The sequence below is a fragment of the Micromonospora sp. C97 genome (genome assembly GCF_018070385.1).
Lineage (GTDB): Bacteria > Actinomycetota > Actinomycetes > Mycobacteriales > Micromonosporaceae > Micromonospora > Micromonospora parva.
The window spans coordinates 111,529-169,199 of sequence record NZ_JAGPXU010000008.1; the positions used below are offsets into that span (position 1 = coordinate 111,529).

The 57,671-nt window shown below is 70.6% G+C and carries 44 protein-coding genes and 1 pseudogene (2 of these 45 only partly in view); 26 read left to right on the plus strand and 19 right to left on the minus strand.

Translation table 11 applies throughout. From position 1 onward, the window contains the following. The 4 genes from moaA to KBX26_RS14105 all read left to right on the plus strand — a co-directional run. Positions 1-307 carry the 3' end of a GTP 3',8-cyclase MoaA gene (gene moaA / locus KBX26_RS14090; RefSeq protein WP_210865591.1) on the plus strand. Its footprint begins 707 nt before the window's first position, so the window shows 307 of its 1,014 coding nt (coding positions 708-1,014); the start codon falls outside the window, past its left edge; its stop codon occupies positions 305-307. 2 nt (positions 308-309) lie between these two features. Beyond that, complete coding sequence (locus KBX26_RS14095; protein WP_030331758.1) at positions 310-564, plus strand: MoaD/ThiS family protein; 255 nt, start codon at positions 310-312, stop codon at positions 562-564. A 15-nt stretch (positions 565-579) separates the two neighbouring features. Beyond that, positions 580-1,824, plus strand: coding sequence for a metallophosphoesterase (locus KBX26_RS14100; RefSeq protein WP_210865592.1), 1,245 nt, complete (start codon positions 580-582; stop codon positions 1,822-1,824). Between the two features lie 61 nt (positions 1,825-1,885). Next, positions 1,886-5,065 carry a UvrD-helicase domain-containing protein gene (locus tag KBX26_RS14105; RefSeq protein ID WP_210865593.1) on the plus strand — a complete coding sequence of 1,060 codons (3,180 nt, stop codon included), beginning with the start codon at positions 1,886-1,888 and terminating at the stop codon, positions 5,063-5,065. A 226-nt stretch (positions 5,066-5,291) separates the two neighbouring features. Here the strand turns inward: KBX26_RS14105 and KBX26_RS14110 are convergent, their stop codons facing one another. After that, a complete protein-coding gene (locus tag KBX26_RS14110; protein WP_210865594.1) occupies positions 5,292-5,945 on the minus strand; it encodes a prepilin peptidase in 654 nt (217 codons plus the stop codon). 10 nt (positions 5,946-5,955) lie between these two features. After that, entirely contained in the window at positions 5,956-6,960 is a 1,005-nt protein-coding gene (locus KBX26_RS14115) for an EamA family transporter (protein ID WP_210865595.1), read from the minus strand. A 372-nt stretch (positions 6,961-7,332) separates the two neighbouring features. On the opposite strand from KBX26_RS14115, the pseudogene KBX26_RS32335 reads away from it, so the two are divergent. From KBX26_RS32335 to KBX26_RS14130, 3 genes and pseudogenes are all read left to right on the plus strand, one after another. Continuing rightward, a pseudogene (locus tag KBX26_RS32335) lies at positions 7,333-7,827 on the plus strand (hypothetical protein); the annotation flags it as partial. 485 nt (positions 7,828-8,312) lie between these two features. Then, positions 8,313-8,759, plus strand: a complete 447-nt coding sequence (locus tag KBX26_RS32990) for a hypothetical protein (RefSeq protein WP_051708488.1) — start codon at positions 8,313-8,315, stop codon at positions 8,757-8,759. A 157-nt stretch (positions 8,760-8,916) separates the two neighbouring features. Beyond that, entirely contained in the window at positions 8,917-10,158 is a 1,242-nt protein-coding gene (locus KBX26_RS14130) for an ATP-binding protein (RefSeq protein ID WP_030331772.1), read from the plus strand. Between the two features lie 13 nt (positions 10,159-10,171). On the opposite strand, the gene KBX26_RS14135 is transcribed toward KBX26_RS14130, so the two are convergent. Then, complete coding sequence (locus KBX26_RS14135; RefSeq protein ID WP_030331773.1) at positions 10,172-10,720, minus strand: GNAT family N-acetyltransferase; 549 nt, start codon at positions 10,718-10,720, stop codon at positions 10,172-10,174. 133 nt (positions 10,721-10,853) lie between these two features. On the opposite strand from KBX26_RS14135, the gene KBX26_RS14140 reads away from it, so the two are divergent. Beyond that, positions 10,854-11,399, plus strand: a complete 546-nt coding sequence (locus KBX26_RS14140) for a DoxX family protein (RefSeq protein WP_030331775.1) — start codon at positions 10,854-10,856, stop codon at positions 11,397-11,399. Positions 11,400-11,614: 215 nt separating this feature from the next. Then, entirely contained in the window at positions 11,615-13,081 is a 1,467-nt protein-coding gene (locus KBX26_RS14145) for a glycosyltransferase 87 family protein (protein WP_030331776.1), read from the plus strand. Between the two features lie 20 nt (positions 13,082-13,101). On the opposite strand, the gene KBX26_RS14150 is transcribed toward KBX26_RS14145, so the two are convergent. The 5 genes from KBX26_RS14150 to KBX26_RS14170 form a co-directional block, all read right to left on the minus strand. Beyond that, complete coding sequence (locus KBX26_RS14150; RefSeq protein WP_030331779.1) at positions 13,102-13,530, minus strand: molybdenum cofactor biosynthesis protein MoaE; 429 nt, start codon at positions 13,528-13,530, stop codon at positions 13,102-13,104. Beyond that, positions 13,527-14,783, minus strand: coding sequence for a molybdopterin molybdotransferase MoeA (locus KBX26_RS14155; RefSeq protein WP_210860117.1), 1,257 nt, complete (start codon positions 14,781-14,783; stop codon positions 13,527-13,529). Before KBX26_RS14155 ends, KBX26_RS14150 begins: the two co-directional genes overlap by 4 nt. Before the next feature lie 67 nt (positions 14,784-14,850). Beyond that, entirely contained in the window at positions 14,851-15,321 is a 471-nt protein-coding gene (locus tag KBX26_RS14160) for a molybdenum cofactor biosynthesis protein B (protein WP_030331783.1), read from the minus strand. Further along, complete coding sequence (gene moaC / locus KBX26_RS14165) at positions 15,318-15,809, minus strand: cyclic pyranopterin monophosphate synthase MoaC (RefSeq protein WP_210865596.1); 492 nt, start codon at positions 15,807-15,809, stop codon at positions 15,318-15,320. Before moaC ends, KBX26_RS14160 begins: the two co-directional genes overlap by 4 nt. A gap of 261 nt (positions 15,810-16,070) precedes the next feature. Further along, on the minus strand, positions 16,071-19,172 hold the full coding sequence (locus KBX26_RS14170) for a BTAD domain-containing putative transcriptional regulator (protein ID WP_210865597.1): 3,102 nt from the start codon (positions 19,170-19,172) through the stop codon (positions 16,071-16,073). A 725-nt stretch (positions 19,173-19,897) separates the two neighbouring features. Here KBX26_RS14170 and KBX26_RS14175 point away from each other — a divergent pair. The 5 genes from KBX26_RS14175 (at position 19,898) to KBX26_RS14195 (ending at position 25,676) form a co-directional block, all read left to right on the plus strand. After that, on the plus strand, positions 19,898-22,420 hold the full coding sequence (locus tag KBX26_RS14175) for a bifunctional diguanylate cyclase/phosphodiesterase (protein WP_210865598.1): 2,523 nt from the start codon (positions 19,898-19,900) through the stop codon (positions 22,418-22,420). 50 nt (positions 22,421-22,470) lie between these two features. Continuing rightward, complete coding sequence (locus KBX26_RS14180; RefSeq protein WP_210865599.1) at positions 22,471-23,823, plus strand: glycosyltransferase family 87 protein; 1,353 nt, start codon at positions 22,471-22,473, stop codon at positions 23,821-23,823. Positions 23,824-23,864: 41 nt separating this feature from the next. Continuing rightward, complete coding sequence (locus KBX26_RS14185) at positions 23,865-24,497, plus strand: phosphoribosyltransferase (protein ID WP_030331797.1); 633 nt, start codon at positions 23,865-23,867, stop codon at positions 24,495-24,497. A 22-nt stretch (positions 24,498-24,519) separates the two neighbouring features. After that, entirely contained in the window at positions 24,520-24,900 is a 381-nt protein-coding gene (locus KBX26_RS14190; RefSeq protein ID WP_030331799.1) for a zf-TFIIB domain-containing protein, read from the plus strand. 98 nt (positions 24,901-24,998) lie between these two features. Beyond that, positions 24,999-25,676, plus strand: coding sequence for a maleylpyruvate isomerase N-terminal domain-containing protein (locus KBX26_RS14195; RefSeq protein ID WP_030331801.1), 678 nt, complete (start codon positions 24,999-25,001; stop codon positions 25,674-25,676). A gap of 186 nt (positions 25,677-25,862) precedes the next feature. Here the strand turns inward: KBX26_RS14195 and KBX26_RS14200 are convergent, their stop codons facing one another. Continuing rightward, positions 25,863-29,945, minus strand: a complete 4,083-nt coding sequence (locus tag KBX26_RS14200) for a replicative DNA helicase (RefSeq protein ID WP_247675867.1) — start codon at positions 29,943-29,945, stop codon at positions 25,863-25,865. 414 nt (positions 29,946-30,359) lie between these two features. On the opposite strand from KBX26_RS14200, the gene KBX26_RS14205 reads away from it, so the two are divergent. Next, positions 30,360-31,913: a hypothetical protein gene (locus KBX26_RS14205; protein WP_210865600.1), complete on the plus strand. Its 1,554-nt coding sequence runs from the start codon at positions 30,360-30,362 to the stop codon at positions 31,911-31,913. 153 nt (positions 31,914-32,066) lie between these two features. On the opposite strand, the gene rplI is transcribed toward KBX26_RS14205, so the two are convergent. The 4 genes from rplI to rpsF all read right to left on the minus strand — a co-directional run bounded on the left by rplI (position 32,067) and on the right by rpsF (position 33,714). Beyond that, positions 32,067-32,513 carry a 50S ribosomal protein L9 gene (gene rplI / locus KBX26_RS14210; protein ID WP_030331806.1) on the minus strand — a complete coding sequence of 149 codons (447 nt, stop codon included), beginning with the start codon at positions 32,511-32,513 and terminating at the stop codon, positions 32,067-32,069. Positions 32,514-32,527: 14 nt separating this feature from the next. Further along, positions 32,528-32,767 carry a 30S ribosomal protein S18 gene (gene rpsR, locus KBX26_RS14215; RefSeq protein ID WP_013289355.1) on the minus strand — a complete coding sequence of 80 codons (240 nt, stop codon included), beginning with the start codon at positions 32,765-32,767 and terminating at the stop codon, positions 32,528-32,530. Between the two features lie 41 nt (positions 32,768-32,808). Beyond that, positions 32,809-33,342, minus strand: coding sequence for a single-stranded DNA-binding protein (locus KBX26_RS14220; RefSeq protein ID WP_030331808.1), 534 nt, complete (start codon positions 33,340-33,342; stop codon positions 32,809-32,811). Positions 33,343-33,423: 81 nt separating this feature from the next. Further along, positions 33,424-33,714, minus strand: a complete 291-nt coding sequence (gene rpsF, locus KBX26_RS14225; RefSeq protein ID WP_036411437.1) for a 30S ribosomal protein S6 — start codon at positions 33,712-33,714, stop codon at positions 33,424-33,426. A 628-nt stretch (positions 33,715-34,342) separates the two neighbouring features. Here rpsF and KBX26_RS14230 point away from each other — a divergent pair. Together KBX26_RS14230 and KBX26_RS14235 are read left to right on the plus strand one after the other, a co-directional pair. Continuing rightward, positions 34,343-35,134, plus strand: coding sequence for a deoxyribonuclease IV (locus tag KBX26_RS14230; RefSeq protein ID WP_030331813.1), 792 nt, complete (start codon positions 34,343-34,345; stop codon positions 35,132-35,134). Further along, a complete protein-coding gene (locus KBX26_RS14235; protein WP_210865601.1) occupies positions 35,131-37,431 on the plus strand; it encodes a hypothetical protein in 2,301 nt (766 codons plus the stop codon). Before KBX26_RS14230 ends, KBX26_RS14235 begins: the two co-directional genes overlap by 4 nt. A 131-nt stretch (positions 37,432-37,562) precedes the next feature. Here KBX26_RS14235 and KBX26_RS14240 read toward each other — a convergent pair whose 3' ends face one another. The 3 genes from KBX26_RS14240 to KBX26_RS14250 form a co-directional block, all read right to left on the minus strand. After that, positions 37,563-39,071 (minus strand): glycosyltransferase family 87 protein, encoded by a 1,509-nt coding sequence (locus KBX26_RS14240; protein WP_210865602.1) that lies wholly within the window; start codon positions 39,069-39,071, stop codon positions 37,563-37,565. Between the two features lie 126 nt (positions 39,072-39,197). After that, on the minus strand, positions 39,198-42,122 hold the full coding sequence (locus tag KBX26_RS14245; protein WP_030331819.1) for a transglycosylase domain-containing protein: 2,925 nt from the start codon (positions 42,120-42,122) through the stop codon (positions 39,198-39,200). Between the two features lie 197 nt (positions 42,123-42,319). Then, positions 42,320-42,769 carry a DUF5318 domain-containing protein gene (locus tag KBX26_RS14250; RefSeq protein ID WP_030331821.1) on the minus strand — a complete coding sequence of 150 codons (450 nt, stop codon included), beginning with the start codon at positions 42,767-42,769 and terminating at the stop codon, positions 42,320-42,322. 176 nt (positions 42,770-42,945) lie between these two features. Between KBX26_RS14250 and KBX26_RS14255 the strand changes: the two genes are divergently transcribed. The 3 genes from KBX26_RS14255 (at position 42,946) to KBX26_RS14265 (ending at position 44,978) form a co-directional block, all read left to right on the plus strand. Beyond that, entirely contained in the window at positions 42,946-43,584 is a 639-nt protein-coding gene (locus tag KBX26_RS14255; protein WP_196920348.1) for a PadR family transcriptional regulator, read from the plus strand. 23 nt (positions 43,585-43,607) lie between these two features. Further along, positions 43,608-44,687, plus strand: coding sequence for an inositol-3-phosphate synthase (locus KBX26_RS14260; protein ID WP_030331825.1), 1,080 nt, complete (start codon positions 43,608-43,610; stop codon positions 44,685-44,687). Positions 44,688-44,813: 126 nt separating this feature from the next. After that, positions 44,814-44,978 carry a hypothetical protein gene (locus KBX26_RS14265; protein ID WP_156057535.1) on the plus strand — a complete coding sequence of 55 codons (165 nt, stop codon included), beginning with the start codon at positions 44,814-44,816 and terminating at the stop codon, positions 44,976-44,978. A gap of 16 nt (positions 44,979-44,994) precedes the next feature. On the opposite strand, the gene KBX26_RS14270 is transcribed toward KBX26_RS14265, so the two are convergent. Beyond that, positions 44,995-45,474: a methylated-DNA--[protein]-cysteine S-methyltransferase gene (locus KBX26_RS14270; protein WP_030331827.1), complete on the minus strand. Its 480-nt coding sequence runs from the start codon at positions 45,472-45,474 to the stop codon at positions 44,995-44,997. Positions 45,475-45,688: 214 nt separating this feature from the next. Here KBX26_RS14270 and KBX26_RS14275 point away from each other — a divergent pair, with 214 nt between their 5' ends. Continuing rightward, a complete protein-coding gene (locus KBX26_RS14275; protein WP_036411488.1) occupies positions 45,689-46,201 on the plus strand; it encodes an NfeD family protein in 513 nt (170 codons plus the stop codon). Between the two features lie 28 nt (positions 46,202-46,229). Next, positions 46,230-47,747, plus strand: coding sequence for a flotillin family protein (locus KBX26_RS14280; protein WP_030331832.1), 1,518 nt, complete (start codon positions 46,230-46,232; stop codon positions 47,745-47,747). A 92-nt stretch (positions 47,748-47,839) separates the two neighbouring features. Here KBX26_RS14280 and KBX26_RS14285 read toward each other — a convergent pair whose 3' ends face one another. Continuing rightward, entirely contained in the window at positions 47,840-49,990 is a 2,151-nt protein-coding gene (locus KBX26_RS14285; RefSeq protein ID WP_210865603.1) for a hypothetical protein, read from the minus strand. Between the two features lie 804 nt (positions 49,991-50,794). Then, entirely contained in the window at positions 50,795-52,255 is a 1,461-nt protein-coding gene (locus KBX26_RS14290) for a CCA tRNA nucleotidyltransferase (RefSeq protein WP_030331836.1), read from the minus strand. Positions 52,256-52,381: 126 nt separating this feature from the next. Between KBX26_RS14290 and murJ the strand changes: the two genes are divergently transcribed. The 4 genes from murJ to KBX26_RS14310 form a co-directional block, all read left to right on the plus strand. Beyond that, positions 52,382-54,133, plus strand: a complete 1,752-nt coding sequence (gene murJ, locus KBX26_RS14295) for a murein biosynthesis integral membrane protein MurJ (RefSeq protein ID WP_210865604.1) — start codon at positions 52,382-52,384, stop codon at positions 54,131-54,133. Between the two features lie 445 nt (positions 54,134-54,578). Continuing rightward, positions 54,579-56,186, plus strand: coding sequence for a protein kinase family protein (locus tag KBX26_RS14300; RefSeq protein WP_030331840.1), 1,608 nt, complete (start codon positions 54,579-54,581; stop codon positions 56,184-56,186). 43 nt (positions 56,187-56,229) lie between these two features. Continuing rightward, positions 56,230-56,940, plus strand: a complete 711-nt coding sequence (sigM, locus tag KBX26_RS14305; protein ID WP_051708450.1) for an RNA polymerase sigma factor SigM — start codon at positions 56,230-56,232, stop codon at positions 56,938-56,940. Beyond that, positions 56,937-57,671: the 5' portion of a hypothetical protein gene (locus KBX26_RS14310; RefSeq protein WP_210865605.1), read on the plus strand. 279 nt of this gene lie beyond the right edge of the window; only the first 735 of its 1,014 coding nucleotides appear in the window; its start codon is at positions 56,937-56,939; its stop codon lies beyond the right edge, outside the window. Before sigM ends, KBX26_RS14310 begins: the two co-directional genes overlap by 4 nt.

Consider the following 57,671-nt stretch of genomic DNA (forward strand, 5'->3'; position numbering starts at 1 on the left):
CGGTGCGGCACCGGCGGAGACCTGGCTGGTCGACGGAGGTCCCGCCCGGGTCGGTGTGATCGCCAGCGTCACCCGTCCCTTCTGCGGGGACTGCGACCGCACCCGGCTGACCGCCGACGGTCAGGTCCGCGCCTGCCTCTTCGCCACCGAGGAGTCGGATCTGCGCGCCGCGCTGCGGGCCGCCGTGGACGACGACGAGCTGGCCCGACGCTGGCGCACCGCGATGTGGGGCAAGCGCGCCGGGCACGGCATCGACGACCCGACCTTCCTCCAACCGACCCGACCGATGTCCGCGATCGGGGGCTGAGCATGCCGGGGACACCGCTGACCGTCCGCTACTTCGCTGGCGCCCGCGCCGCCGCCGGCCGCGCCGAGGAGGCCGTCCCCGGTGGGCGGTCACTCGACGACCTCACGGCCGAGCTGTCCCAGCGCCACGGCGACCGTCTCGCCGGGGTGCTGCGGGTGGCGAGTTTCCTCGTGAACGGCGTCACCTGTCATGATCGTCAGGCACCCCTACCGGCCGGGGCCACGATCGATGTCCTGCCCCCGTTCGCGGGCGGCTGAGGGAGGCGCACGCACATGATGGCGGTTCTGGGGTTCGTGGCTGTCCTGGCGCTGGTCACCGGTCTCATCCACCTCTACCTGTGGAAGCGGCTGGTTCGGGACACCACCACACCGGGTCGCTGGCGACGGGTCGGCGCGATCACCGCCGTGGTGCTGGCCGTGCTGGTGCCGGTCACCCTCGCCGGGACGCAGGCCGGGCTCTACTGGCTCGCCTGGCCGGGCTACCTGTGGCTCGCGCTGATGTTCTACCTGCTTGTCGTGCTTGTCGTGCTGGAAGTGCCGATGCTCGTCGCCCGGCTGGTGCTGCGCCGCCGGGTGGTTGCCGCGGAGCCGACCACCGCCGCGCCCGAACCGGTACTGGTCGGTGCCGCCGGGCCGACCGACCCGCCGGCCGCCGGCGCTGTCGCGGCACCGGACCACGACCCGTCCCGTCGGTTGCTGCTGGCCCGTGGGGCGGCCATCTTCGCCGGCCTCACCGCCACCGGCATCACGGGGTACGGCGTCCGCACCGCCCTCGGCCCGCCGCAGCTGGACCGGGTGCGGATCCCGCTCGCCAAGCTCCCCCGCAGCATGGACGGTCTGCGCATCGCCACCGTCTCCGACATCCACCTCGGCCCGCTGCGCGGCCGGGCACACACCGAGCGGATCGTCGCCGCGATCAACCGGCTCGACGCGGACATCGTCGCCGTCGTCGGTGACCTGGTGGACGGCTCCGTCGCCGAACTCGGCTCGGCCGCCGCGCCGCTGCGCGACCTGCGCTCCCGCTACGGCAGCTACTTCGTCACCGGCAACCATGAGTACTACTCCGGCGTCGAGGAGTGGGTCCAGGAGGTCGACCGGCTCGGTCTGCGGGTGCTGCAGAACCGGCGGCAGGAGATCCAGGCCCGGGGTGGGGTGCTCGACCTGGCTGGCGTGAACGACCTCAGCGGGGCGGGCACCGGCCTCGCGGCCGGTCCGGACTTCGCCGCCGCCCTCGGTGACCGCGACCCGAGCCGGCCCGTCGTCCTGCTCGCGCACCAGCCTGTGGCGGCCAAGGAGGCGGCCCGCTACGGCGTCGACCTGCAACTGTCCGGGCACACCCACGGCGGGCAGATGGTGCCGTTCAACCTGGCCGTCCGGCTGGAGCAGCCGGTGGTCAGCGGGCTCGGTGAGGTGGACGGCACCAAGGTCTACGTGACCAACGGCGCCGGTTTCTGGGGTCCGCCGGTCCGGGTCGGCGCGGAGCCGCAAATCAGTCTGGTCGAGCTGCGCTCGGCATAGCGGAGGTCACGTCCGCGCGTGGCGGCGGGTGGCCGGCGCGGCGGGCGTGACAGGATGCGGCGTGCCCCCGTTCAGCGCCGTACCCCCCGGTGGCCTACCGCCATTCGTCGCGGACCTGCACATCCACTCGAAGTACTCGCGCGCGTGCAGCCGTGATCTCACCACGCCGAACCTCGCGTGGTGGGCCCGGCGTAAGGGCATTGGCCTGCTCGGCACCGGCGACTTCACCCACCCCGCCTGGTACGACCACCTGCGGGAGACGCTGCGCCCGGCCGAGCCGGGGCTCTACCGACTCGACCCGGAAGCGGAACGGGACATCGCCCGCCGACTGCCACCCCGACTCGCCTCGACGGCGGAGGCGGACCCGGTCCGGTTCATGCTGAGCGTGGAGATCTCCACCATCTACAAGCGGGACGACCGGACCCGCAAGGTGCACCACCTGATCTACCTGCCGGATCTGGACGCGGTGGCCCGGTTCAACACCGCCCTCGGCCGGATCGGCAACCTCGGCTCCGACGGCCGGCCGATCCTCGGACTGGACTCCCGCGACCTGCTGGAGATCACGCTTGAGGCCAGCCCCGACGGTTACCTGGTGCCCGCGCACATCTGGACGCCGTGGTTCTCCGCGTTGGGCTCGAAGTCCGGCTTCGACGCGATCGCGGACTGCTACGCCGACCTGGCCGAACACATCTTCGCCGTGGAGACCGGGCTCTCCTCCGACCCCGCGATGAACTGGCGCGTCGGCAGCCTGGACGGCTACCAGTTGGTGTCCAACTCGGACGCGCACTCGCCACCGGCTCTCGGCCGGGAGGCGACAGTGCTGACCGCGGAACGGGACTACTTCGCCGTTCGGGAGGCGCTGCGTACCGGTGACGGCCTGGCCGGCACTGTCGAGTTCTTCCCGGAGGAGGGCAAGTACCACGCGGACGGGCACCGGCTGTGTGGGGTGAACTGGTCTCCGGAGCGCACCCGGACCGCCGGCGGCCGCTGCCCCGAGTGCGGCAAACCGCTCACCGTGGGTGTCCTCAGCCGGGTCGAGGAGCTGGCCGACCGTCCGGCCGGGCACCGGCCGGCACACGCCCGGGACGTCACTCACCTGGTGCCGCTGGCCGAGATCCTCGGCGAGATCAACAAGGTGGGTGCCCGGTCGAAGAAGGTCGAGGGGCGGTTCAACGAGTTGCTCGCCGCACTCGGCCCCGAGCTGGAGATCCTGACCACGACGCCGTTGGCCGACATCGAGCAGGCCGGCGGTGAACTGCTCGCGGAGGGCATCGGGCGGCTGCGGCGCGGCGACGTCCGGCGGGTGCCCGGCTACGACGGCGAGTACGGCGTGATCACGCTCTTCGACCCGGCCGAGCTGGGCGCGCAGGAGACCCTGTTCGACGTACCGGTGCCGGCGCAGCGACGGCCCACGGAGCCGGCGCCCCGGGTCGCGGCAAAGCGCCCGGCGGCGGCGAAGTCGGAGCCGAAGCGGAAGCCGGCCCCGACGCCCGCGCCGCCGATCGCGTCGCCGCCGTCTCCGCACGAACCGTTCGAGCCGATGCTCGCCGGCATGGAGGAGGTCGGTACCGGCCTGCTGGACCGGCTGGACGCCATGCAGCGGGTGGCCGCGTCGGCACCTGGTGGCCCGCTGCTCATCGTGGCCGGTCCGGGCACCGGCAAGACCAGGACACTGACCCACCGGATCGCGTACCTCTGCGCGGAGCTGAACGTCTTCCCCGAGCACTGCCTCGCGATCACGTTCACCCGCCGGGCCGCCGAGGAGTTGCGGCACCGCCTCGACGGCCTGCTCGGCCCGGTCGCCGAGGACGTCACAGTGGGCACGTTCCACGCGCTGGGGCTGCTGATCCTGCGGGAGAACACCGCCGCTGCGGGCCTGCCGGCCGACTTCCGGATCGCCGACGACGCCGAGCGGGCGGCGGCCCGCACCGAGGCCGGCGACGACAGCGCCACCTACACGTCCCTGCTGCGTAAGCAGGACCTGGTGGACCTGGACGAGCTGGTGACCCTGCCGGTGGAGTTGCTGCGGGCCGACCGGAAGCTGGTCGAGCGGTACCGGGACCGCTGGCGGTGGATCTTCGTCGACGAGTACCAGGACGTCGACGAGGTGCAGTACGAGCTGCTGCGGCTGCTCAGCCCCACCGACGGCAACCTCTGCGCGATCGGCGACCCGGACCAGGCGATCTACTCGTTCCGGGGTGCCGACGTCGGCTACTTCCTGCGCTTCTCCGAGGACTTCACCGACGCCCGACTGGTGCGGCTCAACCGCAACTACCGCTCGTCGGCGCCGATCCTGGCCGCCGCGGTGCAGGCCATCGCACCGTCCTCGCTGGTGCGGGGTCGACGACTGGACCCGGCCCGGCTCGACCCGGAGGCCCCGCTGGTCGGGCGCTACCCGGCGGCGTCCGTGGTCGAGGAGGCCGACTTCGTGGTGCGTACCGTCGACGACCTGGTCGGCGGGCTGTCGCACCGCTCGCTGGACTCGGGTCGCATCGACGGCCGGTCCACCTCGCTGTCGTTCTCCGACATCGCCGTGCTGTACCGCACCGACGCGCAGGCCGCCCCGATCGTGGACGCCCTGACCCGGGCCAACATCCCCGTGCAGAAGCGTTCCCACGACCGGCTGCGGGATCGGCCCGGGGTTGCCGCCATCGCCCGGGAGCTCCGGCACGCCGACGGTCTGGCCGGCTCGCTGGCCGCCCGGGTGCGGCTGGCCGGTCAGGTGGTCGCGGAGCGGTTCGCCGTGCCCACCCTGGACGGCGCGGGCAGCACCGTCCGCCCCGAGGACGTCCGCTCGGCGGTGGACCTGCTGACCCCGTTGGCCCGGCGCTGCGGCGACGACCTGGCGACCTTCCTGTCGCAGTTGGCGACCGGCGCGGAGGTGGACGCGCTGGACCCGCGCGCCGAGGCGGTCACGCTGCTCACCCTGCACGCCGCGAAGGGCCTGGAGTTCCCGGTGGTCTTCCTGGTCGGCGTCGAGGACGGGCTGCTGCCGCTGCGCTGGCCGGGCTCGACACCGGACGACGACGCCGTCGCCGAGGAGCGCCGGCTCTTCTTCGTCGGCCTGACCCGGGCCCAGGACCGGCTGTACGTCAGTCACGCGGCCCGCCGCACCCGCCACGGCGCGGAGCGCGACTGCGCCCCCTCGCCGTTCCTCTCCAGCATCGACCCGGGCCTCTTCGAACGCTTCGGCGAAGAAGAACCCCGCCGCCCAAAGGACCGCCAACTCCGCCTGATCTAACCCCCGCCCCCCGGCCCCCGCCCGCCCTCGCCCCTTAGCTGCGCCGATCGTGCGCTTTCTGTTGCCCTTCTGCGTGGAGATGCACCGTGTGCCGGCACCGAAACCGCAAGATCGACGAGGGCCTTGCGGCGCGGGGCTTGCGGCGCGGGGCTTGCGGCGCGGGGCTTGCGGCGCGGGGCTTGCGGCGCGGGGCTTGCGGCGCGGGGCTTGCGGCGCGGGGTGGGGGTCAGGTGAGGAGAGCGGCGAGCCAGGCGCCGGTCAGCAGGGCTGGGCCGAGGGGTAGCGCGGTGTCCCGGTGCACCTTTCGGGCGGCCAGCAGGCCGAGGACCAGGACGCCCTGCAGGACGTGCGGCAGCAGAATCCCGGCCAGCAGGGCGTCCCGCCCCAGCCAGCCGAGCGGCAGGCCGAGGACGGTGGCGAGTTTCACGTCGCCGAAACCCAGTCGGGACCCGGGCAGCACTGCCAGCAGCACGTGCGCCGTCCCCGCGACCGCCGCGCCGCCCAGCACGCCGAGCAGCCGGCCGGGAGCGTCGGACAGCACCGCCGCAACTGTCAGACCCCCGAGGGCCAGCAACCCGGCAACGAGGACCAGCGGGTCGGGCAGCCGCAGGCAGGCCAGGTCGACCCGCGCGAGCACCAGACCGACCGCCCCGACCGCGAGGAAGACCGGTAACGCCGGGTCGTCGGCAGCCGCGCCGGCAAGGCCGACGAAGACGCTGGCCGCCACCATCGGCGCGACCCAGGGCCGCCGGAACGGCTGCGGCGGTGCAAACGCCCACGACCCGGCGTCCGCCGTGGCGAAGCGCCGCGACATCAGGGGTACGACGAGGCCGACCAATGTGCCGAGCAGAGCGATCGACACCAGCGCGGCGGCCGACATGGCCCGGACGTTACCGACGCTCGCGCACCGGCGTGGCCCCCGATCGTGATCCCGTGCCGGACCGACGCGGCCGTTCGGTGACCACCACCACCGCGACCCCGGCCACGATGACGGCACCGCCGAGCAGCACCTGCGGGGTGACCGGCTCGGCCACCAGCAGCGCGCCGAGCACCACCGCGACCGCCGGGTTCACGTAGGCGTACGTCGACACCAGCGAGATCGGCGCGTTGTGCAGCAGCCAGACGTACGCGGTGAAGGCCACCAGTGAACCAGCCACCATGAGGTAGCCCAGCGCCAACCAGGACCGGGTGCTGACCGCCGCCGGGTGGAAGTCGGCCAGTTCGCCCCGACCGGCGGCGACGACCGCCAGCACCAGCGAGCCAGCCACCATCTCGTACACGGTGGCCACGAAGGGGTCGGCGGGCATCCGGATCCGTCCGGACAGGAACGACCCGACCGACCAGGAGGCGGTCGCCGCCACCACAGTCAACGCCCCGGCCAGCGGCACCGCGCCCGAACCACCGCCGGGCAGCACCAACAGGATCAGGCCGACGAAGCCCACAGTGACCCCGGCGAACGTCCAGAGCGGCGGCCGGTCCCCGGTGGCCGAGCGCAACAGCACCACCAGCAGCGGCACCGTGGCCACCAGCAGCGCGGCGATCCCGGACGGCACCGCGACGCCGGGCGGCCCCGATTCGGCGAGCACCACCAGGCCGTTGCCACCGGCGAGCAGGAGCACCCCGACCAACGCGACGGAGCCGAGTTGCCGTCGGTCCACCCGCAGCGCGCCGGGGCCCCGGCGCAACCGAAGCACCACCGCCAGGATCAGGCCGGCCACCGCGAACCGGAGGGCGGCCGACAGCAGCGGGGGCAGCGTCTCCACGGTGATCCGGATGGCCAGATAGGTCGACCCCCAGAGCAGGTAGACCACGATCAACGCGGTCCAGATCAGTGCCGGTGTGGTGCTGACGCGACGGCCGGCGAGGGCCGTGGCGCTCGGTGGAGGTGAGCTCATCAGTGGACCACGCTACGGTGACCTCGGAGTCCGCGTCGCGCTTTGGTGGCCGGCCTCTCACCACTCGTGCAGGAGGGCGGCATGACGAACTACGGACAACCGGGAGGCGGCCACCCGGGGCCGTGGCGTGGCCAGCGACCCGATGAGACACCAGGTCATCCGGTGCAGCGGCAGTACCCGCCCAGGCCCGAGTCGTACCCACCGACGCCCGAGTCCTACCCGCCGGCGGTCTCGTCGTATCCGCCCGGCCCGCAGGGGCCCGGGTCATACGGCGAGCCGACCTACGGAGGCGGTCCGGGAACGCAGTACGGTGCAGCGCCCGGCGCGCCCTACGGCGGCTCGTACCAGCCGACACCGACCTACGGCGAGCAGCCGCCGTACCGGCCCGACGACCCGTACGGCGAGGATCCGGCACCGGGCCGGCGCGGCCGGGGGCCGCTGATCGCGGTGCTGGCCGTCGTCCTCGTGGTGCTGGCCGTCGCCGGTGTGTTCTGGTTCCGCGATGGGCAGAGCGACCCGGCGCCGGCGGCGGCGCCGAGCAGTCCGGCGGCGGTTGCCGGTGAGCCCAGCGCGGACGCGGTCGAGCCCGCGCCGAGCGCGGCGGCGCCGGAGTCGTCGGCCGATCCCCGGTTCGCCAAGGTCGGCCAGTGCGTCCGCAACGACGGCGCCGCCGGCGGCAAACCCAAGCTGCTGATCAGCGGTTGCACCGCCAAGTCGTACGAGGTGCTGAGCCGGATCGACGGCCCGACCAGCGGCGAGCGGGACGCCGAGACCAAGTGCGACAAGGTGAAGGGTTACACCAACTGGTATTTCTTCGACAGTGAGCTGGACACTCTCGACTTCGTCCTCTGCCTCAAGCAACGCTGAGACCACCCACCCCCGGGGATGACATGACGACCTACGGACCTGCGGGTTCCGATCAGCCGGACGACCCGTACCAGCGCCCGCCCAGCGGGCCTGACAGCTCACCACCGGTCGACCCGACCGTGCCGCAGTGGAGCACCCCGCCGGCCTCCGACGATCCGACCCGGCAGCAGTGGAGCACCCCGCCGGCCTCCGACGACCCGACCCGGCAGCAGTGGGGTCCGCCGCCGGCCGACGCGGAGCCACCGACGGCACCCATGTGGGCGCCGCCGCCCACCAACCCGGGGCCGCAGTCCGACAATCCGGAGCCGCCGACCACTCCGATGTGGGCGCCACCGCCGACCTCGGGCCCGGGTTACCCGCCGCCCGGGCCGTACCCTCCGCCGGGCCCGTTCCCGCCGGCCGGCCCGACGCCCGGTCAGCCGGCCGGTCCGATACCGGGTCAGCCACCCGCCCCGTGGGGTCAGCAGCCGCCCGGCGGCTACGGGATGCCGCCCGCCGCGCCGACGAAGACCGGCCGCAACGTCGCCCTCATCATCGCGGCGGTGGTGCTGCTGGTGCTCTGTCCGTGCCTCGGCCTGGCCGGTTGGGCGGTCTGGAAGGTGGCCGACGCTGGCAGCGATGCGGCGCGTACCCCGTCGACGAGCGCTCCGGTCGTGCCACCCGCCCTGCCCAGCGACGCGCCGCCGTCAGCCGCGCCGTCTCCGGACGAGGAGTTCGCGCGGGGCGACTGCGTGGTGAACGACGGCAGCGAGGACGACGCGGAGCTCCGCAAGGTGCCGTGCGGCCCGAACACGTATCAGGTGCTGCTGCGCATTCCGGCGACCACCGACGGCGACCGGTGTGAGGTGCTCGCGCCTCAGGCGACAGCGAACTACGTGCACGACAACTCGGTCGACCTGTTCGACTACGTGCTCTGTCTGAAGAAGCGGTAGCTCCGAGCTGGGCGGCCGGTCCGCCGATTGGCAAAACTAGGGCTGTCTAGCGTCCACGCTAGACAGCCCTAGTTTGTTGTCGACGGTTCCGACACGCCGGTAGCCGCATCTATCCATGTCTAGCCCCGCAGCTAGATGGCCCGATAATCTGCGATGCGTGGATCCGGTCCGCAACCCGTACGCGCCGGGCGCCGGCCAGCGCCCGCCCGAACTCGCCGGGCGGGGGCGGGAGCTGGACGTCTTCGACATCGTGCTGGAGCGCATCGCCCGCGGCCGACCCGAGCGCAGCCTGATGCTCACCGGGCTACGCGGCGTCGGCAAGACGGTCCTGCTCAACACCCTCCGGTCCCAGGCGATCAACCGGCTCTGGGGCAGCGGCAAGATCGAAGCTCGACCGGACCAGTCATTGCGCCGACCGGTCGCCGCCGCGCTGCACATGGCGGTGCGCGAGTTGGCCCCCCGCCACCGCGCACCGGACCGGATCGACGCGTTCCTCGGCGTCCTCAAGGCGTTCGCCCAGCGGTCCACCCCGACCGGCCGGGCCGGCGCCGCCACCAAGCTGCGCGACCGGTGGCAGCCCGGAATCGACGTGCCGGCCGCCAGCGGTCGGGCCGACTCCGGCGACATCGAGATCGACCTGGTCGAGCTGTTCAGCGACGCTGCGGCGGTGGCCAGCGACGTGGGCACCGGTATCGCCATCTTCATCGACGAGATGCAGGATCTCGGCCCGGAGGACGTGTCGGCTCTCTGCGCCGCCTGCCACGAGCTGTCCCAGCTCGGCGCACCGCTGATCGTCGTCGGTGCCGGCCTTCCGCACCTGCCGGCAGTGCTCAGCGCCGCCAAGTCGTACTCCGAACGGTTGTTCCGCTACCAGCGCATCGACCGGCTCGACCGGATCGCCGCCGACCAGGCGCTCTGCGCGCCCGCCGAGCGCGAGGAGGTCGAGTACGAGCAGAAGGCCCTCGACCTGCTCTACGAGAAGTCCGGCGGCTACCCCTACTTCGTCCAGGCGTACGGCAAGGCGACCTGGGACAACGCGCCGCGCTCGCCGATCACGGCCGCCGACGTGCGGGTCGCCGCACCCGAGGCGGAAGCTGAGCTGGCGGTCGGGTTCTTCGGGTCCCGGTTCGAACGGGCCACTCCCGCCGAACGTGAGTACATGCGGGCGATGGCCACGTTGTCCGCGGTGGAGGGCGAGCCCGGCGCGGTGGTCCGCGACGACATGGACGCCGCGGTGCCCACCGCGGAGATCGCCCGAGCCCTCGGCCGCAAGCCGGCCAGCCTCTCCCCGGCCCGGGACGCGCTGATCAAGAAGGGGTTGATTTACTCCGGTGAGCGGGGCACCGTCGCCTTCACGGTCCCGCACTTCGGCCGGTACCTGCGGACGCAGCCGGCCTGACGCGTCGGCCCGGTCAGACCTTCGACCAGGGCGCCGGAAAGAGCACCTCGCCGCGCGGCGGAGGGCCTTCCTCGCTGGTGGACGGCGGCAGCACCAACGCCTGCCACGGCTCACCGAGGCCCGCCCACGGACCGGTCAGGCCCAGCTCACTCGCCGGGCCGAACCCGAACCGGCGGTAGAAGGCCGGCGCGCCGAGGACGACGACGAGTCGCTCACCCAACTCGGTGGACGCGTCCAGTGCGGCCTGCACGACCGCTGTGCCGTGCCCGACACGTTGCCGGTGCGGCGCGACCGCCACCGGGCCGAGCGCCAGCACGGGCACGTCGGCGCCTCGCTCCGGCCGCAGACGCACCCGGGTGAGCAGCGCGTAACCGACCACCTCACCGCCGTACTCGGCGACCATGGCCAGCTCCGGCAACCAGGCGGGGGTGTCGCGCAGCTCGTCCACCAGGCTGACCTCCGGCGGCGTCGTCACGTCCGGGCGGGCGAAGGCCGCGGCCAGCACGCGGCGCACCGAGCCGGCGTCGGCCGGGTCCTCGGGGCGTAGCCGCAGCGTGGTCACCCGCGCGACGTTACCCGTCGGTGCCCGTCCATCCGTGACTGTCGCTCGATTCGGCGTGGCGTACGTGCACGAACACCAATCCGATCCTGCGGTTGCCCGGGTAGCAAACGCCGCGACGGGGTATGACTGATCCATGACGCCCGTACGCTCCCTCGCCCGCGCCATGCTGAGCGGCATCTTCGTGGTCAGCGGGTATCGCAACTTCCGTGCTCCCGGCCGGCTGTCGGCCGCCGCCAAACCCGTGACCGACAAGGTCGCACCGATGCTGAAGAAGGCGCACCCGAGCTTCCCCACCGAGACCGAGACGTTGATCCGACTCAACGCCGCCGTGCAGGTCAGCGCCGGGTTGATGCTGGCCACCGGCCGGTTCAGCCGACCCGCGGCGCTGGTCCTCGCCGGCACGCTGGTGCCGGTGACCGTCGCCGGGCATCCCTTCTGGAAGAACGACGACCCGATCGCCAAGAACAACAACCAGATCCACGTCCTGAAGAACATCGGGCTCCTCGGCGGTCTGCTGCTCGCCGCGGCGGACACCGGCGGCAAGCCGGGGCTGCGGTGGCGGACGGGCCATCGCATCGGCCACTCTCGACGTTCCGTGCAACGCGCCGTCCGGACCGCCCGACGCGAGGCCCGAATCGCCGTCCGCTCCGCCTCCACCGCACGTCGGCTCCCCGGCTGACCTGCGTCGATCCGTCTCGGTCTCACCCCCACCCCCCGCTAAGGGCACGAATTACCTGAACCACCCGGTAGGCGTTAACGCGGTGGAAATGTCAAAAACATGTGTGGGATCGGACACGGTCGCATAACGCGGGAGGCACTGACGTGAGGCGCCGTTCTAGGCTCCGTGCAGGACCTGGACGGATAGGACAACCTTGGTACGGGGGTGGCCACGCCATGCCGACGGATGTCGGTAGACGGGCGGACCGCCTCGCCCCAATCCAACGGGTGACGCGCGGGATCGACCGCGTGACGCGCGGGATCGATCGTAGGAACGTCGTACGGGGTGCCATCGTGGCCGCCGTCGCCTATGCCGCATGGCTCGCCATCGGCGCTTTCGGGCGACCGTACAACTTCTTCGACATGAAGATCTACCACGGTGCCGTGGTGTGGTGGGCGAGCGGTCACGAGCTCTACGAGTTCATCGCGCCCGAAACCACGCTCGGGTTCACCTACCCACCCTTCGCCGGGCTGGTCATGTTGCCGATGGCGCAGCTGCCGATCGACGCGGCCGGCCTGGTCAACGCCGCCGCCAGCATCGCCGCGTTGGCGCTGGTGCTGGCCGGGCTGCTCCGACCCATCGTGGACCGGCTGGGGTGGCCACTGTGGTTCACGGTGGCCGTGGCGGTGCCGCTCGCGGTCGCCATCGAGCCGGGCCGGGAGACGCTCGGGTACGGCCAGGTCAACATCCTGCTGTTCGCCCTGATCATGGCTGACCTGATCGGCCTTCGCTGGCGGTCCCGCCGGGGCACCCACTACGCCGCCACCGACGGCCCGCTGCTGCGCTTCGTCTACGGCGGGGCCTGGGCCGGGGCCGGGATCGGCCTCGCCACGGCTGTCAAGCTCACCCCGGCGCTGTTCATCGCCTACCTGCTGATCACCCGTCAGTGGCGGGTGGCGGCCACCGCCATCGGCACCACGATCGGCGTGACGCTGGGGACCTTCGCGATCGTCGGCGACGAGTCACGGACCTACTTCGGCAGCGTGCTGTGGCAGACCGAACGGGTCGGCGCGGCGGACATGACGCCCAACCAGTCCCTCGCCGGTCTGCTCGCCCGGCTGTACGACTCGATCGAGACTCCGGGGCTGTTGTGGCTCGCCTTCTCGGTGCTGGTCCTGGCGCTGGGCCTGTCCCGGGCCGCGAGTTCCCGCGCCGACGGTGACGAGCTGACCGCCTTCACGCTGGTCGGTCTCACCGCGAACGTGATCAGCCCGATCTCCTGGACGCACCACCTGGTCTGGGTGATCCCGGCGATCATCGTGCTGGCCGACGCCGCTGTGCGTCGCCGCGAGGCGAGCCGGGGGACACCGCAGCGCACCGGTCAGGGGCCGGTCTTCGGCGGGCTCCCCGGGGTCAACGGGCTCCGCCCGCCGATCTGGTACCCGACGCTGACCGGGCTGCGCCACGGCGTCGCCGCGATCGGGCTCTACCTGCTCTTCCTGATCTCGCCGATCTGGCCGTACGAACACCAACTGCCGGAGATGTCGCACTACCAGGACGGTCTGTTCGGCGCGCTGATGGAGAACTCGCTCGCGCTCGCCCTGATCGTGCTGGTCGCCGCGCTGCCCTGGCGACCGGGTGCGGAGCCCGCGTTCTACGGCGACCGGCTGTCCAGGGCCGTGGCGGTCAACGGTCACCGCTGACGGGTGGGGCAGGTGACCCGTCAGGGGCAGTTGACCCATTCCTCGGTGCCGTCGGTGAAGACCTGCCGCTTCCAGATCGGCAGTCGCGCCTTGACCTCGTCGACCAGCCGGGCGCAGGCCGCGAAGGCCGCCGCCCGGTGCGCGGTGCTCACCGCGGCGACCAGCGCCACGTCACCGATCGCCAGGGGGCCGACCCGGTGCGAGACCGCCACCGCGTAGACGTCGGGCTCCGCGGCGATCTCGGCGGCCACCTCGCGCAGCACCTGCTCGGCGCTCGGGTGCCCCTCGTACTCCAGGCTGGTGACCTGGCGGCCGTGGTCGTGGTCGCGGACCACGCCCTGGAAGGACACCACCGCGCCGGCCCGCCGGTCGGCGACCGCGGCCTCGTGTGCGGCCAGGTCGAGTGGCCGGTCGGTGACCTCGCCGAAGGTGACAGCTGGTGCGGTCACGACGCACGCTCCCCGGGAAACAACGGCAGTGGCACGATCGGCACCCGGTCGCCCGGCTCGCCGCTGGTGCCGGGGCGGATGACGGCGAACCCGTCCGCGCCGGCCACGCCCCGCAGCATCGCCGAGCCGACGTGGCGGACCGGGGACGCCACCCCGGCGGCTCGGTCCAGTCGGACCAGCGCCAGGTGGGTGTGGTCACCGCGGCCGGGCACCGCCTCGGCCAACGTGGCCTGCGGCAACACCGGCATCGACCGGCCCTGGAGGCCGGCGAGCAGTGGGGCGACCAGCGACACCAGCGCGACGATCGCGGACTGCGGGTTGCCCGGCAGCCCGGCCACGAACCGGGCACGCCCGTCGGGGCCGGTCAGCCGGGCCAGCAGCATCGGGAAGCCGGGGCGGACCGCCACCGTGTTGACCACGTAGTCGGCGCCGAGCGCCTCCAGGGTCGGGTGCAGGTGGTCGACCGGACCGTTCATCGTGCCGCCGGTGGTGCAGACCAGATCGGCGTTCGTCAGCGCCGAGCGCAGTGCCGCCACGTGCGCGGGCAGCGTGTCGGCCACCGGGCCGACCACGTCGGACGGGCGGACCTGGCAGCCGTAGCGCCGCAGCCACGCCGGCACCGAGGGGCCCAGCGCGTCGCGGACCCGACCGGCCGCGGGCGGGCCCGCTGTCAGCAGCTCGTCGCCGAAGACCAGCAGCGCGGCACGCGGCGCCCGTCGAACCCGCAGCGTGTCGTGCCCGCAGGTGGCCGCCAGGCCGATCACCGCCGGGTCGACCGGCGTGCCGGCCGGCAGCAACACCTCATCGGCGTACGCCTCCTCGCCGGGTTTGCGCCACTCGGGCGTGCTCCGGGGAACGCCGCTGACCAGGCCGTCAGCATTTTTCGACTCTTCCACGCGCAGCACGGCGGTGGCCCCCTCGGGCACCATCGCACCGGTCGCGATCTCGACGGTCGTGTCGTCCTCGGTGAGCGGCGCGGGGGTGCTGCCGGCCAGGACCCGCCCGACGACGCGCCACGGACCACTGCCGCGCACCGCCCAGCCATCCACGCTGGAGGTCGGGAACGCCGGCAGGTCGGTGCGGGTGGTCAACGGCTCGGCCAGGGTCGACCCGTCGGTGTCGACGAGTGGTCGGGCGACGGTGGGCAACGCGGCGGCCAGGCCGACCGCGTAGACCCGCGAACGCGCTTCCTCCCACCCGGCAGGCGGGGGTGCGCTGACCCGATCCGCGTTGGGTGCGGTTTCCGTGCTCACCGACCGAGCCTATCGGCACGGACCGACACCCGTCCGGGCCTGGCGTGCACCAGGTGGCCCAAGCGGTTCAGTGATCCCCGCCGCGAAGCTGGTCGACGGTGTGCCCGAGGATCGGCCCGAGAACGGCCAGGCCGTCCCGGGCGCCACCGGTCGAGCCGGGCAGGTTGACCACCAGCATCCGACCGGCGACCCCGGCCAGGCCCCGGGACAGCACCGACGTCGGCACCCGGTCACGGCTGTGCGCGCGGATCGCCTCGGCGATGCCGGGGACCTCGTAATCCAGCAGGCCCCGGGTCACGTCCGGCGTCCGGTCCGACGGGGTCACTCCGGTGCCACCGCTGGTCACCACCACGTCGACACCGTCGGCGCGGGCGGCCCGCAGGGCCTCGCCGACCGGCTCACCGTCGGGCACCACCACCGGATCGTCGACCTGGCAGCCCAGCTCGCGCAGCCCGGCGACGAGCAACGGCCCGCTGGTGTCGGCGTAGACACCGGCCGCTGCCCGATTGGAAGCGACGATCACCCGGGCCCGGATCACTGCCGGTCCTCCGGACGAACCCACTCGCCGGTCTTGCCGCCCTCCTTGCGCAGCACCCGGACCGCCTCCACCGAGGCCGCCGGGTCAACCGCCTTGACCATGTCGACCAGGGCGAGACCGGCGACGGCCACCGCCGTCAGTGCCTCCATCTCCACCCCCGTGCGGTCCGCCGTGCGGGCAGTGGCCGTGATCTCCACGGTGTCGGTGGTCAGCCGCAGGTCGACGGTGACGCCGTGCAGGGCGATCGGGTGGCACAGCGGGATCAGATCCGGAGTGCGCTTGGCCCCCATGATCCCGGCCAGCCGCCCGACGGCCAGCGCGTCACCCTTGGGCAGACCGTCGCGATGCAACAGGTCGATGACCTCGGGTGTCGTCCGCAGAAGACCGGCCGCGACGGCCAACCGGCCCGTCACCGCCTTGGCGGAGACATCGACCATGCGGGCCGCGCCGGCGCGATCGACGTGGCTGAGCTGCGCGGGTTCGGTCACGGGCGTGAGCCTATCGGTGCGGTACGACGGTGGTCGGAAGGAGCGACGTCACGCTGACGATCGCACCGGGTGCTGACGGTGCGACGGCCCGACGCCGCCCCTTCCTGACCGACCCGCCGCCGAGGTCGCTGGGGGGACCTGGCAGCGGGTGCGTGTCGGCGACCCGGTTCTGCCCAGGAGCAGAACCTCCCCCGTTCGCCGATACGGCCAAGAAGTTACCGGGCCCGGCGATAAGAAATCGATAAGAGCCGTTAGACCTGATCAGGGCCCTGAAGTCACAGTTGTGGAAGCCAACTCGGCGAGGCGGCGTTCGGCCTCGAAACGCTCCGGCACCCCCATCCGCCGGAAGATCGCCAACGCCCGCTCCCAGTGCCTGCGGGCCTCGGCCGGGTCGGCGCGGGCGAAGCAGTCGGCGAGGCCGGCCAGGGCACGCCCCTGCTCGTACGGGTGCGAGATCCGGGTGGCCAGTCGCAGGGCGGCCTGGTGCATCTCGACGGCCTCGCCACCTCGCCCCTGCGCCAGCAGGGTACGGCCGAGTTCGTTCAGCGCGGCCGCCTCGACGTGTCGTTCCCCCGAGGTGATCGACAACTGTCTGGCCGCCTCGTGCTGCTGTTGGGCCTCGACCAGACGGCCGAGACCGCGATAGGCGATCCCGAGGTCGTTGCGCACCTCGGCCTCGGCGTACCGGTGGCCGGTGCGATCGCGCAGGGCCAAGGAGGCCATGAGGATCCGGATCGCCTGTGGAAGCTCACCCATCCGGACACGTACGCCACCGATGTGGCTCAGCGCGTTGAGCAGGTGAAAATCCTCGGAGTTCGTCCGGGCCCAGGCCAGGTGCAGGCGGTGCAGGCGCAGCGCCTCCTCGTAGCGCCCGAGCATCATCAGTGCCATGCCGAGATTCGGTAGGACCATCGGTGCCCTGCCGGCGCCGTACCCCTTGTAGTCGCGCAGGCACTCGAAACCGACGGTCACCGATTCGGTCAGGTTGCCACCCCACCAGTAGACGGCCGCGAGATTCGCGCGGTACCGAGCCGTGGCCAGCACGTCCCCCGACTCCGTGGAGAGGGCGACCGCGCGGGTCAGGTAGTCGAGCGATTGCCGGATGTCACCGGTGCGCACGTAGCCGGAGGCGAGATAGTTGTTCATCAACGCCATCGCATAGATGTCCCCGGTCGCCTCCGCGGCGGTCAACGCGTGACGGTGGGTCAGCAGGATGTCCTCGAAGTACCCACGGATGTAGCAGAACCGCCAGAGGGCCCGGGCCAGCCGCCAGGAGTACTCGTAGAAGCCCGAGTCGAGCGCGGACAACACCATCGTCACCAGGTCGGTCCGCTCGGCCTCCAACCAGTCGGCGGTGGGCTCACCAATGGCCGCGACCAGTTCGGGTCGTCCGTAGGGACGGTGCGGGACGCCGAACTTCATCACGCCGGGCTCCAGCGTCTCGGCGGCCGTCAGCGCCGCATCAAGCGTGAAGTCCAACAGTTGGGCCAGCCCGAGCCTTCGATCACTAGCGGAGTCGGTACGGGAGCACAGCTCCACGGAGTACTGGCGCATGAGGTCGTGTAATCGGTATCGCGCCGAGTCCAGGTCCTCCACCAGGTTGCTGTCGACCAGGTCGTCGAGCGCCTGGTGCGCTTCCGCGATGGTCAGTCCGGTCAGTGCGGCGACCGCCGCCGTGCTGAAGCGGTTACCGGGATACAAGCCCAGGAAGCGAAAGACACGCTTGGTCGAGTCCGGGAGCGGTTCGTAGGAGGCGGCGAAGGCGCCGGTGACGGTGCTCGCCTCCTGCGCCAGGTGGTGCAGCACCAGGGGGTCGCCAGCCATCTGCTCGGCCATCTCGGCCAACCGCCAACCGCGACGGTGGGCGAGCCTGGCACCGGCCAGCCGAATCGCCAGGGGGAGATGCCCACACAGCCGGACCACGTCGGCGGCGGCCGCCGGCTCGGCCTCGACCCGGTCATGTCCGACGCTCAGTCCGAGGAGATCCACACTTTCCTGAGGGCTCAGCACCGGCAGCGTCTGCGAGGGCCCCACATCCGGGTGGGACAAGCGCCGACGCGAGGTCACCAGCACGACGGCGGTCGGCTCGGTCGGCAGCAGGGGCACGATCTGGTCGCTGTTCGCGGCGTTGTCGAGAACTATCACCGATCTCCGCTGAGCGAGTTCCTGTCGCCACAACTCCACTCTGGCGTTCAGGTCGACAGGCACCCCGTTGGCGGGTACCCCGAGTTGTCGCAGCAGAGTGACCAGGGCAGCCGCTGGTTCCACCGGCTTCTTCTCGCCATGCCCGCACAGGTCGATGAAGAGCGCGGCGTCCGGGTACCGGGCGGACAACTGGCGGGCGAGGTGCACGGCGAGGGTGGTCTTGCCGCTACCCGCCATGCCATCGATGATGTGCACGGCTGGCACCCGCTCCTCGACCCGGCGGGTCTCCGCGAGCAGCCCCGACACCACGTCCTCCCGACCGACGAAGTCGGTGACCGCCCGGGGAAGGTGATCCACCGGCCTGGGCCTGGGTGGTTCCGCGGAGGCCACCACGGCCGCGGGGGCGGGCACGTTCGAGGCGGTGGGCGCACTCAGGCCAGTCGGACGGACCGCGGCGCTGGCTTTCGAGAGCGACGCAGCCACGGTGAGGATCGTGCGGTGGAGCGCCTGAAGCTCGGCACCCGGGATGATTCCAAGCTCCTCCGCCAACCTGGCGCGGACCTCGCCGTACGTCCCGACGGCGCCGGCGTGGTCGCCCCGCTCGTACAGCGCTCGGATGAGAAGCACGTACGCGGGCTCCCGGAGGGGGTACCGCACGATGATGTCCCGCAGCAGCGGGATCGCCAGGTCGTCCCGGCCCGATCTCAGCTGCACGTCAGCGAGGAGTTCCATCGCCAACAGCCGCTCCTCCTCGGCGGTCGCGGCGTGCGCGGTGAGCACCGGTCCGAGCGGGATGCCGGCGAGCATCGACCCATGCCATCGCCCGACGGCGCGCCCCAGCAGTTCCAGGGCCTGATCCAGGCGGCCGGCCATCAGCGCTTCCCGTCCGGCGACGCGTTCGGTCTCGAAGAGACACATGTCGACGGATTCCGGCCCCACTGCGAGCCGGTAGCCGCTCTGCTGCCGGACGATGACACCCCGACCGGACTCGAAAGCCTCGAACGTTCGACGCAGATTGGCCGCGTAGGTCCGTACGTTCGCCACCGCAGAGCGCGGTGGGGACTCCGGCCACAGCTCGTCGACCAGGTCGCCCAGGGTCACCAGTTGCCGGGGCTGGACCGCGAGCATCGCGAAGACAGCCTGCTGTTTGGGTGTACCCAGGTGCAGCTTGTCAGCGAGCAGTCGTACTGAGAGGCCGCCCAGAAGTTGAATCTCCACCCGTCCCCCTGCTCCAGCGGGGTATTCAGCCGATCACGCAACGAAGCTTACGGGCACCGGAAGGAACGCCCGACGCCAATCAGTCCGTCGATGCGAGCGCTCCACGGCCATCCACTGTGACGAGGTCGCCGAGTGCAATGCGAACATTGCAAGAACCGTCCGTTGCCTTAGCGTTCTCGACCCTTGCCACGTCACGGAAAGAAGGAACGAAAGCCGCAACTGCTGGCTTCCACACCCGGGCCGCACCTTGGGGCAGCGCCAGGGTCAGCCACGTTCACCGGTCAACGCTTGCGCCGACACTCGACGAGTGGAACTCCTGGCTGAAGCTGGTGAGCGGTTGGCCGAATCGGCGGATGAGTTGCGGCACCGGAGCACCCACACTGAGGGCGCGGTCTAATCGGTCGGCAGGGCTCACGACATTCCGCGACGGAGCGGATGCAGGAGGCGAACATCCCAGCGCTCTCCGCACCGGAACGCAAACAGAATGTCACTTATCAGTACGGGATTAACTAATGTTGAGGATAACGACATTTATCATCCCTAACTAGGGCCAACCCCATTTAAGCTCCATTCGTAGAGAGTCGGCGCCATCGGAGCCCGACAGCCGTACGAAGGAGAGGGTGGGTGAAATGCGCGGAAACGAGTGGGGCTGACATCGGTGCAGGACTTCTGCATCGTCCGGCGATATGGTGCTAGCACGACAGGCGAGGTAATCCAGGAGTTGCGTGGCCTCTTCACAACGACGCGATGACGGGACCGATCGACGGCTACGGCTGATCGTCGGTCTCCTCGTCGTTGCTGCCGCAGTCGTCACGTTCGCCTCCCTGAGGCTCACCTTCCCTGCGGTCGAGGCTCCGACACCAGACGGAGCAACCCTGGTAACGCTGACCGCCATGATCGCCCTGGGTGCGTTCGTCAAGACGCGCGTACGGGTCCGATCCGCGGTGCACCTCATCAGTTGGAGCGAGGCGGCCATCGTCATCGCGGCGGCGATCGCCCCCGTCCCGTGGGTTGCGCTCTGCACCTGCGTCGGGATCGCCATCGCCTCGGCCCGTCTACCACCGATCAAGCTGGCCTTCGGCGTCGGCAAGAACATCCTCGTCGCGGCCGGTGCGGGCCTAACCTTCGCCGTGCTCGACTGGACCTGGCCCGACATGCAGGCCCCGCAGTTGGTGGGGGTCCTGGCGCTCGCGTACCTCCTCGCGTCACTACTCGACGAGCTGCTGGCGATCCCCGTGATCGCGCTCGCCTCCGGCACCAAGATCTCGACCCAGTTCCGCAGCAACCTGGATCTTCGCCTGGCTGGTTACGCGGTCCGGTTCGTGGTGGCGGCACTGACCCTGCTCACCCTCCAGATGGACCCCCGGTTACTGCTCGCCGTCCCACCCCTGGTCCTGAGCCTGCACCTGGCCTACTCCGCGCGCATCCGCGGTCGCACCGAACAGCAGGCGTGGCAGCGGCTGGCCCGCACCACCGACGCGCTCAACGTGGTCGACCTGGACAACGTCCTCACCACCGCCGTCACCCAGGCCGCCGAGCTGTTCTCCGCCGACGAGGTCGAAATCGAGCTGCGCGACGGCGGCCGCACCGTACGCGGGGGCACCGGCGGCATCACCTTCGACGGCCCGACCGGCACCCCCACCGGCGTGGACGGCACCGTCGTCCCCGCGCCGCTGGAAGGCCACGACCGCACCGTCGACGTCGGCATGCTCCGACTGCGCTTCCGCGGCCCGGTGCGACTCTCCGAACGGGAGCAGTACACCCTGCGCACCTTCGCGTCCGCGCTCTGCACGGCCGTCCGCAACGCCCAGGCGTACGCCGAACTGGCCCGGGTGGCCGACGAGCACGCGTACGCGGCCTCACACGACGCGCTGACCGGCCTGGCCAACCGCCGACAACTCCTCGACGAGGGCACCGAGCAGTTGAGCACCCGACACGCCGACGGTGTGACCGCGCTGGTGCTGATCGACCTCAACCACTTCAAAGAGGTCAACGACACGCTCGGGCACGCCGCCGGTGACCAGGTGCTGGTGCAGGTGGCCGACCGGTTGCGCGGCGCGGCCCAGACGACCGACCTGGTGGCCCGCCTCGGCGGCGACGAGTTCGCCGTACTCCTGCGGGGTCTGCCGGCCCCGGCGGTGGCCGCGCACCGGGCCGAGACGCTGCTCGCCGCCCTGCACGAGCCGTTCGAACTGGACGGCATGCGCATCAGCGTCGAGGCCAGCGGCGGGATCTCCGGCGCCCCGTCCAACGGCGGCATGGCCGAGCTGCTACGCCGCGCCGACGTGGCCATGTACCAGGCCAAACGGGCCGGACAGCGGATCGCCACCTACGCCCCCACCCGGGACACCGCCGACCTCGGCCGCCTCACTCTCGGCGGTGACCTGCCCCGCGCGGTCGCCGACCACGAGTTCGTCGTCAACTTCCAACCGATCGTCGACCTGGGCACCGGCGAGGTGACCAGCGCGGAAGCTCTGGCCCGCTGGCACCATCCCGTCCACGGCCTGATCGACCCGCTGCGGTTCCTGGAGGCGGTGGAGCGTTCCGGCCTGCTGCCGGCGTTCGCCGAAGCGATCCTCGACCAGGCGCTGATCGCGGCGGTGAGTTGGCGCGACGCCGGCTTCGACGTACCGGTCGCTGTCAACGTGTCCCCGCGCAGCCTGCTCGACGCACGGTTCCCGGGCTCGGTGCTGGCCCGTCTGCGCGCCCACGACCTCCCACCGGACCGGTTGGTCCTGGAACTGACCGAGACGCTGACCCTCAGCCAACTCGACGTGGTCGACCGGGTACTCAGCCGGCTACGCGACGAGGGAGTCCGGTTGGCGTTGGACGACTTCGGCACCGGCTACTCCTCGCTGTCCCTGCTCTCCCGGATCCCCGTACACGAACTGAAGATCGACCGGAGCTTCGTGACGACGATGGAGAGTTCGGCGGAAGCCGCCGCCGTCATCCGTTCCACCCTCGACCTGGGACGCAGCCTCGACCTCGACGTGGTCGCCGAGGGAGTGGAGAGCGAACCGCAACGGCGAGCCCTCTGGGAGTTGGGCTGCGTCGCCGGCCAGGGCCACCTGTTCGCCCGACCAATGCCGTCCGGCACCCTGCTCGCGGCGATGCAACGCGGCTCCGGCGGCCGACCGGGCACCCTCGCCGCACCGCTGCACGACGCGGGGGCCGTGATCCGGCTGAACCAGAACCGCCGCCAGGCCGGCCGCTCCCGACCCGACCGCCTCCCCCACCTGCCCGCCTGAGCAGGCGACGGCCCGGAGCGCGGGCAGCCCGGTCTGCCAGACTGTCGCGCGTGATCGCCGACGACCCGACCGCCCGCCGCCGTCGCTGGCACTGGCGGACGCTCGACAACGCCGCCGGAGGGCTCGCCCTCGATCTCGGCCTCTACGCCGTCTCGGCCACCTTCGCCGCGATCACCGCGGTCACGTCGACCCTGCTGCCGCACCGCGCCTGGGGCGCTGTCGCCGCCGTCGGCTACCTGCTCGCCACGCTGACGGTCACCGCCCAACTGCTGCTGCGTCGACGATCCCCGACCTCCCGGCTGACCGGCCTGCCAGCCCGCTGGACGGTCACCGGTCTCGCCTGGGCCGCCACCACACTGCTGCCGCTGGCCTGGCAGAGCATCGACCGGGCCGGCGGACGCACCGACCGGGCCCAGGAGGAGGTGCTGGTAGTGGAACAGGCCGGCAACCGCCTCCTGGAACACGGCACCCCGTACCTCGGACCCGACGCCATCGCCGCCCTGCCACCCGGCGAGCAACTGATGGGCTACACCCCGTACCAACCCGGCATGGCGATGTTCGGCCTGCCCAGAGCGCTGCTCGACACCTGGTGGACCGACTCCCGGGTCTGGTTCGCGATAGGCACCGCGCTGGCCCTCGCCCTGGCCGTGGCCGCCCTCCGTGGCACACGAGCCACCGCCGGCCAGCCCACCACCACCGCCGCCACCCACCAGCGGGACGCCGCCCTGCTGCGCGGCGTGCAGGCCGCCACCGTCCTGCCCATCTGCGCCCTCACCCTCGCCACCGGCGGCGACGACCTACCCGTACTCGCGCTCTGCCTGCTGGCCCTCGCGTTCGCCGCCACCGACCGACCCGGCCGGGCCGGCCTCGCCGTCGGGCTCGCCGGCGCGCTGAAACTGTTCGCCTGGCCGGTCGCCCTGGTCCTGATCATCTGGGGCCTGACCCGCCGCGCCGGCACCCGCGTCGCCGCCGGCGCCATCGGCCTGCCCGTCGCCGCACTACTCCCGGCCCTGCTGGTGGACCGCGACGCCCTCACCGAGAACGTGCTGCGCTTCCCGCTCGGCCACGGGCTGGTCACCAGCCCCGCGCAGTCACCGTTCCCCGGCTACCTGATCGCCAGCACGCTACCCGCCGGCCGGCTCATCGCCGCCGCGCTGCTGGTCGCCGCCGGAGTGGCCATCGCCGTCCGGCTCGCCCGCCGCCCGCCCCGCACCGCCGTCGCCGCCACCCTCATCTGCGGGTACGGGCTGCTCGCCGCCATCGCCCTGATGCCCTCGACCCGCTTCGGCTACCTGCTGTATCCACTGGCGCTGCTGACCTGGGCACCCGCGCTGCACCGCCCGGCCCACACGCCGGCCACCCCGCTTCCCGACGTCCGGCCCGGTCGGAGCACTTCGGCGTAACTTCCGAGCGGAACGACCCGTCAGGGCGTAGACCTGAAGGCATGACGACGTACCGCGACCGGGCCGACGCCGGCCGGGTGCTCTCCGAACGGCTCAGCGCACTCATCGGCGAACCAGACGTCGTCGTCCTCGGCCTCGTGCGGGGCGGCGTACCTGTCGCCCGAGTCGTCGCCGAACGGCTCGGCGCGCCACTGGACGTGCTGGTCGTCCGCAAACTCGGCATGCCGTGGGCCCGGGAGGTCGCCTTCGGCGCACTCGGCCCGGGCGGCGTCCAGGTGCTCAACGACCTGGTGGCCGGCCGGCTCAGCAGCGACGACATCGCCCAGGTCAGCCGGCAGGAGCAGGCAGAGCTGGAACGCCGGGAACGGCTCTACCGGGGCGGGCGCGCACAGTTGGACCTCACCGGACGGACCGCGGTGATCGTCGACGACGGCCTCGCCACCGGCGCGACCGCCCGCGCCGCCGTCGAGGTCGCCCGCCAACTCGGGGCGCACCGGGTCGTGGTCGCGGTCCCGGTCGGCGCGCAGGAGGCGTACGAGCTGCTGACCGCCGAAGCGGACCAGGTCATCTGCGCCCAACGCCCACCCGACTTCGGCGCGGTGAGCGTCTACTACGACGACTTCCACGAGGTGTCCGACGAAGAAGTCACCGAGGCGCTCACAGCAACCGCTTAGGTGCACCAGGTACCGTCGGGAGATGAGCCTCACCTGTCCCAAGTGTCACGGAGAAATGCGCCAGTACGAGCGCAGCGGCGTCGTCATCGACCAGTGCGGGGAGTGCCGAGGCATCTTCCTGGACCGCGGCGAACTGGAGAAGCTGTTCGAAGCGGAGGCCAACTGGAGCCGCCAGCAGGCCGGTGGCGCGCCAGGTCAGCCCGCGCAGCAGCCGGCCGGCTACCCGCCGCCGCCCCCGCCTCCGGCGCACCAGCCCGGGTACGGCAACGTCCCGCCGCCGCCCCCGCCCGCCCACGGCTACCCGCCGCAGCCGGCCTACGGCCACCCGCAGCAGCACCACGGCTACCACGGCCACTACCGGCAGAAGAAGCGCAAGGGCTTCCTCGACGAGATGTTCGGCTGAGCCGAGGCAAGCCTTCGCCCGGGTCGATCCACGCGTCGGCCCGGGCACACCACCGGTGACCATTGGCGGGCGGCAGGCTTCATGCCAGGCTGAATCGCATGACCGCGATCCGACCGCACGAGGCGCTGGCCCAGGCGTACGACGGGATCACCGCGGTAGTCGACCGCCTGGACGACGCCGGCCTGCAACGAGCCACCCGCTGTCAGGGATGGCTCGTCGCCGACCTGCTCCTGCACGTGCTCGGCGACGCCCAACGGGCACTCGTCGCCCTGGCCAGCCCCGTCGACGGCCCCGCCGACGTCGACGACGTGAGCTACTGGCGGGACTTTCCCGGCGACGACGACACTTCCGCCCGGCACGCCTGGTGGGTCCGCCGATCGGCCGCCGCCTTCGACCGTCCGACCGGAATCGTCGACCTCTGGCGGGACACCGCCCCAGCCTCGGTCCGCGCCGCCGCGTCAGCCGCCCCTGACGGGTACGTGACCACACAGGGCCACGTGCTGCGGGTGCCGGATTTCCTCGCCACCCTGACCACCGAGGCCGCCATCCACCACCTGGACCTGACGCTGGAACTCCCCGACGCCCCGCCGCCCGGCCCACTTGCGGTACGCGTCGCGGTGGCGACCATGGACGGCCTGCTCAGCGACGACACGGTCAGACCCACCGCATGGGACGACCATGACTTCCTGCTGAAGGCCACCGGGCGGGTGCCGCTGACCGACCGGGACAGGCTGGAGCTGGGCGAGTCGGCGGGCTGGTTCCCGCTGCTCGGCTAGGGCCTGTTTCATAAGGGCGGTCGAGCCGAGGCGGAGTCCGGGCGGCGATCCGGCAAGGCGCGGTTTCGTCCGGATACCGGTGTCGTATCCGGACGAAACCGCAACGCCGCCGGTCGTCGTCCGGGCCCGCCGCAGGCCGGCCAGTCCTTATGAAACAGGCCCTAAGCCGTCGACGGTGCCGTGCGGTCAGCCGATGGCCATGTCGACGAAGCGGGACAGGTGCAGCTGGGCCGCGACGGTCACCGTGTCGGTGGGGCCATTCCGATGCTTGGCAACAATAAAATCCGCCTCCCCGGCCCGCGGCGACTCCTTGTCGTAGTAGTCGTCGCGGTGCAGCAGGATGACAACGTCGGCATCTTGCTCGATCGAGTTGTGGGTGGCGATGCCGTTGGCGATGAAGTTGTGCTTCCCGAGCACAGTCGCGTCGAACACTTCCTGCTCACCGAGCGACTCGATGGACACTATCGAGTCCCAGAAGATGTCGTTCGTCGCGTGCAGGTCGAGGTCGGCCGCGTCGAGGACGGTGGCGATCGCCGCCAGTCGGGAACGGCTGGGCGCGCGCTTCCAGAGGGCGCTGCCACAGAACTGGGTGCCGATGGCGGCGGCGAACTCACGGTGGGTCATCCCCTGCTCGACCAAGATCTCCTTCACCCTGGTCCACACCTCGCGCGGCACGGTGTCAACGTTGGTGTTGCTCTCCGTCGACTCCAGAGCAGCAAGCAGAGCGGCGCAGCCCTCCGAACGCTCCCCATGGACGCCAATCTCGCGCAGGAACCTCAACTGGTCGTCCCGACCGGAGATGTCGAGCGTGTACTGAGGGCGGTGTCCCACGACTGGTACGACCCGCAGCCGGGCTGTAATGCCGTACCTGAGGAGCAGTCGAGAGATGTCTTCGAGCATTCGTCGGCTCGTGGACGCGAAATAGACGCGCCCTCCGCGGCCGGTATTACTGACGGTCACCGAACCGTCAGTAGCCCAGAGGTGCCGCAGGAAGCTGGTGATCTGCTCCTTCGGCAGGCTGAAAACGCCAGCAGGGATGAATTTCTCGTGTGACCTCAGACCGAAGAGGCCCAGCTCGTCCAACCAAGCCGCGATCGGGTTGCGCCGACCGCGAGCCAGGCGGTACGGCGCTGGCAGGCGGAGGGTTGTGACCCTCGCGGCCGCGTAGTCGTCGCGGACGGCGGAAATCCCGAAGTGCTTCGCTGCTTCCGTCACGGCCTGCAGGTTCAGCTCATCACGACTTGCGTACCGGATGGGTTGGCGGCGCACGAACGAGCCGTCGCCCAACAGGTGAGCCAGCATGACCACCTCGGCATCGACCCACGGGCGGGTGACCATTGGAGGCGGTAGGTGTCGCGGCGTGGCGATGCGATCTCCGGGCGACAGCTCACCGAGCGGCACCCACCCGGTGAACGCGAGGAAGGGGTGGTTCGCTGTGGCATCGATCTGCTTGCCCGATGCGAGGGTCAGCCGGAACACCTCGCGGGTGCCGCTGGGGAAGACGTGGGTCATGGTGCGGGGCGTATAGCGAAGGCTCTCGTCCAACGCCCAGACCGGGATTTCTTTAGCGTTGCTTGACAACAACTCACCGAGCGTGATCTCGGTGTTGTCATCCGCTCGAACCACCCGGGTCTCCGCCGTGAGGCAGCCCGATTCCCGCAAGTCGGACAATTGGGGTCGCTTGTCGGTGCGCTGCTCGGGACCACGGTTCAGCTGACTGACCGCGATGACAGGGCACTCGACCTCCTTGGCCAGCAGCTTCAAGCCACGGGACAGGTCGGCGACCTCCTGCTGGCGACTCTCGGTGCGCTTCGGCGAGGTCATCAGCTGGAGATAGTCGACCACGATCATCTTGAGGTCGTGCCGCTGCTTGAGCCGCCGGGCCTTGGCCCGGATCTCCATCAGGTTCATGCTCGGCGTGTCGTCGACGAAGAGCGGCGCCTCGCTGATCTCGCCCATGCAGCGGGCCAGCTTGGTCCAGTCGTCGTCGGAGAGTTGGCCGCTGCGCAGCACGTGCAGCGGCACCCGCGCCTCGGCGGAGAGCAGCCGCATGACGATCTCGACCTTGCTCATTTCCAGCGAGAAGATGGCCGCAGCCTGGTTGGCGCGAATAGCTGCATTTCGGGCAAAGTCCATGCTGGCGGTGCTGTTGTGCGTAGGGATCATCGCCCGGCTGGCCAGGTACAGGTGCTCGTCGTTATCGACAGTCACGCACCGGACCGGAACGCTCGGGACCGGCCGGACGTCGACGATGAACCGCGAGGTCGTTCGAACATCGGAGGTGGTGCGGCGACGTTCGGCGTGCGCATCCTGCTTCCGCTTGAGCCGGAAGACGACATCCGGGGTGGAGAAGTTCAAGGTATATGCCGTTGACGACTCGGGGGTACGGCCGCGCACCGGCTTTGCGTTGACCGTGCAGCGGTAGCCGAGGCTGACGATCAGTTCGCGTACGTCATCAGCCAACTGCTTGGAGGTCGACGTGTACTGGAGGTTACCGGCGGGGGCCACGGTCCCATCGGTGTCCATCAGCCCGGCGAGCAACGCTCTGCGCTGAGCCTCGGAGGCCCGCAGGTATGTGACCGGGATGTGTTTGTTGGCAGCCACCCCGACCTGACGCAACAACCCGAGGAACGAGCCGTTCCGGTGACGGCAGTCAGCACACTTCCTGGTCGCCGGGTTCTCTCGCAACGCCCTGGTGGAAACGCCACAGTCCGCGCAGACACCGTTGCCCGGAGCAGCGGACGCGGGCCGTAGCAGGATGGTGTAGACCATTGGCCCGCTGGGCCGCACGACGAAGCCGTCCGCCTCGACGTGCGTGACCATCTCTGGATCTGCCGTGGTGAAGCGGCTGGCGTCGCTGTGCCCGTCACCGAGCCAGGCTCCCAACGTGTAGGGCGGGATCAGCAGTTCCCGATCCGGAAGTTGGATGGGAGCGCAGTTCCGTACGGCATGGTTGAGCCGCCGCGGGGTGGTGTCGGTACGCAGCGTGGCTGCGATTTGAGCGGTGGTGACGACGCCGTCGTGGTCGGCCCGGCTACCGGCCTTGACCTCCCGCTCGGCTCGTTGAAGAAGCGTGCTCAGAAGCGGACCGGCTGGGTAGCCCGGCGCAGTCCAGTTCTGTGGCTTGCCGCTGCGGACGATGGGACGGCTGATCCGGCCGACCGACCCCACCTCGCGGGCGACGGTGTGCAGGACATGCCGAAACTCCGGCCCAACCTGCTCAAGCGTGTCGAAGAGCGTGATCGGCTGGTTCCCCAGGAGGCTCAGCCGCTCGTGTGCCGCACGGACATTGGCCAGCGACGATTCGGGCCAGTACCGCCTCTGCCGCGCCGGTTCCTGCCGCCGGCTCGCCCGGGTGGTCGTCTTCCACAGATGCTCCGCGTCCGCCACGATCACGGTGCCGTCCGAGAACTCGACCTCGTAGCAGGGGCGGTCGTGCATCACGTCGAAAGCGTGCGTGACAGTGGTCGGGGAGCCGTCGGCAGCCAGTAGTTGGTCGCCCGCCTTGACCTCGCCCATCGTGGTCCAGCCGTCCGGGGTCGGCAGTGGGGTGTCGAGCGCGAGCGCCTTTCCCAGACCAGGTCGACCCGCCACGATAATCAACTGCCCAGCGTGCAGACCGTTGAGCAGCCGGTCCAGGTCGCTGAAGCCGGTGGGCACACCGGTCATCACACCGCCCTGCGCGCCCACCGCCTCGATCTCGTCAAGCGTCGGCTGCAACATGTCGGCCAGGACCGCGAAGTCCTCACTGACCCGGCGTTCGGTGACGTCGTAGACGGCCTGCTGAGCGAGGTCGACGACGTCGTCCACGTCGCGGCTGCCGCCGCTGGCGGTGCCGTAGCCCAGCTGCACGATCTTGGTGCCGGCCTCGACCAGTCGACGCAGCACCGCCCGCTCACTGACGATGCGGGCGTAGTACGCGGCGTTCGCGGCGGTGGGCACGCTGGCGATGAGCGTGTGCAGGTACGGCGCGCCGCCGATGCGTACGAGATCCCCCGAGTCGGCCAGCGCCGCCGCGACCGTGATCGAGTCGGCCGGCTCACCGCGCCCGTAGATCTCGAGGATGATGTCGAAGATGGTGGCGTGCACCGGCCGGTAGAAGTCGTTGGTCTTGAGGATCTCGACGACGTCGGCGATGGCGTCCTTGGAGAGCAGCATGCCGCCGAGGACGCACTGCTCGGCGGCGACGTCCTGGGGCGGGGTCTTGTCGAACTGGCCATCCCGCTGCGAAGGTGGCTGGCCTCCGCCGGAGCGTGGCTCTGCCCGCATGTCGTCGGTGACCGACACGGGTCCCCCCTCCACTGCGCCGGATCCAACCCCAGCTCTACCGCTGGGGTACGACACTTCTCGTCCGACCGGGCCGGTCGATCGGGGGCCATCGCCGGCGGTCGAGGGCCAACCATACGGACCCCGAGGTCAGAGACTCAACAACGCCGGTGGACGAGCCTCGGGACAACCTGTGGATCCCGGTGGACAGCATGTGCGCAGCGTGTGCACAGCCTGTGGAAAACCATTGGGGAATTCTCGGCCATAGCTCGCTGACCTGCGGGGACATGCTCCCCAGCCTGTGGAGGAGAATATTTCGGTCGGGCCTGTGACACGATCGTCCCGTACTATCTCCAGCGAACGGCTACACCTGGACAGCGGATTCCGCTTTCGGTTCAGAAGGGTCACACTCCGGCCGTGAATTACCGGGACTGGGGACGCGGCGATGGCAGCCCGCGCGAGCGCCAGCCAACCGCCTCGTGGCGTGAGCCCGCGGCGTCTGTTCCGGTTGATCCGTACGACGAGGACGGGCGCTACCGCACCTCCAGCCGGCGCCGTGCGTTGGACCGCGGCCAGGACGAGCCTGTCGACGCCTACCTGCCCCGGTGGGCGCTGGAGTCGGGGGTCCGGCACGCGGACGGCGGCGGTCGTCACGCGGCACCGGACGAGGACGATGACGAGCTCGACCCGCCGCCCTCCGGTGCGGGCCGGCGGTCCGCCGAGTCGGCGACTTCGCAGTGGCGGGGCGGCGACACGCGTCGGCGGGAGCAGCCGGCGATCGGCCCCGCGCCAGACTCGGACCACACCCGGGAGTGGACGCTCGACCGACCGCAGGATCAGGGGTACGCCGGCCGACGCCGGGCCGACGCCGGTGGGGACGAGCCGGTCTCCGGTGCGGTCTCGGACCGTCGTCCCCGCCGCGCGCCCGCCGGCCGTCCGCAGGTGATCTGGTCGGGCGGGGATGTCGAGTCCGCCCCGACCGAGCAGGTGCCGGACGAGGCGCCGAGCCGACCCAGCCGGCGTAGCCGTCGTGCGGCGGAGGAGTCCTGGACCCGTCCGGCGGCCGACCCGTGGGTGCGCGGATCGGACCGGGTGACGGAGCCTGAACCGTCGTACCCCCCGGCGGTGGACCCGTGGGACGCCTCGGGCGTGCACGCGTGGCCGCCTGCGGCGGGAGCGGACGGCGGGGACCTGAGCGGGCAGTGGTCGGCGGTGGAGAGCGTCGGTGGTTGGGAGCGGTCGGACCGCACCGGCCAGTGGGAGCGGTCCGCGATCGAGGATGACCAGTGGGACCGTACGCTGCCGCCGCGCTCGGATCGTTCGGTGGCGGCCGAGGGTTGGCCGAGCCGTGAGGACGGTTTCTGGTCTGGCACCCGGCTGGCCGACGACGACCCGCGGTGGATAGATCCTCCGACGTCTGCGCCACGGTCTCCGGTGGTGGGTTACACCGCTCCTCGACCGCGCAGCTCGCCTGCACCACGGGCCGGCGTGCCGGGCGCGGGTGCGCCCCGGCGTCGGGCGGACCGGCCGGCGGTGGGCTCGGCGTCGGTGCGCCAGCGCGTCGAGTCGGCGGCCACTGGTGCCTGGGCGCGGCGTCTGGAGGACGACCTGCTGGACCCGGACCCGGGCGGGTCGGTCCGGCCCCTGTTGTACACGGCGGCCTGTTACCTGGTGCCGGCGATGCTGATCTTCGTCTGGTTGTTGACGTTGGACAGCCAGGCACCGGCGGGTTGTGTGACAGACATCAGCGGGGGTGGGTGTGACTCGGCGCGGTCCCGCGCGTTGGAGTCACTGCTCGCCGGTTCGCCGCGCTTCGGTTTGGCGCTGGTGAGCAGTCTGGTGGTGGCGGCGCTGCTGCGTCGGGTCGGTACGACGTGGCGGTCGGCGACCATCGCGGTTGCCGCCGCGGTGGTGGGCGGCGGCCTTTCCACGGTGCTGATCAGCGCGGTGACGGGCCAGCCCATCGGGTGACCCGGCGGCCGGGCTGCGGGCCGGGCCGCGCTGGCGGTGTGCGGGCCGGGCCGCGCGGGCCATCCGGGTCCGGGCAGCGTCGGATCGGATGACGTACGCACGAGGGCCCGCACCGATTACTCGGTGCGGGCCCTCGTGGTGGTGTTGCGGACGTCAGCCCTGAACGACGTTCAGGTTGAACGACGCGGTCACCTCGGGGTGCAGCTTGATCTTCACCGGGTAGGTGCCGGTCGACTTGATGTGACCGGGCACCTCCAGCCGACGCCGGTCGAGGACCGGGCCGCTGGCCGCCTTGACGGCGTCGACGATCTCGGCCGGGGTGACCGAGCCGAAGAGCCGCCCGCCGTCGCCGGCGCGGACCTTCAGGTTGACCTTGAGACCCTCGAGCTGAGCCTTGACCTCGTTGGCGTGGTCGAGGTCGCGGATCTCGCGGGCCGAACGGGCCCGCTTGATGACCGTGACCTGCTTTTCCGCGCCCTTGGTCCAGGCGATCGCGAAGCCCTGCGGCAGCAGGTAGTTACGGCCGTAGCCGTTCTTGACCTCGACGATGTCGCCCGGGGCACCGAGGCCGGACACTTCCTGAGTCAGGATGATCTTCATATCGGTGCCTCCTCTCAGCGGGTGGTGGCCGTGTACGGCAGGAGCGCCATCTCACGGGCGTTCTTGACCGCGCGGGCGATCTGCCGCTGCTGCTGCGAGGTAACGCCGGTCACCCGTCGAGCGCGGATCTTGCCGCGGTCGGAGATGAACTTCCGCAGCAGCGCGGTGTCCTTGTAATCGATATAGGTGATCCCGTCCTTGTCGAGCGGGTTCACCTTCTTCTTCGGCTTGCGAAGTGCCGCAGCCTTGGCCATTGCACGTGCTCCTGGTTTGCGATCGCGGGCGCTCGGCGCCATTAGAACGGTGGCTCCTCGTCAAAATTGGCGCCCGAACCGGCACGCGCGGGAGAGGGAGCGGCCGAAGCCCAGGGGTCGTCGAAGTTGCCTCCGCCGCCACCCTGGTTGCCACCACCACCGCCACCGAAGCCGCCGCCACCGCCGCCGGAGCGGGACATCTTCTGCACCTTCGCCGTGGCGTAGCGCAGCGACGGGCCGATCTCGTCGACCTCGAGCTCGATGACGGTGCGCTTCTCACCCTCGCGGGTCTCGTACGACCGCTGACGCAGCCGGCCCGACACGATCACCCGAGCGCCACGCTGCAGCGACTCGGCGACGTGCTCGGCGGCCTGCCGCCACACGGTGCAAGCGAGGAACAGCGGCTCGCCGTCCTTCCACTCGTTCGACGCCTTGTCCATGAAACGGGGCGTCGAAGCGACTCGGAACTTGGCGACCGCAGCCCCGGAGGGGGTGAACCGCAACTCGGGGTCATCGGTCAGATTGCCGATGACCGTGATGGTGGTGTCTCCTGCCATGACCATCTCCTCGCGCACTCAGCGTCTCGTCGTACAGGCTCCCAGAGCCCTACGACAGAGTCGCGGAGGCTGATCCGGACGAACCGGGGGTTTGAAGGCTTAGCGCATTTCCGGTCGGAGGACCTTGGTGCGCAGCACGGACTCGTTGAGTCGCAGCTGACGGTCCAGCTCGGCGACCGCAGCAGGCGTGGCCTGCAGGTCGACGACGGCGTAGATGCCCTCTGCCTTTTTGTTGATCTCGTACGCGAGGCGCCGGCGGCCCCACACGTCGGTCTTCTCAACCGAGCCACCCGCGGTCCGAATCACGTTCAGGTACGTGTCGAGCGACGGGGCGACGGTGCGTTCCTCGAGGCTGGGGTCGAGGATCACCATGATCTCGTAATGACGCAAGACGTGCTCACCTCCTGTGGGCTAAGCGGCCACGGTCCTTCCGTGGCAGGAGGTCTTGTGTCGTGGTCCGCACGCGCCGAGGGAACCCGGCCGGACGCGGACAACCTGACCAGGATACCCGGTCCCAACGATCATGCCCGGGGTGGTCGGGCCGGCACCCGGACATGCCGACGGGGGCCCACCGTCCGACCGTCAATCGGCCGGTGGTGGACCCCCGTCTACGAGGCCGCGGGGCGTCCGGTCCGCATTCCTTGGGTGGGACCTGGGGAGGAACGACCACACCGATGAGGTTGGACCGAAGACGCCCCGCGGAGCTTTATCGTGTTGTTATCTGACGATACAACAGCACTCGTACCTTGTCGGGGGAAAAAGCACAATTTTCCGAGATCGTCGTCGCTCGGTGGCCGCTGTGCGATGGGGTCGCCCCCGCTGCGCCGGGCCGCGCAGCGGGGGTGACCTCGCTGTCGGCCGGCGACCGCCGATCACCGGGTGCGGCGCTCGCGCCACAGGCGGCACCGGAATGCTGGTCGCCGGTTCACACCCATCAACGATCGTCGGTCCGCCCGGTGACGCGACACCGCCCCGGCCGTCGCCCCGGCTGTCGGGGTCGCGACGTAGGCTCGCTCGCATGCGTATCGGAGCCCACGTCGACTCGACCGACCCGCTGGCGGAGGCGGCCGCCCGGTCCGCCGACACCGTGCAGTTCTTCCTCTCCGACCCACAGGGTTGGAAGGCACCCAAGCCGCGCGAAGACGCCGAGCGGCTGCGCGCCGCCGAGGTCGACCTGTACGTGCACGCGCCGTACGTCATCAACGTGGCCACGCTCAACAACCGCATCCGGATCCCGAGCCGAAAGCTGCTGCTCGGGCACGCCACCGCGGCCGCCGCGATCGGCGCCAAGGGCCTGATCGTCCACGGTGGGCACGTCAACGCGGGCGACGACCTGGCCGTCGGCTTCGACAACTGGCGCAAGACCTTCGCGTACGCGGCAGACTCCGGCGGCTTCGGCGTGCCGGTCCTGATCGAGAACACCGCCGGCGGCGACAACGCCTGCGCCCGACGGCTGGACGCGCTCGCCCGACTCTGGGACGCCATCGGTGACCACGAGGTCGGCTTCTGCCTGGACACCTGCCACGCGTACGCCGGCGGCGAGGAGCTGCTCGGCCTGGTCGACCGGGTAAAGGCGATCACCGGGCGGATCGACCTGGTGCACGCCAACAACTCCAAGGGTGCGTTCAACTCCGGCCAGGACCGACACGACAACCTCGGCGGCGGGACTATCGACCCGGAGCTGGTGGTGGCGGTGATCCGGGCGGCCGGCGCGCCGGTGGTCGTCGAGACACCGGGCGGCGTGGCCGGCCAGGCCGCCGACATCGACTTTCTGCGTGAGCAACTCGGAGCGGAGAGCCCGGCGGCATGACGAGCGGACAGCCCCGGACCGGCAACACCCCGCCCACCCCAACCGGCGCGGACACCGAGAGCCGACCCGCCACCACGGCCGCGCCGGGCACGCCCACCCAGCCGGCTCGCCCCTCCGACCCGGCTCGTACCTCCGACAACGCCGCCACCGAGACCACCGCGGGCTCGCCGCCGGACGTCGGTGCAGGCAGTGGAGCCGCCCCGAGTGGCGACCCCGAGGCCGCCCCCGCGACGAGCGGTCCCGCCAGCGACACGGCCCGGCGCGGCGACACGAAGGCCGCCACCAAGCAGGACGCCGCCCAGGGCGGCAGCACCACCAGCGCCAGCACCGCCAAGGACAGCACCACGACCAAGGACACCGGCGCGACCAAGGACAGCACCAGCACCAAGGACAGCACTGCCGCCAAGGACAGCGGCGCGACCAAGGACACCGGCGCGACCAAGGGCGGTGACGCGGGCAAGGGCGCGAAGGGTGACGACGCCGACGGTCCGGACAAGGCCGACGGCGAGGCGAAGCCCGTCGGCCCGGAGCGTTGGGAGGCGTTCGCCTCCGCGCCGGAGCCACGGCCCTCCATCTTCACTAGGGCCGGCCGCGCCGTCGGTCGGTTCCTGATCCACGAGTGGACCCTGGCCACCCTCGCCGCCACGGCACTGGCCGTGCTGATGACCTGGCCGACGCTGCGCTATCCGCGCTACACCCTCCCGCAGGACTACTGGGACCCCAGCCTGCAGGCCTGGCAGATGGCCTGGTCCGGGCACATCCTGCTGGCCGACCCGGCGCGCCTGTGGCAGTCCAACACGTTCTTCCCCGAGCTGTGGAGCTTCGCGTTCTCCGACACCCTGCTCGGGTACGCCCCGGCCGGCATGCTCGGCAGCGGTCCCGAGGACGCCATCCTGCGCTACAACATCATGTTCGTGTTGGCGCACGCGCTCGCCACGCTCGGGGCGTACGCGTTGGCCCGACAGCTCGGGGCCGGCCGGATCGGTGCCGCCGTCGCCGGTGTGAGTTACACCTACGCGCCGTGGCTGCTGGCCCAGGCCGGGCACCTGCACGTGCTCTCCAACGGGGGCATCCCGCTGGCACTGGCGATGTTGGCGCGCGGGCACGGTTGGTCCCTCCGACACGGTTACCGGCCGGAGCGACGGCATGACGGCTGGGTCTACGCCGGTTGGCTGGTGGCGGCGTGGCAGCTCAGCCTCGGCTTCGGCATCGGGTTGCCGTTCGCGTACTTCCTGGCCGGCACGGTGCTGGTCGCTGCCGTCCTCTTCTTCGCGCGGCGGCTGCGCACCAGGCAGGCCGTTCCGTTCGGTCGCCGGCTGTTCACCGCCGATCTGCTCGGCGGGGTGTTGTTCGCCGGTATCGGCCTGTTGATGGCGTTCCCGTTCTACAAGGTGACCGAGCTGCACCCGTACGCCGAGCGCACCATCGCCGACATCAGCATCTTCTCGCCGCCGGCGTCGGGCTTCGTGACGGCGCCCGCGGAGTCGCGGATCTGGGGTGGGCTGCACGAGGGGGCCCGGGCGGCACTGCCGTGGCACCCGGAGATGACCCTCCTGCCGGGCTTCGTGCTCTACGCGCTCGCCGCGGGTGGGTTGTTCTTCTCGGTCTGGCGGCTGCGGCAGCGACTGCTGCTGCTGGTCGGGGTGCTGGTGACGATGGCCTTCGCGATGGGCACCCGCTTCTTCGACGGCACCTTCACCTACGTGCCACTCTTCGAGCACCTGCCGGGCTGGAGCGGGTTGCGTACCCCTGGGCGGTTGATGCTCTGGACCACGTTGTTGCTCGCCCTGCTCGCGGCGGGCGCGGTCACCGCGCTCACCGACCGGGTCCGCGAGTTGACCGCGCAACGGATCCCGTCCTGGCCGGGGCCGTGGCTGCGGATGGCCACCCTGCTGCCGCTGCTGCTGGTCACCGTCGAGGGCCTGAACACCACCCCGCATCCGGTGGTGCCGACCCAGCCGGCGGCGATGCGTTCGGCGGAAGGGCCGATGCTGGTGCTGCCCAGCAATCAGAGCCTGGACCAGCACGTGATGCTCTGGTCGACCAGCGGGTTCCCCGACGTGGTCAACGGTGGTAGCGGCTTCACGCCGCGCCAGCTCGACGACGTCCGTCGGGTGAGCCAGTCGTTCCCGGACCAGACGAGCGTCGACTACCTGCGCACGCTCGGCGTCCGCACTGTGGTGCTGCTGCGCGACCAGGTCGCCGGCACACCGTGGGAGATCACCATTGACGCCCCGGTCGAGTCGCTCGGCATCAGCCGGCAGGAGGTCGGGGACGCGGTCGTCTATCGGCTCTGAAGCTCTTCATGGGCGGGGTTTGCGGGGGGATCCCGCCCGGCTCCGGGCGGTCAGGCTTGATCCCTGCGCCGGGCGGGCTCCCCCGCAAACCCTGACGTGGTTCCGGCCGTAGTAGACCTTGGGGCTCTGGGTCAGGTGGTTGGGACGGGCTCGGGTTGCGGTTCGCTGCTCGTCTCTCTGCGGCGCCACCGGTCTATCCAGGGCGCGTCTGGTGCGCCGTCGAGAACGCCGCCGTCCGGGTCGTCCGGGTAGGTGGCCCGCACCGCGTCCTGCTCGGGGTGCAGGATCTCCCGCACCACAAACCCGCAGAGCACCACCACAGTGGCCAGCCGCAACGTCGAGGCCAGCACGAACACACCCTCCGGGAAGACCGGACGGCTGGTCGCCGCGCCGAGCAGTTCGCCGTAGAAGGCGACGAAGTAGCAGACCTCGGCGATCTGCCAGGCCAGGAACGCGCCCCACTTCGGCCGGGCCAGCACCACCAGCGGGAGCAGCCAGAGGACGAACTGCTGCGACCAGACCTTGCTGAAGATGAGGAACGCCGCCACCACCAGGAAGCCGAGCTGAGCCAGCCGCGGTCGACGTGGTGCCCGCAGCGCCAGCACGGCCACGCCGAGGCAGGCCAACCCGAACAGCGCGTACGACAGGGTGTTGAGGGTGGGGATGTTGGCGTTCAGCCACTCGAACGGACCGAGCTGGGCGGGGTCGTTGCCGACCTTGCCGTCCAGGTAGCGCCCGATGTACCAGAGCGTGCCCCAGTCGATCGGCCGGGTGGTGTTCAGCTCGAAGAACCGGTCCCAGTTCTCCGGGTACGCCCGGGCGGCCGGCAGGTTCACCAGCACCACGGCGGCGACCGCCGTACCGATGGCGGTGAGCGCGGCGCGGACCCGGTCGGCCCGTAGCGCCAGGATGAGGATCGGCCCGAGCAGGAACAGCGGCCAGAGTTTCGCGGCGCCGGCCAGCCCGAGCAGTACGCCGGCCACCGCCGGTCGTTTCCGGGCCCAGGCCAGCAGGCCGAAGGCGGCCAACCCGATGGCGAGCAGGTCCCAGTTGACGGTGGCGGTGAGCACCAGCGCCGGGGCCAGTGCGAACAGCGCCGCGTCCCAGGGTCGTCGGCGGCGCAGTGCCAGGATCACCGCCACCGTGGCCACCGCGAGCGCGCCCAGCACCAGCGCGTTGAGGTTGTAGAACCACTGCCCCTGGTTGATGCTCGGGTCGCCGTCACCGATCGCGTGCACCGGCAGGCCCAGTGCCCCCATGAAGTAGCCGGTCAGCACCGGGTACTCCACCGGGTGGTCACGGTAGGGCACCTTGCCCTCGTTGAGACCTTCGGCGTAGTAGAGGGCGAGGACGTCGGTGTAGCAGAACCGGGTGTACTGGACGTTGTTCTGCCAGGCGCCGTCCTGACACGGCGACTTCTGCACCCAGTGCAGCGCGAGCGTCAGGCAGGTCAGGGCCAGCACGATCCGGACGGCGGTCCAGAAGCGGCGCTCCCGACCGGCTGGCCGGTTCAGCGCGGTCGCGTGGTCGCCCAGTGGGCCGCCGATCGCGGCGGAGATGCCGCGGACGAACCCATCGGAGCGGGACGGGTGGTCGATGGTTCCGGCTTCGTCGATACCGGGCGTCGACTGGGTGCTCATGAAGAGGCATCCTGCCGTACGACAGGGGTGCCCGTCCCGTCCCGGCGCGGAGTTCCGGGTACGAAAACGCCGCCGCCGGCCGGGACAGGTCGTCCGGCCGGCGGCGGCGTCGTGCGCTGGTGTGGGTCAGTCCCGGTTGGGTGGCAGGCTGGGTAACAGGCCACCGCCGGCGCCACCGGGATTGCCCCCGGGGTTGCCGCCCCCGCCGGGTGTACCGCCGCCCCCGGGGTTGCCGCCCCCGCCGGGGTTACCACCGCCCCCGGGGTTGTTGTTGCAGAACAGGTCGATCAGCGGGTTACACGGCTGGTTGGGTTGATTCGACGGCGGCGGCGGTGGGGGCGGAGGCGGAGGCGCTTCGCCGTTTCCGGAGTCCGGATCGCCGACGTTCGCCGCCGGCGGGAAGTCGAGCTTCGGTTTGCCCTTCAGCGCCTCGTTCATGAACCGCTCCCAGATGTCGCCCGGGAGGTTTCCACCACTGACCTTGCGGCCGTCCTTGAGGATGAGTGGCTTGCGGTCCCGCACGTTGCCCACCCACACCGCGGTGGCCAGCTGTGGCGTGTAACCGATCATCCAGGCGTCGCCGTTGTCCTCGCTGCCGCCCTTGAGTTCCCAGGTGCCGGTCTTGGAGGCCGCCTTGCGACCGTCATCGAGCCGATGGTTGACAGCGGCCGGGTAGTCCTTCAGCACTGACGTCACGTCGTCCACGACGCTCTTGTCGATTCTGCGCTTCGAGTCGAGCTTCTCGCTGTAGACCTTGTCCCACTTACCGGTGTTCGGGTTCTGCTTCTCGACCGAGTAGAGGAAGTGGGCCTTGTTGTAGACGCCGCCGTTGGCGAAGGTGGCGACGCCGTTGGCGTGGTCCAGCACGGTGATCGGGTACTGGCCGTAGCCGACCACGTTGAAGAACGGCTCCGGCGTGACGTCCTTCGCGTCGGTCTTGGTCAGGTCGTAGGCCTTCGCCGGGTTGGTGTCAGTACGCCACATGGTGGTGACACCGGCCTGCTTGGCCATGTCGACGACCTTGTCCGCGCCGATCTCCTCGGTGACGTAGTAGAACGGCACGTTGAGGGACTTCAGCGTGGACACCCTGAGGGTGCAGGAGTTGCCGCAGGAGGGGTTGTCGGTGCCGGCGTTGCTGACCTTGAAGGTGCCTGTCGGCTTGAAAGCCTTGCCCTTCCACCGGGACTCGAGTGACTTCTTCTCCTTGAGCGCCGCCGCCAGGGTGTAGATCTTGAAGCTTGATCCGGGGGAGTGACCGCCACTGATCGCCCCGGTGGAGTCGGTGTTCTTGCCGGCATAGTCGGTGCCGGTGCCGTTGTCACCGCCGTAGTACGCGACGACCCGACCGTTGGTGGGGTCGATCGCCACCACCGCGGCCATGATGTTGCTCCGCTCACCGGCCAACTCGGAGCCCTTGGACTTGCGCTGGGCCGTCTCGACCGCCGCGGCCTGCATCTTGGTGTCCACCGTGGTGCGGATCCGGTAGCCGCCGGCCATCAGCGCCTGGGAGCACAGCGGCTTGGCGTCGGTCACCTCCGCGTCCTTCTCGACGCAGATGCCCCTGTCCCGCATCTCCTGGCGGACGTAGTTGATGACGTTGCCGTACGGGGTGTCGACGCCGAAGTCGACGCCGATGCCGCCCTTCTTCGGGGCCTTGATGCTCTTCATCGGGTACTCGGTAGGCCGCGGCTCCTTGCCGGGCACACCGAGCCAGCCCTCCTTGACCATGCCGTCGATCACGTAGTTCCAGCGGTCCTGGGCGTCGGTCGGGTTGATCGCCGGGTCGTACCCCTGGTGGGTGGAGCTGGGTTCCGGTTGCTTGATCAGGGCTGCGAGCACCGCGCCCTCGGCCGGCTTGAGGTCCTTCACCGACTTACCGAAGTAGGTCTGCGACGCCGCCTCGATGCCGTACGCGCCCCGGCCGAAGTAGATCACGTTGAGGTAGTGCTGCATGATCTGCGGCTTCGTGTACTCGTCGTTGAGCTTGGAGGCGAGGATCGCCTCCTTCACCTTCCGGGCGTACGTGTCGTCCTTCAGGTTGTCGTAGGCGTTACGCGCGTACTGCTGGGTGATGGTGGAGGCACCCTGCTTGTCGCCGCCGGAGAGGTTGTTCCAGCCGGCACGGGCGATGCCCTTGTAGTCCACACCGGAGTGCCGGTAGAAGTTCCGGTCCTCGGCGGCGGCCACCGCGTCCTGCACGTACTGCGGAATCTGGTCGATGGTGACCAGGGTGCGGTTCTGATCCCCCACCTTGGCGATGATCGTCTTGTTGTCGAAGGCGTACAGCGTGGTCGCCTGCGGCGGGGTGATCTCGTCCGGGAGCACCACGTTCGTCGAGTAGTAGGTGAACCCGACCACGCCGATGCCGGCGAGCATGATGAAGACGGCGAACCCGGCGATCAGCAGGTTCATCCGCTTGCGCTTCTTGGCCCGCGCCGCGGCACCCGGGTCACCCGGACCACGACCGCCCCGACCGGGACCGCCCGGGCCTCCCGGCCCATTGGGCCCGCCCGGCCCACCGGAGACCGGTGAGACGCTCGCCCGAGCGACCGCCGCACGACCGCCGACCGACGCGGAGCCGACGCTGGCCCGGCCCGCCGAGGCGGTGCCGACCGAGGCGGCCCCGACGGCCGCGGCGCCGACCGCCGCCCGTCCTGCCGGTGCGCCCGGCGCCGGGGAGACGGGCACCGAGGCCCGACCGGCGCCAGCGCGACCGGTGGCGGCCACACCCGGTGCCGGCGATACCGGCACCGAGGCCCGTCCGGCCCGGCCCGGCGATGCCGAACCCACCGAGGCGGATCCGGCGGCCGCGCCGCCACGCGGCGGCACCGAGGCGGAGCCGCCAACCGTGGCGCGACCACCGGCAGCCCGTGGTGTCACCGAGGCCCGGCCTGGGGTTGCCGTGCCTCGGTCGGAGGCTGACCAGCCGCTCCCGCCGGAGTCACCGCCGGGTCTGCGGTACGCGTCGTCCGCGCCCGGTCCGGGGTCACCGTCGGGACCCGAGTGCTGGGTCCGTCCGCGCGCAGAACTGGGATCGCCGTACGAGTTCATTCCTCACACCCTGCCGGTCGCGGTGGGGCGCTGCTGCGCCGCCACCGGGTTGCCGTGAGTTGCTTCACCCGGGGCGCCGGCACGGGGGTGCCGGCCGACCGGGGTCATTGCCGTATCAATCGGGCCAATCGGACCACCATCCAGTCGACCGTCCCGGGTTACGTCTGCGGCCCCGGGGCCGGTACAACCAGCTGAGATCACCGTTGCGCCTCTCGCCTCCGCCGGCCGGCGCCTTCGGCGCCCGCCGCGTCCTGCTCGCCGGTGCCGTCGCTGTCGGCGGCCAGACCGTCCCGGCCGAGCAGGTACTGCTCGACGAGATGGTTCCAGTCACAACCGAGGCACACCTCCACCACGAAGACCTGGAACTCACGCAGCGTCATCGCCAGCACTGGCAACTCGGCAAGTGTCCGGGCCTGCCCGGCGGACTGCTTGAGTTCGTCACCGTAAATGTAGTGGACGAGGGTCAGGTTTTCGCTGCGGCAGATCGGGCAGCGCCGGTCGGTCGGCTCACCATGGAACCGAGCGGCGTTCTTCAGGTACGGCGATGCGTCGCAGACGTCGTACGTGCCGACTCGGCCGGCCAGGAGCTCACGCAGCACCGCTCGCTTCTGAAGCGAGTAGTCGACGACCTGGCGCTGCGTACGCATGCGGAGAAGGGTACGCGGTCCGGCCCGAGCAGGCGACCGCGCTCACATTCCGTGACGACGACATCTCGGAACGGGGGTTTGCCCCGACCCCCGCGACCCGCTAACGTGCGATGTATCGGTCCGATACATCGCGGCGGTTATCACTCCACGCCGGAGGGTAAAGAGAGGGTGGCCCCGTGCTCGAGTTCGCCATCCTCGGCCTCCTGCAGGAGTCTCCGATGCACGGCTATGAGCTGCGCAAGGAGCTGACCGCCAAACTCGGCGCGATCCGGGCGGCGATCAGCTACGGCTCGCTCTACCCCACGCTACGCAGGCTGCAGGCGGCGGGATGGATCACCGAAGCTGCTGAGACGCCCGCCACTGCCGAGGAGGTTCCCGCGCTGACCAGCCGACGAGGTCGGGTGGTCTACAAAATCACCGCGGAAGGCAAGGAACGCTTCGCCCAGCTGATCGCACAGGCCGGGCCCGAGACGTACGACGACACGGGCTTCGGGGTGCACTTCGCGTTCTTCGCCCGGACCGACCAGGCGACCCGACTGCGCATCCTGGAGGGTCGCCGCCGCAAGATCGAGGAGCGTCGCGAAGGGCTTCGTGACGTGCTGGGCCGGGCGGCCGAGCGCCTCGACGCTTACACGCTGGAACTGCAGCGCCACGGTCTTGATGCCTGTGAGCGCGAGGTCCGCTGGCTGGAGGAGCTCATCGCCAACGAGCGCTCCGGCCGAGCCCCGACGGTCCCGAACACCGGGACAGCCGGCGGCCGACGAGAAGACAACAGCCCGCCTCCGCCTGGAGAGACCAGGAATGAGCGGCCGTGACAGAAAAGAAGGAGGCAGACGCTATGGGCTCCGTCCGCGTCGCCATCGTCGGTGTGGGTAACTGCGCCTCGTCCCTGGTTCAGGGCGTCGAGTACTACCGGAACGCCAACCCGAACGACCGCGTCCCGGGTCTCATGCACGTCGCCTTCGGCGACTACCACGTCAACGCCGTGGAGTTCGTCGCGGCATTCGACGTGGACGCCAAGAAGGTGGGCATGGACCTCGCGGAGGCGATCGTCGCCAGCGAGAACAACACCATCAAGCTCTGCGACGTGCCGCCGACCGGCGTGACGGTGCAGCGCGGTCCGACCTTCGACGGTCTGGGCCAGTACTACCGCGAGATCGTCGAGGAGTCGGACGCCACCCCGGTCGACGTGGCGCAGGCGCTGCGTGACGCGCAGGTCGACGTCGTCGTCTGCTACCTCCCGGTCGGCTCGGAGCAGGCCGCCAAGTTCTACGCCCAGGCCGCGATCGACGCCGGCTGCGCGTTCGTCAACGCCCTGCCGGTCTTCATCGCCTCCGACCCCGAGTGGGCCCAGAAGTTCACCGACGCCGGCCTGCCGATCGTCGGTGACGACATCAAGAGCCAGGTCGGCGCCACCATCGTGCACCGCGCCCTCGCGAAGCTCTTCGAGGACCGTGGCGTCGAGCTGCTGCGCACGTACCAGCTCAACTTCGGCGGCAACATGGACTTCATGAACATGCTGGAGCGCAAGCGCCTGGTCTCGAAGAAGATCTCGAAGACCCAGTCGGTGACCTCGCAGATCCCGCACGAGATGAGCAAGAGCGACGTGCACATCGGCCCGTCGGACCACGTGCCGTGGCTGGACGACCGCAAGTGGGCGTACATCCGCCTCGAGGGCCGTTCGTTCGGTGACACCCCGCTCAACGCCGAGCTCAAGCTCGAGGTGTGGGACTCCCCGAACTCGGCCGGCGTCATCATCGACGCGGTCCGGGCCGCGAAGATCGCCCTGGACCGGAAGATCGGCGGCCCGATCCTGTCGGCCTCGTCGTACTTCATGAAGTCCCCGCCGGTGCAGTACGCCGACCACGACGCCCACCAGGCCGTCGAGGAGTTCATCGCCGGTGAGGTCGCGCGCTGACGCGCTGAGTCACCAAGCAGGTCGAAGGGCCGGGTCCGCGTGGACCCGGCCCTTCGCCGTGGGTCCGCCGCCATCGCGGGTACGAGGGCGGTCCCGTGATTCACGGCACCTCTTCCGGAACCACAGGTGACCGGGCGGCTGGGCGCGCCGGTGGCGATCCTCGTCGCGGTGGTCCTGCCGACCCTGCCACCGGCCAACGCCTTCTTCCGGTCACGGACCCCGGTCGACCCGCCGTGGCCCGGCGCAACGACACCCGGCACCGGCCGGGAGGGGTCGCCCAGCACCGGCTGAGGCCCGCCGAGGTGGTTCAGGACCAGGCGCGTCGCAGCGCGACCCCGGCCTCCAACTCCAGCAGCTTGACCTTGCGGGGCAGGCCCCCACCGAAGCCGACCAGCTTGCCGCCCGCGCCGACGATCCGGTGACACGGCACGATCACCGGGATCGGATTGCGGTTGCAGGCCACCCCGACCGCCCGTGCCGCCCCAGGATCGCCGACCAGGCGCGCCACCTCCCCGTACGTCAGCGTCTGCCCGTACGGAATCCGCGTCATCTCACGCCACACGGCGCGCTCGAAGTCGGAGCCGCGTGGCGGCGACACCGGGACGGTGAACCCGGTCAGCTCACCGGCGAAGTACGCCCGCAGCTCGTCGACGGCCTGCCGGGACAGCGCGTCGTCGGGCGCCTCGGCGGCTGCCTCGACCCGCCCGAAATGCGCACCGCAGACGCTGGTGCCGTCGGTGGCGACGGAGAACTCACCGATCGGTGCGTCGAGCACGGTCCAGCGCATCCACCCATTCTCCCTGTCCCGGACTCCTTCGCCGGCGCGGCTACCAGCGCCGGGCCGAGTCCCACTACTCGGCGGACCGGATCGCCTCCGCCGCCCGCTCGGTGAAGGTGGGCGCTGCCCTTTTCCGATCACCGTCAGCGATTCGGCAGCGGTAGATCATCTTGCCCTCTCGCCGGCTCGTTCGGCGTTGCGCGGCGTCGATACCGTCAAGGTCGTGGCATCGGGGACGCTCATCTTTCTGATCATCGGCGGGGCGGGCATCGGTGTGCTCGCACTCGCCCTGCTCGGCACCGAACTGCTCCAGTTCGGGCACCCCGACGTGGACGGGCCGATCTCGGTCGAGACGGTCGCCGGCTTCGCCGGGGCGTTCGGGTTCGGCGGCGCCATCGTCAACGAACTGCTCGGTGCGCGTACCCCAGGCATGGTCGTCGGGGCGGTGGTCGGTGGGGTGCTCGCGGCCGTGCCCACCGGATGGTTGGCGTCCCGGCTGAGCCGGGCGGCGCGCAACATGCGCACCGACGCCACCCCCACCCGTGACGACCTGGTCGGCGCGCTCGGCCTGGTCGTCACCCCGGTGCCGGCCGACGGGTACGGCGAGGTCCGCGTTCGCCTCGCCGGCCAACCGGTCAAGCTCAGCGCCCGCGCGGACCAACCGATCCCGATCGGCGCCCAGGTCTTCGTCGTGCAGGCGCTCAGCGAGACCAGCGTGCACGTCGAGACCTACTGATCAACCCCTCGTAGACGGGACTGCTCATATGGCACTACTCATCGCCATCGGCGGCGCGGTTCTCCTCGCGCTCATCCTGGTGCTCTTCGTGCTCTCCCGGATCAAGGTGGCCGGGCCGAACGAGGCGTTCATCGTCACCGGCCGCAAGGGCCGCACCACGCAGACCGCCGACGGTGGGCGGTCCACCGACACCTCCGGGCAGAAGGTCGTGCTCGGCGCTTCGGTCTTCGTGCTGCCGGTGGTGCAGAAGCTCCAGTCCCTGGACCTGTCCAGCCGACGGATCGACGTCGGCATCCGGGGCGCGGTGAGCAAGCAGGGCATCCGCGCCGACCTGCACGGGGTGGCGATCGTCAAGGTCGGTGGCACCGAGGACGCGATCCGGGCCGCCGCCCAGCGGTTCCTGCACCAGCAGGACGAGATCGACAACTTCACCCGGGAGGTGCTGGCCGGCGCGCTGCGCTCGATCGTCGGCCGGCTCACCGTCGAGGAGGTCATCCGGGACCGGGCGGCGTTCGCCAGCGCGGTGGCCGAGGAGGCCGAGCACTCGATGACCAACCAGGGTCTGGTGCTGGACACCTTCCAGCTCCAGGACATCCTCGCCGAGGGCTCCTACCTGCAGGACCTGGGCCGGCCCGAGGCCGCCCGGGTGCTCAAGGACGCGGCGATCGCCGAGGCGCGGGCCCGGCAGCAGGCCGAGCAGGAGCGGCTGCTCGCCGAGGAGGCCATCGCCGAGGCGAACCGGAACCTGGCCCTCAAGCAGGCCGGCATCCAGGCCGAGATCGACGCCGCGAAGGCGAAGTCCGCGGCGGCCGGGCCGCTCGCCCAGGCCGAGCGGGACCAGGCGATCCTCTCCGAGCAGCAGAAGGTGGCCGAGCGCAACGCCGAACTCAAGCAGCGCCAACTCGACACCGAGGTGCGCAAGCCGGCCGACGCCGCCCGGTACAAGGTGGAACAGGAGGCCGAGGCGGCCCGCAACGCTGCGGTGCTGCACGCCGACGCGCAGCGCCAGTCCGTCATCGCCGCCGCGCAGGCCTCCGCCGAACAGGCCCGCCTCACCGGTGAGGGTGAGCGGGCACGGCGGGCCGCGCTCGCCGAGGCGAACGCCATCGAGGGCGCCAAGGAGGGTGAGGCCGAGCAGCGTCGGCGCTCCGCGATCGCCGAGGCGGTGGAGCGGGAGGGTCAGGCCGAGGCCGCGGCCATCCTGGCGAAGGGTGAGGCCGAAGCGGACGCGATGGCGCGCAAGGCCGAGGCGTTCGCCGCGTACGGCGAGGCGGCCGTGCTGGACCTGCTGGTCAAGGTGCTGCCGCAGGTCGTCGAGGCGGCCAGTGCGCCGATCGGGGCGATCGACAAGATGACGGTCATCTCCACCGACGGCGCGTCGTCGCTGACGAAGTCGGTGGCCGGCAACGTGGCCCAGGGCCTCCAGCTCGGCAGCGACCTCACCGGGATCGACCTGCCCGGCCTGCTGGCGCGGCTCGGCTCGGCGTCGACCCCGGCCGGCAACGGTGCCGCATCCGTCGACGGGAAGGCCGTCGAGAGCCGCTGACGCCATCGTGGTCGGTCAACCGCATCGACCAGAAGACGGCTCCCGCCACCGGTGAGGTGACGGGAGCCGTCGGCTCAGGAAACGTGACCGAATCAGGCGGGAGGCGCCGGAACGGTGTGACCGGCGAACTCTCCGGCCGATGCGACTGACACACCACCTGGCGGAACCTGACGCTGGTACACCCGCGTGGCGTCGCCGAAGTTCCGGTAGACGATCATCCACCCGTTGCCGCTGCTGTTGACGATCGGGCTGACAGTCGGATCGGTTGCGGCCGGGTCGCTGTAGTCCGGATTGACGCGCGCCCAGTCACCCCAGCTACCCGAGCCGGCGGATGCCTCGAAGACCCGGTAGATCTCGTTGTCCGAACCCCGCACCACCACCGCCGTCCGTCCGAGTGCCGGATCGAGGATCACGGCGGGCGGTCCGGCGGCGATCTGGGCGCCGATGCCGTTCCAGTTGGAGGACCATGTACCGCTGAGGTCCTGCTGCTTCACCACCACGGAGCCGTCAGCGGCACGGGCGAAGATGGCCGTACGGTAACCGGGGTGGACGAGCGCGGCAGGAGCACCGGTAACGGTGCCCCCGAGATCTGTCCAGGACGACGACAAGGACCCGTCGTTGGCGTAGACAGTGGTCTTGACCGAACCGGCAGCGGTGGTGCCGATGATCCGCAGGCCAGTGTCGATGTTCACCGCCGTGACCGAACCCACCAGGCCGGCGCTGCCCAGGCTCGCCCACCGAGGGCTGCTGTCCGACTGCCGGTAGTGCCAGAGCCGGCCGTCGACGTCGACGCCGAAGATGACACTCGTGCCGTCGGTGAGCATGGCTGCCGTCGGCGGGCCGGCCATCGATCCACCGATGGTGGCGATCGGTCCCCAGGTCGCCGCGCCCTCGGCGGTCTGGCTGCCGGCCCAGATGGTGGCGTTGGTGTGCCGGACGGTCACCTGGACGGGCTTGCCGCCGGGCTGATTCAGCGCCGGTTGCCCGGTAAGAGCCTCCAAACCGGAAGCGGGGTTCCACTGGATGCTGGAGAAGTCGTCCGGGTTGTTCTGGTGACCGATCCGCAGTCGCCCAGAGTTGTCCACGAAGGCGTACTCGATGGTTCCGACGGCGGTACCGGCCGGCTTGGCCTGGAGCACCGAAGTTCGGGAGTACGTGGCAATCGGCAGGGGGGTCACCGGGTCGGCGAACCAGCCCTGGAGATCGACCACCAGATGCACGGTGCCGCTTGAGGTGTTGCGGAAGCGCACCTTCCCCTCGGAGTTGACCTGTGCTACTACGAGGCTGGATCGCGCCGACTCACCAGAGTTGAATTGAAGTGCCGGGCCGAGAATAGGGGGATCCGTCCCAAAGGAACCCTCTGCGACGCTAAAGGCCCCGCTTGCGGCAGGCCGGACAGCTGTGGCGTTCAGGACAACGCCAGCAACACCTCGGACCGGCAGCCCATTAGTGCCGCCGACAGCGACATCAACACTGGCACCGGCCGCGATCGGCGCCCCATTACCGATGCTGCGGGTGTCGATCAGCCGGCTGGCATCCACCGCGCGCAGGCCGGCCCCCGTCGTCGGGCTGTCGGTGAAGTATCCCTGCACCGTGATGACGACATCGATCGCCGAACCAGCGTTGACGAGCTGAACGACGTGGCTGCCGTCTCCCTTGAGCTTCACACTCACTGCCATCGAGGTGTTGCCGGCCCGATAATCAATGCCAGTGGCGGAAAGACTGTCCGAACCGATGGTCAACCAGCCGCCAGACGTCGCGCCGATGACGGCCACGTCCACCAGCACCGCCTTGGCAGTGCTCGGCAGCGCGAATGACCCCCCGCTGGGCTTGCGTTGCCCCAAGGTGACACTCCGAGTTTCGCCGCTCGCCAGTTTCCGCGGTAGCCCCCAGAACCTGTGGCGGGTATCGGTCATCACAATGTGATCCATCGCCACGAAGCCGGAACCGATTCCGCCGGTGTTGGTCGTGAAATAGCCCTGCACGTCCAACTTCAGGTTGACCTTGCCGGCTTGGTTGTGTAGGGCGATCTTGCCGTTCGCCCCGACCTTCACCACCACCGAATTCGAGATGACCTCACCGGTTGAGGCGTTCAGCGATGAGGCGGCTGGCCTCGTGGCCTGGTCCGGGTAGACAGTCACAAAAGTGTTGACCGTCGGGCTGATCGCCGTCACGTCGACCAAGAGCGCGCTGACCCCGTTGGCTGGCACACCGCCGACTCCGAGAGCACTGACAGTGGCCACGGTATCTGCGTCCCGAGGGCCGGTGTAGCCCCCAGTACCGCTGCGGGTGTCCAGCAACACGGTTTGGTTGATTGGTACGTAGTCGCCGCCCTTACCTGCGGCGTCGGCATGGACCGCCCCAGCCGGAACGACTACTGTTCCGACGGCCATAAGGAGAAGGACTGCCAGTAGCCTTACCACTGCCGTTCGATTACTGACCCGATAATGCAACGGTACCGCCTCTCGTAAGTTTGGATCGAACTTCCACCCCCGATGTTGGAACAGGGTGGGTTCGAACGGCATGAAGTCGTGAATTGCCACCTCAATGCCTGAACATTGGCCCCGCCCAGCCAGGTGTGAGCAACGGCAGGACAGGGAGCAGCACGCCGAATGATTGGCGCAGAACAGCAGTTCCGGCACCCGACGGTGCGGCAAGACAAACGGAACTGGGGAAAGAGGGGTTAGGCGAAACCCCCGCCGACGATCACGGCTTCAGCGTGATGCGCGATCGCAAACAGACCAGGAAGGCAAGAGATTCGAGATGAACCCCGCGCATACTCCGTGGCAGCGGCCAGATGATTGCCCTCGCGATTGGGCCGGCCAGCAAGATTCCAGCGCGTAGATGGTCATGCGTCACACCCCCGTGTGCTGCTCATCATCAATGTGCCGCTGTACATTCGCAGCGCAGACGACTCACTGTCAAGAGGTGGTTCCAGGGTGTAGGCAATGCCCGAAATGACCTGAGATAGTTACGGTGGGTCACCGATAGCTGGAGCGACGCCACAAGGCGCATCTGAGTCGATCAACCCGAGCCCGACCGGCGGCTCAACCGATGATGCCCTCGGCGCGGGCCCAGCGCAGCAGTTCCGCCTCGGCGGCGTCGCGGTCCAGCGGGCCGCGTTCGAGGCGCTGCTCCTTGAGGTGCTTCCACGCCCGGCCGACCACCGGCCCCGGCGGTACGCCGAGCAGCTCCATGATCGCGTTGCCGTCCAGGTCGGGTCGGACCCGCGCCAGGTCCTCCTCGGCGGCGATCCGGGCGATCCGGTCCTCCAGCGCGTCGTAATCGGCCGCGAGCTGGGCGGCCTTGCGCCGGTTGCGGGTGGTGCAGTCCGAGCGGGTCAGCTTGTGCAGGCGGGGAAGCAGGTCACCGGCATCGGCGACGTAGCGGCGCACCGCCGAGTCGGTCCACTCGCCCCGCCCGTACCCGTAGAAGCGCAGGTGCAGCGCGACAAGCGCGGTCACCTTCGCGGTGACCTCCTTCGGGTACCGCATCGCCTTCATCCGGGCCTTGGTCAGCCGCGCGCCGACCACCTCGTGGTGGTGGAAGCTGACCCGGCCGTCGGACCCGACCGCCTTCGTCGCCGGCTTGCCGACGTCGTGCAGGAGGGCGGCCATCCGCAGGATGAAGTCGCAGCCCTCCTCCTCGTAGGAGACCGCGTTCTCGACGACCGTCAACGTGTGCTCGTAGACGTCCTTGTGCTGCGCGTGCTCGTCGATCTCCAGCTTCAGACCGGTCAGCTCCGGCAGGAACCGCTCGGCCAGCCCGGTGTCCACCAGCAGCCGCAGCCCGGTGATCGGGTCCGCGCCGCAGAGCAGCTTGGTGAACTCGTCGCGGACCCGCTCGGCGGTGATCCGGTCCAGGTCGGCGGCCATCTCGGTCATCGCCAGATGCACGTCCGGGTGCACCGCGAACCGCAACTGGGCGGCGAACCGGGCGGCCCGCAGCATCCGCAGCGGGTCGTCGCCGAACGACTCACCCGGCGTGCTCGGGGTACGGATCACCTTGGCCGAGAGGTCGGCCAGCCCGCCGTGCGGGTCGGTGAACCGGTGGTCCGGCAGGCTGACCGCCATCGCGTTGATCGTGAAGTCGCGCCGCTTCAGGTCCTCGTCGAGGCTGGTGCCGTACACCACCACCGGGTTGCGGCTGACCTGGTCGTACGACTCCGCGCGGAACGTGGTGATCTCCAGCCGGAGGCCGTCGCGCTGAGCACCGATGGTGCCGAACTCCCGACCGGTCTCCCAGATCGACTCGGCCCAGCCCTTGATGATCCGCAGGGTCTCGTCGGGGTGCGCGTCGGTGCAGAAGTCGAGGTCGTCCCCGAGCCGACCGAGGAGGGCATCCCGCACCGAACCCCCCACCAGGTGCAGTTCGTGACCGGCGCGGACGAAGCGGCGGCCCAACTCGTCGGCGACCGGGGACACCCGGAGCAGTTCGGCGACGGCGTTGCGCTGCGCGGCGGTGAGTTCGCGGCGGTCGGCGGCATGAGGAGCGGAGGCTTCGGACATGGGATCGCCAGCTTATCGGGCCGGGGTGTGATCCGATCCGCCGGGCGCGGGTAACGGGTGGGGGTTGACTATGGTCTGTGGCGTGCGGGTCGGTGTCCGACCCGACGTACCCCTGGGAGGCTGGAGATGAGCGGCGGGCTCTACCGCAGCGCCAACGCCGCGAACGACGGCGGGGCCGGAACCCGTCCCGGGGACGGTGCCACCTTCATCTCCGCCGAGCCGCTGAACCAACCGGCCATGGAGTCGACAGCGCCGCCGCAGGAGCAGGTGGGCGAGGCGAGTGCCGCGACCAACAGCGCGGTGATGGCGATCGGCAGCCTGGTCAGCCGGGGTACTGGTTTCCTACGCACGTTGGCGTTGACCGCCGCGCTGGGTGGGGCGCTGGTCGGAGACGCGTACACCACCGCGCAGATCCTGCCCGGCATGGTCTACGAGTTCCTGCTCGGCGGCATCCTCACCAGCGTGCTGATCCCGGTGCTGGTCCGTCGGCGCAAGGTCGACACCGACGGTGGTCAGGCGTACGCCCAACGGCTGCTCACCCTGGCGGTGCTGACCCTGGCGGGAGCAGCCCTGCTGGCCGTGCTGTCGGCGGGCTTGCTGACCAAGCTCTACGCCGGCGACAACACGGGCGACGAATTCCGGAGCCTGGTCAAGGCACTGTCGTACCTGATGCTGCCGATGATCTTCTTCACCGGCCTCAGCGCGCTGATCAGCGCGGTGCTCAACACCCGGGGGCACTTCGCCGCGCCGATGTGGGCGCCGATCCTCAACAACATCGTGGTGATCGCCACCGCCGGGCTGTACATAGCGATCTTCGGGGCCGAGATCGTCAAGCCGGAGGAGATGACCACCGGCCGGATCCTGCTGATCGGTGGCGGCACCCTGCTCGGTGTCGCGATCCAGGCCGCCGGCCTGCTGCCGGCGCTGCGCAAGGTCGGCTTCCGGTGGAAGTTCCGGTTCGACTTCCGGACCCTCGGACTGCGGGAGCTGGGGCGTCTCGGCGGCTGGATGTTCTGTTACGTCGCGGTGAGCCAGGTCGGCCTGATCGTGCTGTTCAACCTGCTGAACCGTGCCGGCAAGGAAAACGCCGCCGGTCCGCTGATCTACAACAACGTGTTCCTGCTGCTGATGATGGCGCACGGCATCATCGCCGTCTCGATCATCACCGCACTGATGCCCCGAATGAGCGCGGCGGCGGCCGACGGTCGGTACTCCGACGTCGCCGCCGACCTGTCCCGTGGCACCCGCACGGTCTCGGCGGTGCTCGCCCCGATCGCGGTCTGCTACGCGGTGCTGGCGACTCCCCTGGCCGTGACGCTGTTCCGCTACGGCGCGTTCACCGACGAGAACGCGGCGGACACCTCGCTGGTGCTGCTCCTGGCGGCGCTGGCATTGGTGCCGTTCGCAATCAGTCAGCTCTTCACCTTCGCGTTCTACGCCCTGCCGGACACCCGCACCCCGGCGCTGATCAACATCCCGGTGGTGGCCCTGCGCATCGGCGTGCAGGTGGTGCTCTACGTCGCCTTCGCCGCCCATTTCGCCGCGGCCGGGATGATGATCGGCAACACGGTGTCGTACCTGGCGGCGGCCTTCGCCTCGGCCTGGTTGCTGCGGCCCCGGGTGGGCCGGATCGGGATGGGCGCCATTCTGCGCACCCTCGGCCGGGTGGCGGTCGCCGCGTTGGGGGCCGCCCTGGTCGGCCTCCTCGTCGTGAACCTCCTGCCCGGTGGCGACCGGCCAAGTTGGATACAGGCTGTCGTCCAGCTCGTGATCGGTGGCGCGGTGATCGGCGGGACCTACCTGGGTCTGGCCATGGTGCTGCGGATTGGGGAGATCACCGAGGTGGTCGGGATGGTTCGCCGCCGCCTTGGTCGCTGAATGCCAGCAGCTGATTACAACAAGTTGGCACTCATACGGACCGTGACCGCGGATCACCAGGCTGGGGACGCTTCTGTGGATAACTCCGCGATTCGCCGGTCAACCACCGCTTCAGCCTGTGGATAACCAACCGTACGGCTGAGCGTGGCGAACCGATCGGTGGGAACGTACGAGGCAGCGCGAGCGCCAGGCCGGCCCAGCCCCGGCTTCGGTCACTTGCGGTGAAGCCGTAGATTAGCTAGTACATGTGCCAGCAACGTGGCTGACAACGGTCGTAACCGGACGACTTCTCCGACTGCCGGAACCCCGCCAGTTACAGCGGGAAGATGACATGTCGGAGAGACGGGCAACCCGGGTAAGGTCGCTCTCGACGGGTACGGCAGGGGCCGACGCTGGGCGTCGACACCGGTCGGCCGGTTCCTTCAACGGCAGAGCGGGAAGCCACATGCCCAGCAGTTCGGGTTCATCGATCGACACGATCACCGAGGGAGGACGGGTGACCCAGGTCGGCGAGGGTCAGGAGGCGGACGAAAGCGCTCCTCCGGTCATGACCTTCGGTGCTCCCACGGCCGGTGAAGTCCTCGCCGAGCGGTACGAACTGGTTGAGCACATCAACAACGACAGTGCGGGTCGGCTGGTCTGGCGCGGGGTCGACGTCATCCTGCGCCGTCCCGTTGCCGTGGTGCTGCGCTACCCGGGCGGTGACTCCGCCACCGAGATGCTTCAGGCCGCCGTCGCGGCCAGCCGGGTCATCCACCCCAACCTGGTCGGCGTCTACGACGCGATCGACGAGGCCGACCGGGCGTACGTGGTGCGCGAGTGGGTCGACGGGCAGTCCCTGCGGGATCTGACCACCGACGGCCCCCTGGATCCGGCTCGGGCCACCGCCATCGGCAACGCCGTCGCGAGCGCGCTCGCCGCTGTGCACGCCACCGGCATGGTGCACGGCAACGTCCACCCCGGCACCGTCATGATCAGTGACGAGGGCCGCGTGGTCCTGGCCGATGCCCGCACCGACGGCGCCGACAGCCAGGAGAACGACATCCGGGCGGTCGGCGGCATCCTCTACTTCGCACTGACCGGCTCCTGGCCGCACACCGAGGCACCGCTGCGGGGCGCCACCGCCGGCCACGGCCGCGCCGCGATCCCGGACGCTGTCCGAGACGCCTCGGGTGCCATCGCGGCACCCCGCCAGGTCCGGGCGGGCGTCCCGGCGTACCTGGACGACCTGACCATGGATCTGCTCGACGCCGAGATCGCGCCGCCGTCCTCCGACGTGCTGGCCGCCGAGTTGGCGCGACTGGACGTGCCGGCCGAGGATGAGCACTACCTCGACAACAGCGGGCCGCTGCGGTTCGCCGCCGAAACCGGAGAGGAGCCGTCGCCGCTGGCCGCGGCGGGGGGTCGCAAGGTCGCCGTCGGCATCGCCGGCCTGTTGGCCGTCGCCCTGGTCGGTCTGCTGATCGGAATCATCGCGTTGGGCGGCGACGACGACGACCCGAAGTCGAACCCGGTCGCCGCACCGACCTCCAGTGCCCCGGCCGGTGACGCCACCCCGGCCGCCGCGACGGCGCGCAAGTTGACGGTCAAGGATGTCCGGATCATCGACCCGGACAGCAAGAACCGCAGTGAGGTCCGAGGCGCCGAAAAGGTCATCGACGGTGACGAGGACAAGGGCTGGGAGACCGAGACCTACGTGAACAGGCCCAACTTCGGCAACCTGAAGAAGGGCATGGGCGTCTGGATCGACCTCGGCGAGCCGCACACCGTCAAGTCGGTGCAGGCGGTGCTGTCAGCCACCGGTGCGTCCGCCCAGCTTCTCGCCGGCACCACCAACCCGCCGTCCAGCACCAACGGTGACAAGCAGTTGGTGGCGAGCTACAAGACCGCCATCGGCCAGCCGTTCGAGGACCACGACGGCACCACAATGACGTTCAACGGCTTCGACGCCGACCAGAAATACCAGTACCTGCTGTTCTGGATCACCGAGCTGCCGCCGTCGGAGGGCGGGTTCAAGCTGGGGGTGCAGGAGATTACGGTCCAGGGGTCGTGAGCCGGGCGCCACGATCCGGGCACCGCACTCGCTGGACGCGGTGATGGACGGGCGTGCCGCCGCACCGGACCTGGAGCTGCTGCGCGCGCACGTCGCCGGCGACCGGGACGCCTTCGCCGAACTGTTCCACCGGCATCGCGACCGGTTGTGGGCGGTGGCCCTGCGGACGCTCGGCGACCGTGAGGAGGCAGCCGACGCACTCCAGGACGCCCTGCTGTCGGCGCATCGGGCGGCGGCCCGGTTCCGCGGTGACTCCGCCGTCACGACCTGGCTGCACCGGATCGTGGTCAACGCCTGCCTGGACCGGATCCGCCGCCGGCAGGCGCACCCCACAGTGCCGCTGCCGGACGGCAACCGCTCCGAGGACGGATCGGGCACCGGCCGGCTGGAGCCGGCCGCACCGGCAACGGACCACGACACCGTGCTGGTTGTCCGCGAGGCGCTCGCCGCGCTGCCCGTCGAGCAACGCGCCGCGCTGGTACTGGTCGACGTGCAGGGCTATCCGGTCGCCGAGGTCGCCCGCATCCTCGGCGTCGCCGAGGGGACGGTGAAGAGCCGGTGTGCCCGGGGCCGGGCACGGCTGGCCGTGCTGCTCGGGCATCTCCGCCCCGCTGCCGCCGCGACGTCTTCGGCCCGACCGGACCCGACCGCCCCGGGCGTGCCCGGCGTCACGCCGGGGAACCCCAGCCCGGTGGAGGGCGTCGGATCGAGGTCAGGCCGGTACCGGCGGGACGCCAACCAGGAGGACACGTGACGACCGAGGGGTTCCGGGAGGTCGACGCCGACCTCCTCGCCGACTACCTCGGCGGGGCGTTGGACGGCACCCCGCAGCAGGACGAGGTCGCCCAGCTGGTCTCCGCGGACCCGTCCTGGGCCGAGGCGTACGCGCTGCTGGCCCCTGCCGTGACCGAGGTCCGGGCGGACCTGACCCGCTGGGCCGAGCCGTCCCCGCAGATGCCACCGGCGATCACCGACCGGCTGCTGGCCGCGTTGGCCTCCGCGCAGCCGACGAACGACACCTCGACCGGGGACGCGCGCACCGCCGCGTCGAGCGTCGATCCGGCGACACCAGTGGTCGTACCGACGCAGGGCGGTGCCGGTCGACGGCCGGCTCTCCCCGCACCCGCCGGGGGGCCGGGGCGCGGGGTGTCCACCGGCCCGGGTCGCCGCCGGCGCGGCTGGGCCAGCCGTGGCGCACCCGTGGCCGCTGCCGCGATCGCCGTCATCGCCGTCGCCCTGGGCCTCAACCAGCTGTCGATGCCCGCGTCGGACGACTCCGGCAGCGCCCCCGCCATGGATCGGCCGGCCAGCGCGCCCGAGGGCGCCGCGGGGGCCGGGACGGTCCGGACCACCGGGCCGGCGCTGCGCAGTGGTACGAACTACACCCCGCAGGCCCTCGGCAATGCCTACGACACGGGTTCGCCGAGGACACCCGCCACCAGCCGGGCGACCGGCAGCGCCCCGGGCGGGCAGCCGCAGGTGGAT

Bases quoted from the DNA above. Each gene is read 5' to 3' on its own strand.
- KBX26_RS14260 (WP_030331825.1), top strand. From the start codon at position 43,608: ATGGGCTCCGTCCGCGTCGCCATCGTCGGTGTGGGTAACTGCGCCTCG.
- murJ (WP_210865604.1), top strand. From the start codon at position 52,382: ATGAGCGGCGGGCTCTACCGCAGCGCCAACGCCGCGAACGACGGCGGG.
- KBX26_RS14190 (WP_030331799.1), top strand. From the start codon at position 24,520: ATGAGCCTCACCTGTCCCAAGTGTCACGGAGAAATGCGCCAGTACGAG.
- sigM (WP_051708450.1), top strand. From the start codon at position 56,230: ATGGACGGGCGTGCCGCCGCACCGGACCTGGAGCTGCTGCGCGCGCAC.
- KBX26_RS14185 (WP_030331797.1), top strand. From the start codon at position 23,865: ATGACGACGTACCGCGACCGGGCCGACGCCGGCCGGGTGCTCTCCGAA.
- KBX26_RS14115 (WP_210865595.1), bottom strand. From the start codon at position 6,960: ATGAGCTCACCTCCACCGAGCGCCACGGCCCTCGCCGGCCGTCGCGTC.
- KBX26_RS14145 (WP_030331776.1), top strand. From the start codon at position 11,615: ATGCCGACGGATGTCGGTAGACGGGCGGACCGCCTCGCCCCAATCCAA.
- KBX26_RS14235 (WP_210865601.1), top strand. From the start codon at position 35,131: ATGACGAGCGGACAGCCCCGGACCGGCAACACCCCGCCCACCCCAACC.
- KBX26_RS14280 (WP_030331832.1), top strand. From the start codon at position 46,230: ATGGCACTACTCATCGCCATCGGCGGCGCGGTTCTCCTCGCGCTCATC.
- KBX26_RS14200 (WP_247675867.1), bottom strand. From the start codon at position 29,945: ATGCGGGCAGAGCCACGCTCCGGCGGAGGCCAGCCACCTTCGCAGCGG.
- KBX26_RS14095 (WP_030331758.1), top strand. From the start codon at position 310: ATGCCGGGGACACCGCTGACCGTCCGCTACTTCGCTGGCGCCCGCGCC.
- rpsR (WP_013289355.1), bottom strand. From the start codon at position 32,767: ATGGCCAAGGCTGCGGCACTTCGCAAGCCGAAGAAGAAGGTGAACCCG.
- rplI (WP_030331806.1), bottom strand. From the start codon at position 32,513: ATGAAGATCATCCTGACTCAGGAAGTGTCCGGCCTCGGTGCCCCGGGC.
- KBX26_RS14240 (WP_210865602.1), bottom strand. From the start codon at position 39,071: ATGAGCACCCAGTCGACGCCCGGTATCGACGAAGCCGGAACCATCGAC.
- KBX26_RS14230 (WP_030331813.1), top strand. From the start codon at position 34,343: ATGCGTATCGGAGCCCACGTCGACTCGACCGACCCGCTGGCGGAGGCG.
- KBX26_RS14100 (WP_210865592.1), top strand. From the start codon at position 580: ATGATGGCGGTTCTGGGGTTCGTGGCTGTCCTGGCGCTGGTCACCGGT.
- KBX26_RS14270 (WP_030331827.1), bottom strand. From the start codon at position 45,474: ATGCGCTGGACCGTGCTCGACGCACCGATCGGTGAGTTCTCCGTCGCC.
- KBX26_RS14250 (WP_030331821.1), bottom strand. From the start codon at position 42,769: ATGCGTACGCAGCGCCAGGTCGTCGACTACTCGCTTCAGAAGCGAGCG.
- KBX26_RS32990 (WP_051708488.1), top strand. From the start codon at position 8,313: ATGCCGCCCGCCGCGCCGACGAAGACCGGCCGCAACGTCGCCCTCATC.
- KBX26_RS14110 (WP_210865594.1), bottom strand. From the start codon at position 5,945: ATGTCGGCCGCCGCGCTGGTGTCGATCGCTCTGCTCGGCACATTGGTC.
- KBX26_RS14195 (WP_030331801.1), top strand. From the start codon at position 24,999: ATGACCGCGATCCGACCGCACGAGGCGCTGGCCCAGGCGTACGACGGG.
- KBX26_RS14245 (WP_030331819.1), bottom strand. From the start codon at position 42,122: ATGAACTCGTACGGCGATCCCAGTTCTGCGCGCGGACGGACCCAGCAC.
- KBX26_RS14290 (WP_030331836.1), bottom strand. From the start codon at position 52,255: ATGTCCGAAGCCTCCGCTCCTCATGCCGCCGACCGCCGCGAACTCACC.
- KBX26_RS14140 (WP_030331775.1), top strand. From the start codon at position 10,854: ATGACGCCCGTACGCTCCCTCGCCCGCGCCATGCTGAGCGGCATCTTC.
- KBX26_RS14300 (WP_030331840.1), top strand. From the start codon at position 54,579: ATGCCCAGCAGTTCGGGTTCATCGATCGACACGATCACCGAGGGAGGA.